The sequence below is a fragment of the Rhizobium sp. AAP116 genome (assembly GCF_001295785.1).
Lineage (GTDB): Bacteria > Pseudomonadota > Alphaproteobacteria > Rhizobiales > Rhizobiaceae > Allorhizobium.
On the sequence record NZ_LJIB01000023.1, the window covers coordinates 1 to 55,243 of the forward strand.

Genomic DNA, 55,243 nt, shown 5'->3' on the forward strand with positions numbered 1-55,243 from the left:
TTCCCCGCCACAAACGAAGAGCACCGGTGTTGCGTGGAACGGCGGGGGCTGTTTCCTGGCGTGGTGTTAAGAGTTTCACATGAGCCTCTGGGGCGAAAATTCGGTGCTGATAGCAATGACTTCGGTCGCTTTTGGGGAGCGTCCAGACTGTCTCGAAGGGAAAATGGATCGGGCGCGATCGATCGCCCCGGTCTTGCCGGAAATAGGGTCTAGTCTCTCTTCCATGCAGACGAGAACAAGAAGGAGCGATGACGGAAGCTCCGACCGGGCAATCGGTCATGAACCGTCTATTCATCGGTTGGATGTATTCTTCGGATCGGGCGCAGGTGAACTCGTCGCACACGTGGGGCGAGGCTTCTGATGTCCATCATGACTTGGAAATTGTGCGGACCCATGCGTCTCGGAGACTGGAAGACTTCGGCAATGCTTCTGACGGCGGCTCTTCTGCTGTCCTCGAGCCCGTCCGCTCGTGCATTCGATATGAATGCTGGCGTGAACAAGGAATCCGGTCCCTTCGATCTCTTCAAGTTCGGCTTCAATGCCTACAAGAAGGGCCAGAAGGAAGAGGCGGTTGAGGCCTATCGCTACGCAGCGGAAAAGGGCCATACCGGCTCGCGCTGGGCGCTGGCCAACATGTATGCGGCTGGCGACGGCGTCGTCGAAAACGACTTCGAGGCCTTCAAGATCTATGCGGAGATCGCCAATCAGGGTGTTGAGCCGGGGTCGGCGGATACCGGTTTCTTCGTCAATGCGCTTCTTTCGCTTGCCCGCTATTACCGGCAGGGGATCCCGGACAGCCCCGTAAAGGCGGACCTCGCGCAGGCACGGCAGATCTATTTCCAGGTAGCATCGACCTTTGGTGTACCGGAAGCGCAGTTTCAACTGGCGCGCATGATCCTCGCGGGCGAGGGCGGCAGGGTGAATGTCCAGCAGGCCAAGAAGTGGCTGAACATGGCCCGCAAGAGCGGCCATGCCGGCGCCATGTCGATCTTCGGCAATGTACTGTTCGAAGAAGGCCAGACGGTGCGCGGGCTCGCTTTCCTGACCGCAGCCCTGGATCGTTGCAGCGCCAAGGATTGTCCCTGGATGCAGGAATTGCAGGAGCGGGCGTTTTCCCTCGCCACCGAAGACGACCGCAGGGTGGCGGTGGCGCTTGCGCCGCAGGTCTACGAACAGGGCGACTGAACCCCTTGTGGCCGATGGTGGATATGAAAATGGGCGCCTCGCCGCCCATTTCTGTGTCTGCGATTTGCCGTGGTCTCAGAAGGCGAAATGCCCGACGACCGGCACGTGGTCGGATGGCTTTTCCCAGGCCCGCACGTGTTTTTCGATCGCCGTCGAACGCAGCCGGTCGGACGCCTCGGGCGAAAGCATCAGGTGGTCGATGCGGATGCCATTGTTCTTCTGCCAGGCGCCCGCCTGATAGTCCCAGAAGGAAAACAGCGGCGTCTCGTCATTGGTCGCACGAACGGCGTCAACGAAGCCGAGGTTTTCCAGGCGGCGGAAGGCCGCCCGTGTCTGCGGCAAAAAGAGTGCATCCGTGACCCACTGGCTCGGGTCCTTGGCATCATGCGGCTCGGGGATGACATTGTAGTCACCGGCAAGGATCAGCGGCTCTTCGAGCGCCATGCGATCGCGCGCAAAGGCCTCAAGGCGTGCCATCCAGGCGAGCTTATAGGGATATTTGACCGGGTCGTCAGACGGATTGCCGTTGGGCAGATAGAGCGAGACGACACGAAGGACGCCGCCCTCGACGGAGAAGACGCCTTCGATGAAGCGCGCCTGCTCGTCGGTCTCGTCACCCGGCAGGCCGCGGTTCACTTCGTCGGGCTTCATCTTCGAGAGGAGCGCCACGCCGTTGAAGCCCTTCTGACCATGGGTCTCGACGTGATAGCCAAGCGCCTCGATCTCTCCACGCGGAAACCCTTCGTCGACCGACTTGATCTCCTGCAGGCAGGCAATATCCGGTTGGCTATCCTTCAGCCACTGGCACAGGTTCTCGATGCGCGCCTTGACGCCGTTGATGTTCCAGGTGGCTATTTTCATCATGCTCATACGGAGAAGCTGGTGCCGCAGCCGCAGCTCGCCACCGCGTTGGGGTTCTTGATCTGGAAGGACTGGCCGAGCAGGTTGTCGACGAAGTCGATCTCGGAGCCAGCCATGTAGATGATCGACATCGGGTCGATCAGCACCGTGGCGCCGTCACGGCTGATCACGATGTCGTCGCCAGCAGGCTGGCCGTCCAGGTCAAACTTATAGGAAAAGCCGGAACAGCCGCCGCCTTCGACGGACACGCGCAGCGCCTGCTTGTCGGCATCGGCTGCGACGATTGCGGCGATTCGCTTCGCTGCGGCTTCGGAAAGGGTAACGGTTTCGGTGCTCATTCTGCCTCCTGCCGGGTTCAAGGCCCGGTGAAAACGGTTCTATTCGGCGCAAATCACCACAATGTCACGCAATTGCGCGACTTTTGATCCGGCGAGACGGCCCGAAGACCCTTCGGAACCTGCATCGCCTTGCGGCTTTGTCCGCTATAGGTATGAAGGCACACGAGTTGCGTCAATGGGGAGCAGGCGGCACGCGCATGACGATCGATCAAGCAGCATTGGGTTTCGGGACCGGAGAGCGGGCAGTCTATGCGACCAATCCCTGGGCGAGCCGTGGCCGTCTCTTCGAAGAAGGGGGAAGCCTCACCCGCTCCGAATTCCAGCGCGACCGTGACCGCATCGTCCATACGACCGCCTTTCGCCGCCTCAAGCACAAGACCCAGGTCTTCATCGGCCCGGATGGCGACCACTACCGCACCCGGCTTACCCATACGATCGAGGTGGCCCAGATCGCCCGTGCTCTCGCCCGCGCCCTGAAGCTCGACGAGGACCTGGCAGAAGGTGTGGCGCTGGTTCACGACTTCGGTCATACGCCATTCGGGCATACGGGCGAGGATGCGCTGCACGAGGTGCTGAAACCCTATGGCGGCTTCGACCACAATGCCCAGTCGCTGCGCATCGTCACGAAGCTCGAACGGCGCTATGCCGATTTCGACGGCCTGAACCTCACCTGGGAAGCGCTCGAAGGCCTCGTCAAGCATAATGGGCCCCTGCTGACGAAGGACGGGCAGGGCACCCGCGGCCCGGTTCCGCAGCCGATCCTTGATTACTGCGAGATCCATGATCTGGAACTGGCGAGCTTTGCTGGGCTCGAAGCCCAGGTCGCGGCGATTGCAGACGACATCGCCTATAACACCCATGACATCGACGATGGCCTGCGCTCGGGATACCTGACCTTCGATATGCTGGAGGATGTGCCCTTTCTCGCCGGCCTGATGAAGGAGGTGCGCGACCGTTATCCGCATCTCGATCCTGACAGGTTCACCCACGAGATCATGCGCCGGCAGATCACCCGCATGGTTGAGGACGTGATCAGCGTGGCGCAGGAGCGGCTGAAGACGGTCCAACCGCAGAGCGTCGAGGAGGTGAGGGCGGCCTCAATGACGATCGCGACCTTCTCCGATCAGATGGCCGAGACCGACAAGGCAATCAAGAAGCTGTTGTTCAGCCGTATCTACCGCCACCCCGACATCATGCGCATCCGGGCCGCGGCGGCTGAGATCGTCACCGATCTTTTCAACGCCTATATGAACGACCCGAAGCTGATGAAGAGCCACTTCTGGGTGAACCATATCTCGGGCCTCAACGATGGCCAGAAGGCCCGCCATGTCGGGGACTATCTGGCCGGCATGACCGACACCTATGCGGTGCGAACGCATCGCGAGCTGTTTGACCGGACTCCTGAATTGCGATAGGCACCCGACGAAATTCTTTAGAGAACGCCGGGACTGAGCTCCGGCGCGCAGGGACACGCCATGAACCTTTTCGCCGATTTCGAAATCCGGATCAAAGCAGCGCTCGACGAGATCGAGGCGGTGCGCGAGAAGCGCGACAGCCTCGACTTCAGCCGCATCGTTGTCGAGCCGCCGCGCGATCCGAGCCATGGCGATGCCGCGACCAATGCCGCGATGGTGCTCGCCAAGGGCATGGGCATGAACCCGCGCGCGCTCGCCGACCTGATCGGCGAAAAGCTGAAGCAGGATCCCGACATCGCAGACGTCGGCGTCGCCGGTCCAGGCTTCATCAACATCCGCCTGTCGGTGCCCTATTGGCAGCGTCTGCTGGCGACCATGATCCGTCAGGGGACCGATTTCGGTCGCGCGACCGTCGGTGCCGGCCACAAGGTCAATGTCGAATATGTTTCGGCCAATCCGACCGGGCCGATGCATGTCGGCCACTGCCGTGGCGCCGTCGTCGGTGACACACTCGCCAACCTGCTTGGCTTTGCCGGCTATGAGGTAACCAAGGAATACTACATCAACGACGCCGGCGCACAGATCGACGTGCTCGCCCGCTCGGCCTTCCTGCGCTATCGCGAGGCGCTCGGTGAGGATATCGGCGAAATCCCGGCGGGGCTTTATCCGGGCGATTATCTCGTGCCGGTCGGCAAGGCGCTTGCCGACGAATACGGCACCAAGCTTTACGGCATGCCGGAAGAGGACATGCTGGCCATCGTCAAGGAAAAGGCCATCGATGCGATGATGGTGATGATCCGCGACGATCTCGCCACGCTGAATGTGCATCACGACATCTTCTTCTCTGAGCGCACATTGCATGCCAATGGTGCCGCCAAGATCCGTACCGCCATCAACGACCTGACCTTCAAGGGCCATGTCTATCGCGGCACGCTCCCGCCGCCGAAGGGGCAACTGCCGGAAGACTGGGAAGACCGCGAGCAGACGTTGTTCCGCTCGACCGAGGTCGGTGACGACATCGACCGTCCGTTGATGAAGTCTGACGGCTCCTACACTTACTTCGCCGCCGACGTCGCCTACTTCAAGGACAAGTTCGACCGCGGCTTCTCCGAGATGATCTACGTGCTCGGTGCCGACCACGGCGGCTATGTGAAGCGGTTGGAAGCCGTCAACCGCGCGGTCTCGGAAGGCAAGTCGAAGCTGACCGTGCTGCTCTGCCAGCTGGTCAAGCTCTATCGTGACGGCGAGCCGGTGAAGATGTCGAAGCGCTCGGGCGACTTTGTAACGCTGCGTGAAGTGGTCGAGGAAGTCGGCCGCGATTCGGTGCGCTTCATGATGCTCTACCGGAAGAACTCCGAACCGCTCGATTTCGACTTCGCCAAGGTAACCGAGCAGTCGAAGGACAATCCGGTCTTCTACGTGCAGTATGCCCATGCGCGGTGCATGTCGATAATGCGCCAGGCGAAGGAAGCCTTGCCCGATCTCGATATCGAGCAGCTCGACCTTGCCGGTGCCGTAATGGGACAGATCGAAGATCCGACGGAACTCGCCCTGATTGCCAAGCTTGCCGAATATCCCCGGATCATCGAGGCGGCCGCACTGTCGCAGGAGCCGCATCGACTTGCATTTTACCTGCATGATCTGGCAAGCTCGCTCCATACTCACTGGAACAAGGGCAAGGATTCGTCCGAATTACGCTTTGTTAACGATAAACATAGAGAATTAACCATCGCCAGGCTTGGGCTGGTGCATGCTGTCGCCTCCGTGTTGAAGTCGGGACTGGCCATTACTGGCACCGAAGCTCCGGTAGAAATGCGATAGTATCGTCACCAATTCCCCACATTGCGCTGGCAGGCGTTGAGTCGCGTGAGTGAGTGGAACAGGTAATGGTACAGAAGCAGGCTGCAAACAGCATTCGATCGCAGGGCGACGGTTTCGCGGACGATGATCCGTTGGCGGAACTCGCCCGCATCGTTGGGTTCGATCAGCCGCTGAAGCGTGAGCCGGTTGTCTCGCTTCCGCAGGCGCCCGACATGCGCTCGGCCGAATTCAATCTCGAAGACGAATTGATGCGCGAGTTCGAGGGCTATGAGGCCTCGCCCGCGCCGCCGTCCTATGCGCTGCCGCTGTCTGTGCCCGAGCCGGTCGTCGCGCGTCCGGCCATTGTCGAGAGCGTTCCTGTGGTTCAGTACCGCGAAGAGCCGCGTTTTGAGCCGGAGCCGATCGTTTCCTATTCTGCGCCACAGGCGGCCTATGCGCCCGAACCGGTCGAATATCCTGAGCCAGTCTCGGCTTATGAAGACGTCTTTGTATCGGATATCGACGTGTCGGTGTCCGTTGCCCAGGAGCTTGCGCCTGTCGATGAGGCTTTCGCTGCTGCGCAAATCGAGCCGGAAGTGACGTTCGATCTTGCCGACGAGCTTGAATTCGCTGTCGCCGATGCTGATCTGCGCCCGGTCGCGCCGCCGCAGCCGGCTCAGGTCGAGCCGCCGCGTCTGCGGCTGCCGCTCGCCAATTTTTCGGCCCAGCCGGCCCGTCGCCCGGAGCCGCAGCTCGCGGTCGAGCCACCACGCGAAATTCCGGCACTCGATCTGCAGGGTTACGATGCCCCGAGCGTTCAGTCGATTTCGGTCGAGAAGGAGCCGATGGCGCTTGATTTCGGCAAGGCAAGCTTTGACTGGGCTGCGGGTCCGGTAGAGCCCATTCCGACAAGCACTCCCGCTCCGCAGCGGATCGAGCCCGTTGTTGCTCCTGCCGTTTCGGCTGATTTCGAAGGCTTCGCCGTGCAGTCGGAGCCGCGTACCAACTCGACGGTTGCGGCACCTGCGCCCATTCCGGCAGCGCCTGTAGCGGACCGCGACGACGTCGATTTCAGCTTCGATTTTCTCGATGAACTGGCGATCGACGAGGATGTTGTCGTTGCGCCCCAGGCCGCAGAGCCGGTCGTTCAACGCGCGGCCCCTGTGATTGCCGACGAGGAATTCGATCCTTTCCATGACCAGGAATTCGATCTGCAGCTTGACGATATCGAGCTCGATCTTTCCGAGCTCGACGTCGCACCTCAGAAATCTGTGCCGCAGCCTGCACCGGCCGTCAGCGCTGCTGCTTTCGCGGCTGCCGCTGCCCCTGCTGTCGTACCGGCCCGCGTCGAGCCTGCTGTCACGGCACCTTCCTACGGCGCCAGCACTTCGGCGCCTGCCTATGTTGCCGCGCCAACCGTCTCGGCTTCCGCCTTCGCAGCGGCCGTCGCTCGCCCGGCTTTTGAAAGCCAGGTGGTTGCGCCCGCCATGCCAAGCGCGCCCGTGCGCCCTGCAACGCCGGTCGACGACAGCTTTGCCTTCGATCCGTCCGAGATCTCCGAGCAGGACGATCTGCTGGAAACCCTGAGCGGCATGGACGTGCCGGACGTTCCGGTGGCTGATGCACGCCCTGCACAGGCGCCCCAGCCAGATTACGACATCGACATCGATGCGGAATTGGCAACCTTGTTCGAGCAGCCCGTGGTACCGGCAGCACGCCAGCCGAACCCGGCCGCAGTGAGCCGTGTTGCTGCAGAGGTTGCACCGGCCGCAGCAACGGGCGCCCGGGCGCCTGCCGCACCGCTGGATGACTTCGACGCCTTCGAGAAGGCATTGGAGGAAGATTTCCGCAGCTCGATGACCTCCTCGGGGGCTCTGGAGCCTGAAAGTCGTGGCCACATCACCATTTCAGGTGAGGGGCAGGGCTTCCGTTTCCGTCACATCAAGCCGTATTTGATGGCAGGCACGGCCGTGATCGTGCTGCTCGCTGGTGCAGGCGGCCTCTATGCCTGGCTCGGCAGCGGAGCAGTCGGCACGCTGAGCAGCGGCGAGCCGCAGGTGATCGCTGCTGACAAGTCTCCGGTCAAGATTGTCCCCGAGGACCCGGGCGGCAAGTCCGTCCCGAACCAGGATAAGGCCGTTTACGATCGGGTGGCCGGCAATGGGGTCGAGGATCCCACGCAGCCAAGCCTGATTTCGTCGCAAGAGCAGCCGATCGATGTCGTCCAGCGTACCCTGATCCCGGAAACGCTGCCGATGGATGGTGGAAGCGAAGCCTTGGCGACACCGGTCGGAGAAACCGAGGATCCGCGTCTGCTTCCCGATGGCCAGCTGCCGCAGGCCGCCGCCGAAGACCCGGCGACGATCACGCCGCGCAAGGTGCGCACGATGATCGTTCGCCCCGACGGCACGCTGGTCGCTCAGGAAGTCCCAGCCGAGCCGACACCGGCTCCGGTCGAGACGGCGTCTGCGCCTTCGTCGCAATCGGTAGCCGACGCTCCGGTGCTTGCACCGCCGAGCGTCCCGAACACTAATGCCGCCGATACTGTGAGGACCGTCGATACCCGCGTCGTGACCCCGGGTGGTACGACCGACGCTGCGGCGTCGGCGACTGCCCCTGCCGCCACGACGACCGCTGCAGCTGAGCTGGCTGCCGCAACGCCTGTCACGGCAGAGACGGTAGCGGCTCCCGCAGATACAACCGCATCGCGTGCGCCGGTCCCGACGACCCGCCCGGCCGACCAGCCGGTCAACGTCGTCGGCACCGTAACGGATCAGGGCAATCTTCGTCCGTCTGCTCCTGCTGCCACGGCACCGGCGCAGCCAGCAGCCCCGGCTGAGGTTGCTGCCGCATCGCCGGCCGCGGCAACGCCTGCTCCTGCCACTGCAGCACCGGCGGGCAGCTTCGGCGTTCAGATCGCGTCCCTGCCGTCCGAGGCCGACGCCCAGAAGAGCTATCGCAACCTGTCCACCAAGTTTGCCGGCGTATTGGGTGGCAAGCCCTGGGAAATCCGCCAGGCGGACATTCCCGGCAAGGGCACCTTCTACCGCGTGCGGGTCGTCGCGGGCTCCAAGGATGACGCCGTGGCGCTCTGTGAGCAGTATCGCGCCGCCGGCGGAAGCTGCCTCGTTTCACGCTGAGGTCAGACCCAATTTTCAAATCTTCGAGAGGCGGAACCGCGTGTTCCGCCTCTTTTTTTGTGTATGAGGGCTTGGCGCTCACTCCCGGGCCCTTCGCTTTCTTCTCCCTCTCGATATGGTCTTGCCATGACAACACAGTCCCGCCCCGCCAAAGCCATGATCCTCGGTTGCCTCGGCCAGCGCTTGAGCCCTGACGAGAAGGCTTTCTATCGTGATGAACAGCCCTGGGGTTTCATCCTCTTCGGGCGCAACATCGGCGAGGCGGAGCAGGTCAAGGATTTGGTCGCCGAAATGCGCGAGACGGTCGGTGGCGTTCACGAAGTTCCGGTGCTGATCGACCAGGAAGGCGGGCGCGTGCAGCGTATCCGCGAGCCGATCGCACCGCGTTATCCCTCCGGCGCCGATCTCGGTGCGCTCTATGACCGGAACGCTGAGAAGGGGCTGCGCGCCGCATGGCTGATGTCGCGCCTGCACGCCTTCGATCTCTATCGCCTCGGCATCAATGTCGACTGCCTTCCGGTCCTCGATGTGCCGATCGCCGGTGCCTCCAACGTCATCGGCGACAGGGCCTATTCCAACGATCCGCATGTCGTTGCCAAGATGGGGCAGGCGGCAGCCGATGGCCTGAAGGCCGGCGGCGTGCTGCCGGTCATGAAGCACATCCCTGGCCACGGTCGGGGTATGGCCGACAGCCACCACGAATTGCCTGTTGTGACCGTGCCGCGGGCTGAACTCGAAGCCCATGATTTCGTGCCCTTCAAGGCGCTGGCCCACGAGTTGATGGGCATGAGCTGCCATGTCGTGTATACCGACATCGACCCCGATCATCCCGCCTCGACCTCCCAGATTGTCACCGAGGAAATCGTGCGCAAGGCGATCGGCTTCGAGGGGCTGCTGATGTCCGACGATATCTCGATGAATGCACTGAAGGGCACGATCGGCGAGCGGGCGGTGCGTGTCGCTGCGGCCCTTGACGTTGTCCTGCATTGCCATGGCCATATGGACGAGATGAAAGCCGTTGCAGCAGCCGTGTCGCAGCTCTCCGGCAAGGCACGGGAGCGGGCGGATGCAGTCGAGGCGGCATTTGTTGTTCCGGAAGCTGCCGACGAGCAGGCCCTTCGCGACGAATTCGCCAACCTGATGGCGGTGGCCTGATGGTGCGTGGCCCCGTCCAGCCGACGGTTTTGAATCGGACTTCCCAAGGGGAGACACCGGCACCGACGCCGATGGACAGCCTCTGGCAGGATACGGCCGAGGAGAGGGCCGCAAGCGACCCCGCGCTGCTGATCGATGTCGCCGGCTTCGAAGGGCCGCTGGATCTGCTGCTCTTCCTCGCCCGAAACCAGAAGGTCGATCTCGCCCGCATCTCGGTGCTGGCATTGGCGGAGCAATATCTGCTTTTCATTGAAAGCGCGCGGCGCATTCGCATCGAGCTTGCCGCCGATTATCTCGTGATGGCCGCCTGGCTCGCCTATCTGAAGTCGCGTCTTCTGATCCCGCAGCAGCCGAAGGACGATGGTCCCTCGGGCGAGGAAATGGCCCAGACGCTTGCCTTCCGCCTGAAGCGGCTAGAGGCGATGCGCGAGGCCGCAAGCCGCCTCATCAATCGCAATCGTCTCGGTCGTGATGTCCACCCGCGCGGGGCGCCGGAGCATGTGCCCTCGCGCGCGGTGAGTGCCTATGAGGCGTCGCTCTACGATCTGTTGACCGCCTACGCCTCACTGCGTCAACGCCAGGCGATCACGCAGGTGACCATCGAGAAGCGGCGCGTCTGGTCACTCTCGGACGCGCGCGGCATTCTCACCCGCATGATCGGCGAGATCTCCGATTGGACGGCGCTCGACCATTTCCTGCTGCGCTACTTGCCGAGCCCGGAGGAACGGGTGACCGCGATCGCCAGTGCCTTCGCAGCCTCGCTTGAGCTGGTGCGCGAGGGCCGCCTCGAACTCCGCCAGGACGGTGCCTTTCAGCCGATCTACATGCGCAGCGGCCCGAGGGCCGGGGCGCTCAACGCGGTGGAGTAAGCCGTGGCCGATGTGGACGATCTCGGGCCGGAGGACGGAATGGAACCGGGAGAGGGCGGTCATTCCGCATCCCTGCGCGCCGAGCTCGATCGCCGCGAGGCGCTGAGGATCGCCGAAGCCCTCGTCTTCGCCTCGGCCCAGCCCGTCTCGACAAGCTTTATCGAGGAGCGTCTGCCGCGCGGTATCTCAGCGCCCGAAATCCTCCACCAGCTGAAGCAGGACTATGCTGCGCGCGGGGTGAACCTCGTGCAGGTCGACGACCACTGGGCCTTTCGCACAGCCGCAGACCTGTCCTTTGCCATCCGCAACGACGAGGCGGAGGTCAAGAAGCTCTCGCGTGCCGCCCTCGAAGTGCTTGCGATCATTGCCTATCACCAGCCGGTAACGCGCGCCGAGATCGAGGACATCAGAGGCGTCCAGACCTCCAAGGGCACGCTCGACGTGCTGATGGAGGCCGGCTGGGTGCGGTTTCGCGGTCGCCGTCGTTCGCCGGGCCGTCCTGTCACGCTCGGCACGACCCGCGATTTCCTCGATCATTTCGGATTGGAAGAGTTGCGTGATTTGCCCGGTCTCGAAGAATTGAAGGGGGCAGGGCTGCTGTCTGGCCGCATCCCCGCCAACTTCAACATACCGCTTCCCATGGCCCATGACGATCTGACCGACGAGGAAGATCCGATTACCCAGCTCGACCTTGAGGAACTCGGCCTCTTGACTCCGGGCGGTGAAGCAGAGGAATAGGGTCAGCTTTTTCAACGGTGACCGGTGATGCCGGGTCGTGCGGCTCCAAAAATCCGCAACGATCCGGGATGAGCCGCGCGGACGGCAGAATGAACCCAGCGAAGATCCAGCATGGAGACGGCCAGCGCACGGCGGGCGTAACCTTTGCCGCGCGCCTGACCTTCGAGGACATTCAGCATCGCTATCACGGCAAGGAGACGATCCGTGGCGTGTCGCTGACCGCCGAACCGGGCGAAGTGCTTTGCCTGCTGGGTCCCTCCGGATCGGGTAAGACGACACTGCTCAGGATCGCTGCCGGTATCGAGGCGCAGGCCGCAGGCCGGGTTCTGATCAACGACCGCGAAGTGGCCGGTCCCCAAACCTTTCTGCCGCCGGAGAAGCGTGGCATCGGGCTGATGTTTCAGGATTTTGCCCTATTCCCGCACATGAGCGTTCTCGACAATGCCCGCTTCGGCCTCACTGCACTGCCACGCAAAGAGGCTGTGGCCGAAGCCATGGTTGCGCTGGAGCGCGTCGGCCTCGCGCATTATGCCGAGAAGTTTCCGCACGCCCTGTCGGGCGGCGAGCAGCAGCGCGTGGCACTGGCGAGAGCGCTCGCACCCCGGCCGAGCGTGCTCTTGATGGACGAGCCCTTTTCCGGCCTCGATTCGCGCCTGAAAGACACCGTGCGGGCCGACACGCTCGCAATTCTTCGTGAGACCCGCGCGACTGCCGTCGTCGTCACCCATGACGCTGAGGAAGCCATGCGCATGGCCGACAGGATTGCATTGCTGAAGAATGGTCGGCTCGTGCAGGTTGGGACCTCGGACGATCTCTATCGCCGGCCCAACGACATTTTCGCGGCTGCCTTCTTCTCGGAGATCAACGAATTCTCCGGGAGAGTGCGTGGCGGTCGCGTCGAGACGCCCTTGGGGGCCGCCGATTCCGGAGACATTGCCGAAGGCGCCGAGGTTGAGGTCGCCGTGCGGCTCTCCGGACTGTCGGTTCACGACAGCGGTGGTCCCATTCCGGCCCGCATCATTGCGCGGCGCTTCCTTGGCGTCGTCGAGCTGCTCGATCTTGCCGTTCCCGGCACAGAGCGGCCGGTTCGAGCGCGGATTCGGGCCGACATGTTGTCAGCGGGTGCGCGCGACGTGACGATTGCGGTTGAGCCCAAGGACATTTTGGTGTTTGAAAAGACACCGCAAAGCCCCTACATCGGGGAAACGAAAATCTAAGGAGTGGCAGGCATGGGTTCGTTTAGCATTTGGCACTGGATCATCGTTCTGGCGATCGTCCTGCTTCTCTTCGGTCGCGGCAAGATCCCGGAACTGATGGGTGACGTTGCCAAGGGCATCAAGAGCTTCAAGAAGGGCATCAGCGAAGAGGACGAGAGCGAGAAGCAGACCGCCTCCAACGCACAGCCCACCGTGACGAAGACGGTCGACCACAAGGCCGACGAGGTAAAGTGATCGGCCGAAGCCGATCGGACGGGCGGCTCCTTGAGCTGCCCGTTCTTCGTTGAAATCTTGGAAGACCGGCGCCCGTCTTGAGGCGCCATGGCGTGGCATCAGGAGCCCGTTTGCATGCTGGATATAGGCTGGACCGAGCTTTTGGTGATTGCGGTCATCCTGATCGTCGTGGTGGGTCCGAAGGACCTTCCGCCGATGATCCGGGCCTTTGGCAAGATGACCAAGCGCCTGCGTCAGACTGCAGGCGAATTCCGCGCCCAGTTCGACGAGGCCCTGCGCGAGGCAGAGCTCGATGACCTGAAGAATACGGTCAACGACATCCGGTCACTCAATCCGGCAAACACGATCCGCGAGACGCTCAATCCGCTGCGGCAGATGGGGCAGGAGATCAAGTCCGACCTGGAGCGGTCCACGCGTCTTGATCCAAAATCCGCGCCTTTGGACAACGGCTACGAGGACAATTCGATCCTGCCCGAGATGCCGCTCGGCCTTGGCGAACCGCCCGAGGAGCTGAAGCCCGTGGTCCAGCAGCCTGTTGCGCCGGCAGCAGTCGCCCAGCCCGCGTCGCCAGCACCCGCCGCAACAGCAGCACCTGCGCCGGCAGCAGCCGCTGCGGCGCCTGCGGTTGCGGCCACGGCTCCGGCGACCTCCGCACCGGCAGCTACGCCCGTGGTTGCAAAGAAGACGGCAGCCCGCAAGCCGGCCGCCAAGGCGCCAGCTGCTATAAAGGCGCCTGCCAAGTCGACCAAGACGGTGCCCGTCGCTGTCGAAGCGAACCCGGCCGCCAAAACCGCGAAGCCGAAGCCGGCGACTGTTGGGGCTGCTTCTGCCAAGGCAAAGGCCGCGCCCGCTCCCGAACCTACGGCCAAGCCGGCGCCCAAGGCACGCAAGAGCAAGAGTGAGGACCGCGCATGAGCGGCGATATGGACGACAAGCCCCAGCCGTTGATTGAGCATCTGATCGAGTTGCGTTCGCGCCTGATGTGGGCGCTCGGCGCCTTCTTCGTCGCTTTCCTCGTCTGCTTCTACTTCGCCAAGCAGCTCTTCAACCTGCTGGTCGTCCCCTATAAGTGGGCAGTGGACTGGGCCGGGCTCGACGTAACGAAGACCGAACTCATCTATACGGCGCCGCAGGAATTCTTCTTCACCCAGGTGAAGGTTGCCGCCTTCTGCGCCATGGTCATTGCCTTTCCGGTCATAGCCTCGCAGGTCTACAAGTTCGTGGCACCGGGCCTCTACAAGAACGAGCGCGCAGCCTTCCTGCCCTTCCTGGTGGCGTCGCCGATCCTCTTTTTGCTCGGCGCCTCGCTCGTCTATTTTGTCTTCACGCCTATGGTGATGTGGTTCTTCCTCGCCATGCAGCAGGCGCCGGAAGAAGGAGGCGTGGCAATCTCGCTTCTGCCGCGCGTCTCGGAATATCTGGGGCTGATCATGACCCTGATCTTCTCCTTCGGCCTCGTCTTCCAGTTGCCGGTCGTCACCAGTCTTCTGGTGCGGGTCGGCATCCTCGAGAGCCAGTGGCTTGCCGACAAGCGCAAGTATTTCATCGTCGTTGCCTTCGTCATCGCAGCCATCGTGACGCCGCCGGATCCGCTGTCCCAGATCGGTCTTGCACTGCCGACAATCCTTCTCTACGAGGTTGCGATCTATGCGGCGCGACTCATCGAAAAGAAGCGCGCTGCCACGGAACTCGCCGAGGCTGGCTCTAAAGAGCAGGCCTGAGGCAGACCGGGCGGTCCCGCCGCATTTAACCCATGCCGACATGGGGCCGGACGTGGCCGCCGGCCAGCTCCGATCCCGGTCGAGAACCAAGACCTGGAACGACGATGCTCGATATCAAGTGGATCCGTGAAAACCCCGAGGCCCTCGACGCCGCACTCGCCAAGCGCGGTGCTGAGCCGCTGTCTGCCTCGCTGATCGCGCTCGACCAGAAGCGCCGGTCTGTCGCCCAGGCGATGCAGGACATGCAGTCGCGCCGCAACTCGGCCTCCAAGGAAATCGGCGCCGCCATGGCGCAGAAGGACATGGAGCTCGCCGAGAAGCTGAAGGCGGAAGTCGCTTCGCTCAAGGACACGCTGCCGGCAGCCGAAGAGGAAGAACGCCAGCTTACCGCTGAGCTCAACGACGCCCTGTCGCGCATCCCGAACATTCCCCATGATGACGTGCCCGTTGGCAAGGACGAGCACGACAACGTCGTCGCTCGCGTTGTCGGTGAAAAGCCGACATGGAACCACAAGCCGCTCGAGCACTACGAGATTGGCGAGAACCTCGGCTACATGGATTTCGAGCGCGCCGCGAAACTCTCGGGCGCCCGCTTCACGGTCCTGACGAGCCAACTCGCTCGGCTTGAGCGCGCCCTCGGCCAGTTTATGCTCGATCTGCACACGAGCGAACACGGCTATACCGAAGTGTCATCGCCGCTGATGGTGCGCGACGACGCCATGTATGGCACCGGCCAGCTGCCGAAATTCGCGGAAGACCTGTTCAAGACGACCGACGGTCGCTGGCTGATCCCGACGGCGGAGGTCACCCTGACCAACCTCGTCTCGGGCGAAATCCTCGACCAGGAAAAGCTGCCGCTGCGCTTCACGGCACTGACACCGTCCTTCCGTTCGGAGGCTGGCTCTGCCGGTCGCGACACACGCGGCATGCTGCGTCAGCACCAGTTCTGGAAATGCGAACTCGTTTCGATCACCGATGCCGAAAGCTCGATGGCCGAACATGAGCGCATGACGGCCTGCGCAGAAGAGGTCCTGAAGCGTCTTGGCCTGCACTTCCGCACCATGACGCTTTGCACCGGCGACATGGGCTTCGGCGCCCGCAAGACCTATGACCTTGAGGTCTGGCTGCCGGGCCAGAACACCTATCGCGAAATCTCCTCCTGCTCGGTCTGTGGCGATTTCCAGGGCCGACGCATGAATGCGCGTTACCGCAACAAGGACGGCAAGGGCACGACCTTCGTGCACACGCTGAACGGTTCTGGCACGGCCGTCGGCCGCTGCCTGATCGCCGTCATGGAAAACTACCTGAACGAGGACGGTTCGATCACTGTGCCTGACGTTCTGCTGCCCTACATGGGCGGCATCAAGAAAATCGAGAAGGCGGCCTGATCACGCCGCAACCGGAGTGGCCATGCGCATCCTGCTGACGAATGACGACGGTATTAACGCTCCGGGCCTTGCATCCCTGGAGCGCATCGCCCGCAGCCTGTCCGACGATGTCTGGATCGTCGCGCCAGAGACCGACCAGAGCGGGCTTGCCCATTCGCTGACGCTGTCGGAACCCTTGCGTCTGCGCGAGCTCGACGACAAGAAGTTTGCCCTGCGTGGCACGCCGACCGATTGCGTCATCATGGCGATCCGCAAGGTGCTCGACCGCAAGCCTGATCTCGTCCTGTCCGGCGTCAATGCCGGCGCAAACATGGCTGACGACGTGACCTATTCGGGAACGGTTGCCGGTGCGATCGAAGGGACAGTGCACGGTGTCAGGTCTTTCGCGCTGAGCCAGGCCTATAGCTACGAGGCGGGTGCGCCGATCCCGTGGCATGTTGCAGAAGCCCTGGCGCCGGATCTTCTGAAGAAGCTTTCGACGATCGATTTGCCACCCGGCACATTTCTCAATCTCAACTTCCCGAATTGTGAACCGGAAGAGGTGCAGGGCATTGATGTCACGTCGCAGGGCAAGCTGGACTTCGGCCTCTCGGTGGAAGAGCGTCAGGATGGGCGCAGCCTTCCTTATTTCTGGCTGCGATTCGGCGACCGCAAGGGCAACTTCCGCGCCGGAACCGACATTCATGCGCTGCGCGAGAAGAAGATTTCCGTGACGCCGCTGAAGCTCGACATGACCGACTATGCAGTGCAGGACATGGTTGCGGCAGCACTCGCCGATGGGGATGCAGTGTGAGATCTGCCCTGGTCGAGCGCGAGGGCTTTGCGGCTCTGGTCCTGCGGCTCAGGGCCGAAGGCATCACCGATCTCGACCTGCTGACGGCCGTTGAGCAGACGCATCGCTCGAGCTTCGTTCCGCCCGAATACGCCCAGAGCGCCTATTCCAGCCGCTCCATCCCGATCGAATGCGGGCAGTTCATGGAGGGCGCGGATCTCGCCGTTCGACTGCTTTCCATGCTGCAGGTGAAGCCAGGACATCGGGTGCTTGAGATCGGCACCGGCAGTGGCTTCGCGACCGCCGTTCTCGGGCGGCTCGCCGAGCGGGTGATCTCGATCGAACGATACAAGACCCTGATTGCGAGCGCCCAGGGTCGATTGGAGCGGCTTGCGCTTCGTAACGTTATCCTGCGCCAGGTCGACGGCTCGAACGGGCTGCCGGGCGAGGGGACCTTCGACCGCATCGTGTCCACGGCGGCCTATCCCGTCATGCCCCGATTCTTTGCCGAACAACTCGTGTCCGGCGGCATGCTGCTCGCACCGATCATGCTGGACGAGGAGCGCTGCGTCATGGTCCGTCTGACCAAGACCGGGAGCCGCTTCGAACGGGAGGATCTGTTCGAAGTGCCCTTCCTGCCCCTGCAGCCGAAGATTGCCCAGCACCTCTGAATTCATATTTTTCGAACTTTCCAGATCCCTTTGAGCGCAGGCGCAAGAGCGCCCGCCTTTGCATAATTTATATGCGCTTCGCCGAATTCGTTCATAACGAATCCACGGGGTTAACTGACCGGTAATACTAACGCGCTTTAATGAACCCACATCAAGTTGTGTCATATGTGGGTCGAGTCATGCGTAAAAGTGTATCGCCGAAAGCTGGATTGTCTGTCGCTCGTTTGTGCGGCGCGCTCCTCCTGGCCGGTACGGCGGCCGGGTGTAGTTCAGACGCCTCGCGCTTCAGCTCGGTCTTCTCCACCGACAGTCTGACCACAGCCTCCATCCCACGTCAGTCCGCGCTGCGCAATCAGCCGCCGGTCCCCGCCGAGAACATCGGTGGCGGCGGCATGTACGGCCAGTCTCAGGCCATGGCACAGCCGATGCCGGCAAGCCCGGCTTACGAGGCGCCGGCATCTGCCCGGGCGGCAAGCACGCCGGCCTCCGTGCAGCGCGCCGAACTCGCCGCGCCGTCTGCGTCTGGCAATAATTCCGAGCGTGCTGCAGCGCTTGCGCAGCCCTTCCCATCTGCGCCTCGGCCGCAAGCCGGTCAGGTGGCTGCAGTCAACCCAGGTCAGGCTCTGGCCGAGCCGACATCGACCGGTTCGACGCCCCGTCAGGGCGGTTGGTCGACGGCCGGTGCTGCCCGCGTGACCTTGCGGCCCGGCGAGACCATCGCGACGCTCTCCGATCGCTATGGCGTTCCGCAGAAGGAACTCCTCAAGGCCAATGGTCTGACCCATGTCAGCGATGCGGCCCCCGGCCAGCTCGTGATCATCCCGACCTTCGGCGGTCCCAATGCTGCCCGCGCTGCGGCCGATGCTTCCGGCCTGCCGACCGATGGCCGCAAGCCTGTGCTGCCGGGCGACCAGCAGCAGAACGTCGCCGTCCTGCCGAATGCCCCGAATTCCCGCGAAAAGCAGCAGGTCTCGGCATCGGCCGCCACCGGCAAGTCGGATGCGGGCGCCGGTGCAGGTGCCGGCTCCTACATCGTGAAGCCCGGCGATTCCCTGGCGCGCATCGCCAAGGCCAACGGCGTTTCGGTCGATGATCTTAAGAGCGCCAACGGTCTGACGACCGGGAACATCCGCATCGGACAGCCGCTCGTCGTCCCGGCAAAGAGGGCCGTGGCACCCGCAGTTGCCCAGGCTCCGGCTGCAGCGGCCGCCGATCCGGTCAAGACGGCCTCCGTGCCGGCTGCCGGTCAGCCCGCTCAATACCAAGCCCCGGCCGCCAACAAGTCGGTGACGGAAGTCGCCGCTGCCAAGCCGGAAACGGCCGCACCCGAATTGACCGGCATCGGCAAGTATCGCTGGCCGGCCCGCGGTGCCGTGATCGCCAATTTTGGCGCCAATATCGATGGCAAGCGCAGCGACGGTATCGCGATCTCCGTGCCGCAGGGCACGCCGATCAAGGCCGCCGAGAACGGCGTGGTCATCTATGCCGGCAACGGTCTGAAGGAACTCGGCAACACAGTTCTCGTCCGTCACGACGATGGCAAGGTCACCGTCTACGGCCATGCCGACAGCCTGTCGGTTCAGCGTGGCCAGAAGGTCCAGCGCGGCCAGACCATCGCCACATCCGGCATGACCGGCAACGTCAAGCGTCCGATGCTGCACTTCGAAGTCCGCAAGGATGCAGCTCCGGTCAACCCGATCACTTACCTGGAATAGTGTATTGCGTACAGGTCAGTGAAAAGGCCCGGAGCTCGCGCTCCGGGCCTTTCTGATTCTGCGGGTGGAAAGATTCAGCGGCGGTCGGTGGAGATCCGAAGGCGTCCGGCGAGATCCTGAATGTATTGCCAGGCAACGCGCCCTGAGCGGCCGCCGCGCGTGGTTGCCCATTCCAGCGCTTCGTGATGCAACTGCTCGCGGGGCAGCGGCAGCGCGAAATGCGTGGCATAGCCGTCGATCATCGTCAGATAATCGTCCTGGCTGCATTTGTGGAAGCCGAGCCAGAGGCCGAACCGGTCCGAGAGCGAGACCTTCTCCTCTACGGCTTCTGACGGGTTGATCGCCGTCGACTGCTCGTTTTCCATCATGTGGCGCGGCAAAAGATGGCGCCGGTTAGAGGTGGCGTAGAAAAGCACATTTTCTGGCCGGCCCTCGACGCCGCCGTCCAGCGCTGCCTTCAGAGATTTGTAAGCGGTGTCGTCGTGATCGAATGACAGGTCGTCGCAGAAGACGACAATCCGGTGCGGTGCATCCTTGATAATCTCGAGCAGTCCCGGCAGCGTCGAGATATCCTCCCGATGCACTTCGACGAGCTTCAGCGCGATGCCGTTGGTCTTGATGATGTCGGCATGGACGGCCTTGACCAGTGACGACTTGCCCATGCCGCGCGCACCCCAGAGCAGCACGTTGTTCGCAGGATAACCTTCGGCGAAGCGCAATGTATTTTCGTGCAGGATGTCGCGCACATGGTCGACACCGCGGATCAGGCCCAGTTCCACCCGGTTCGGTCGCTTGACGGGTTGCAGGTGAAGCCGTGCCGGAGACCAGACGAAACAGTCTGCGGCCTCCCAGTCGTTGACGGCGGGTGCCGGCCCTGCCAGCCGTTCCACGGCCTCGGTGAGACGCTTCACTTCCGCCAGAAGTGCGCTCACGGTCTGATCATCCATCGTCCTGCTCCTCGTCGTCCGGTCCGGCTGTGCAAGCCTGAGCTTGGGCGGTATCACGCAGAATTGCGGGCATAAAGGGTAAGGGGCCTGAAAATGGTACGCCCTGGCGCTGTTTCTGTTGCATTCATGGGCTCTCTCACTATATTCCGGCGACCTGACGAGGGGGCCGGGCGGCTCCCCAATACGCTTCAATAGGGAGTCTTTCATGTTTATCACCGAGGCCTTTGCCCAGGACGCAGTTGCTGCCCCGAGCGCTATGGGATCCGGACTGGAAATGCTGCTGCTCTTCGCACCGCTGATGGTGGTCTGGTATTTCTTCCTGATCCGTCCGCAGCGCCAGCAGATGAAGAAGCGTGAAGAGACGCTGTCTGCCATCCGTCGTGGCGATCAGGTCATCATGGGTGGCGGCATCGTCGCCAAGGTCACCAAGGTGATCGACGACAAGGAACTCGAACTCGAAATCGCCGACGGCGTGAAGGTTCGTGCAATGCGCCAGTATGTGGCGGAAGTCCGCGTCAAGGGCGAACCGGTCAAGACCGAAACCGCCGCCTGATCCCGCTGGGCCGGCCTTGCGCCGGCCTTTGCCATTTTCCGATGCCCTGATTCGAGAGTTCCATGCTTTACATTTCCCGCTGGAAGACATTGTTCATCTGGTTGACCGTTGCGCTCGGCGTCCTTGTCGCCCTGCCCAATGCCTTCACGGACGAGGAACTGGAAGCATTCCCCTCCTGGTTCCCCACGAGCAAGGTGACGCTCGGCCTCGACCTGCAGGGCGGCTCGCACATCATGCTGAGGCTCGAGCGCCAGGATATCGTCAAGGAACGCCTTGAGACGATCGTCGGCGACGTCCGGACCCAGCTTCGCGAAGCCGGCATCCGCTATACGGGCCTTTCCGGCGTCGGCCAGCAGATCCAGGTTCGCATTACCGACGCGGACAAGGTGCCGGAAGCAATCGAAGCGCTGCGCTCGCTGACCGATCCCGTCAGCATCGGCGGTCTGACCGGCGGCTCCGTGACCGAGGTCGCTCTCGAGCAGGCCGAAGGCGGCGTGCTGCGCCTGACGCTGACCGACGCGGGCATCGACTACCGCGTATCCTCTGCCCTGACGCAGTCGATGGAAGTCGTTCGCCGCCGTGTCGACGAATTGGGGACGACCGAACCGCTCATCCAGCGCCAGGGGGATGACCGCATCATCGTCCAGGTCCCGGGCCTGACTGATCCGCAGCGCCTGAAAGCGCTTCTGAACCAGACGGCCAAACTGTCCTTCCACATGGTCGACACGACGATGCCGGTCACGGAAGCGATGAACACGCGTCCGCCGGCACAGTCGGAGATCCTTTATTCGGCCGATGACCCGGCCGTTCCCTATCTCATCGAGCGTCGTGCGCTGATCTCGGGTGAAAACCTCGTTGATGCCCAGGCAGCCTTTGACCAGCGCACCAATGAGCCGGTCGTCAGCTTCCGCTTCGACAGCCGCGGTGCCCAGCGTTTTGCCCAGGCAACGCAGGAAAATGTCGGCAATCCCTTCGCCATCGTCCTCGACCAGCAGGTCATTTCCGCGCCCGTCATCCGCGAGCCGATCCTCGGCGGTTCCGGACAGATCTCCGGCAATTTCTCGGTCGAAGGCGCAAACGATCTCGCGGTTCTGCTGCGTGCCGGTGCTCTGCCGGCGACGCTGACGGTCGTCGAGGAACGCACCGTAGGTCCGGGCCTCGGCCAGGATTCGATCAATGCCGGCGTGACCGCCAGCATCATCGGCGGCATCGCGGTCGTTCTCTTCATGCTCGCCTTCTATGGCACCTTCGGCGTGATGGCGAACATCGCGCTCGCGGCCAATATTGCCCTGATCCTCGCGGCCCTGTCGATGATCGGCTCTACGCTGACCTTGCCTGGCATCGCCGGTATCGTGCTCACCATGGGTATGGCCGTCGACTCGAACGTTCTGATCTACGAGCGCATTCGCGAGGAAGCCCGCAATGGCCGACCCTTGGTGCAGGCGATCGAGGTCGGCTTCAAGAAGGCTTTTGCGACCATCATCGACGCGAACCTCACGACGTTGATCGCGGCCGTCGTTCTCTTCTTCCTCGGGTCCGGCCCAGTGCGTGGCTTCGCCGTCACCCTGTCGATCGGTATCGTGACGACCGTCTTTACTGCCTTCACCCTGACCTTCTGGTTGATGGCCTTCTGGTACCGCTGGAAGCGCCCGAAGCACATTCCGAAAAGCGTACGCACTGGTTTCTTCGACAACCGCAACATTCGCTTCATGGCGGCCCGCAAGTTCAATTTCGGACTGGCCATGCTCATCTCGGTTGCCTCCCTGGTCGGGTTTGCGACCGTTGGCATGAACCTCGGGATCGACTTCAAGGGTGGCTCCATCATCGAGGTGCAGGCACGTGACGGAACCGCCGATCTCTCCGATATCCGCGACCGTCTGAGCCAGCTGAACCTCGGCGAAGTGCAGGCGCAGGGCTTCGGCGACGATGCCAGCGCGTTGATCCGCCTGCAGGCGCAGGATGGCGGCGAGAATGCCGAACAGTCGGCTCTGAGCAAGGTTCGTGGCGAACTGGAAGCGGAATACGACTTCCGCCGTGTCGAGGTGGTCGGACCATCGGTCTCGAGCGACCTGACCTATTCGGCGACGATCGGCGTTGCGGCAGCTCTGTTCGGCATCCTGATCTACATCTGGTTCCGTTTCGAGTGGCAGTTCGCGCTAGGCGCAATCATCGCGACCCTGCACGACGTTGTCTTCACGCTCGGCCTGTTCGTCCTGACTGGCATTGAATTCAACCTGACGAGTATTGCGGCGATCCTGACGATCATCGGTTACTCGCTGAACGATACGGTCGTCGTTTATGACCGAATGCGAGAAAACCTCAGGCGATACAAGAAGATGCCGCTTGAGGTGCTGATCGACGAATCGATCAACCAGACGCTCTCGCGTACGGTTCTGACCGCCGGCAGTACGGTCCTCGCTCTTGGGGCACTCTATCTGTTCGGCGGGGAAGTCATTGCCTCCTTCACCTTCGCCATGCTGGCAGGCGTTCTGATCGGAACCTTCTCGTCGATCTACATCGCTGGCCCGGTTCTGATCGCCTTCAAGCTGCGTCCGGAAAACTTCCAGCGGGACGAGACCGAGGGCGAGCAGGTTCCGGCCAAGGCCGGGGCCTGATCCGATGGTTTTTGGCTTCGGAGACAAGGGCGTCACCATCCGTGACGCCCATTTCCCCGGGCGGCCCGGTATCGACAGTTACGGCAATGGTGGCTTCCGCTTTGCCGACATGTCGCATCGTGGATCGCTTCTCCTGCTTCCCTCCGGTGTCTATGGCTGGGAGCAGACCGAGGAGGAGCCGATCACGCAAGCCTCGCTCGCGCGCGTGTTTGCCGAAACCGGCATCGAATTCCTGCTCTTGGGCACCGGCCGGCAGTTGCGCCTTGTCGACCCCGATTTGCGGGTCGCATTGAAGGCGAGGGGCATTGCGACCGATCCCATGGGAACCGGTGCTGCAATCCGCACGTATAACATCATGCTGGCCGAGCAGCGTCCGGTCGCGGCCGCGTTGATCGCAGTCTGAACCCGTCCCTCGAAAGGTGCATTGTGAGCGAGACCCCGTCGGCCAATGAGGCTCTTTGCCTGCGGGCCTTGCAAGAGTCGGATCGCGACCGCTATCTCGCGAGCCTTCTGACGCCGGCCGATCGGCGTGCTGCTATCGTCGCGCTCTATGCCTACAACGCCGAGCTTGCCCGCGTGCGCGACGTCGTCCGTGAACCCTTGCCGGGCGAGGTGCGACTGCAATACTGGCGCGACCTGCTGGAGGGCTCGGCGCATGGCGAGACCGCTGCAAACCCCGTTGCAGCCGAGCTTCTCCGCGCCGTACAGACCTGGCGGCTGCCTGTGGCGCCACTCGTCGCCATGGCCGACGCGCGCATCTTCGACCTTTACGACGATCCGATGGAAACGACCGCGATGTTCGAAGGCTATGCCGGTGAGACGGCAGCGGCGCTCATCCAGCTTTCATCTCTGGTCCTTGATGTAGAGGCTGCCGAAGCTGTATCCGAGATCGCAGGGCATGCGGGTGTGGCGCTTGCAGTTGCTGGCGCGATCCTGCTGATGCCGATCCATCGGGCCCGAGGGCAGGTTTACCTGCCGACACAGATCCTTGCCTCCGTCGGACTGGACCGGGACGCATTTCTGGCCGGGGGCAACGACGAGCGGGTGACTGCCGCCATCCAGGCCTTTGCGGGTTTCGGTCTCGATCACCTGCGCAAGGCGCGTGCGGCCGGGGCGATACCGAAGAGCCTGCTTGCCGCCTTCCTGCCGGCGACGCTGGCAGAACCGGTGCTCAAGCGAGCGATGAAGATCGGCAATGCCGCGCTCTCGACCGATATTCGCCCGCCGCAATGGCGACGGCAGATGGCGATGATGCGCCTGCTGCTGACGGGGCGGGTCTGACGCAGCGGTCACGTCCCGGATACACCACGTTCACGCAAGGCTCGCCTGTTAGCAGCCATTGCGATAGTGTGTGTGCGCGGAAGGAGGCGAGATCAAATCATGGTGACCTGGGGTATCGTCTTTGCGCTCGTCATGGGGCTGGCCTATTTCTCTACGCGTAGTATGCGCCAGGAGGATGAGGGATTTCAGGACGCTGGCCTCGCTATCCTCGAATTCGGTCGCGCCTTTCCGCAGGAGGCAATCCGCAGCCTGCACGCCACAGTCGACGGCAAGGCCGTATTCGTCCGTCTGCATGACAACAAGGCAGGCTTCATGCGCAGCATGCGCAACCATTTCGCCTGCCATCTGATCGAGCCCGGCACTGTACGCGTCCGCGCCTTGCCGAACGGCAAGGGGATCGCCGTCGAGTTTCTCGACGCCCCTTCCCACAACGGCGAGTTCACCTTTGCCAACCCGGCAATCGCGGCAGAGGTTTCCCTCTGGCTGCTCGGAAACTACCTCGGCCATGCCGACCGAGAACCGGACCCCGCCTCAGCCACGACCGGCTGACGCCGCCGTCAGGCAGCGCCGAGCCAGGTCTTGCAGTGTTCGAGGGCGCGCGCGGCGATCAGTTGACGCTTCATGATCGTCTTGTCCTTGCCGCGGAAGCGCTTGACGCCCTCTGGCTTGACGATCGATCCGGGCTCAAGCTCGGGGAACAATCCGAAATTGATGTTCATCGGCTGGAACGAGCGCTTGCCAGGCTCCTCGTCGGAAACGATATGGCCGCCCGTGATGTGGTTGAGCAGCGAGCCAAGCGCGGTCGTCGCCGGTGGCACGCTGATCGTCTCGCCCTTGCGCTGGGCCGCTGCAAAGCGCCCGGCCAGCAGGCCGATCGAGGCGCTCTCTACATAGCCTTCGCAACCGGTGATCTGGCCGGCGAAGCGCAGGCCCGGACGGGCCTTCAGCTGCAGGCTCTGGTCGAGAAGCGTCGGTGAGTGGATATAGGTATTGCGGTGTAACCCGCCGAGCCGGGCAAATTCCGCATTTTCCAGGCCCGGGATCATCCGAAAGATCTCGGCCTGGGCGCCGTAGCGCAGCTTCGTCTGGAAGCCGACCATGTTGTAGAGCGTGCCCAGCGCATTATCCTGGCGCAGCTGCACGACGGCATAGGGCTTGACTGTCGGGTTGTGGGCATTGGTGAGGCCCATCGGCTTCATCGGCCCGTGGCGCAGCGTTTCGCGGCCGCGTTCCGCCATGACTTCGATCGGCAGGCAGCCGTCGAAATAGGGCGTCCCTTCCCATTCCTTGAAGCCGACGGCGTCACCGGCAATCAGTGCGTCGATGAAGGCATTGTACTGTGTCTCGTCGAGGGGGCAGTTGATATAATCCTTGCCCGTGCCGCCCGGCCCGACCTTGTCGTAGCGCGACTGGTACCAGCAGATGTCCATGTCGATGCTGTCGGTATGCACGATGGGCGCGATGGCGTCGAAGAAGGCGAGCGCGTCCTTGCCTGTCCGTTCGCGGATGGCTTCGGCGAGCGCCGGCGAGGTGAGGGGACCTGTCGCAATGATGGCGAGATCCCAGTCCTCCGGCGGCAGGCCTGTGACTTCCTCACGCACGACTGTGATCAGCGGATGCCGTTGGATCTCGGCCGTGACGGCCTCGGAGAAGCCGTCGCGGTCAACCGCGAGCGCGCCACCGGCCGGAACCTGGTGTTTGTCGGCGCAGGCCATGATCAACGAGCCGGCGAGCCGCATCTCGGCATGGATGACGCCGACGGCATTCGAGGTCGCATCATCGGAGCGGAAGGAGTTGGAGCAGACCAGTTCGGCCAAGCCGTCTGTCTTGTGTGCATCGGTGCCACGCACGCCGCGCATTTCGTGCAGGATGACCGGGACGCCGGCCTGGGCCACCTGCCAGGCGGCCTCCGAGCCTGCAAGACCGCCGCCGATGATGTGAATGGGGGAGAAGGAGCTGTTTGTCATGGGCGGCTCCATATCACGGCTCGCGGCGCGAGGTCTATCATGTCTGAAGCCATGCAGCTCGCTGAGCGTTCACATTCGCGACGCAGGAATCAAAAACGGCACCATGCGGTGCCGTTTGACAGGCTGCTTCTCGCAGGTCCGATTAACGGAAGGAGCGCGAAGCGATGTTGCGGATTTCGTAGCGGGTGATGCCGATGTCGTTCAGGGTCTGCGAAGACAGGTTGCCCAGTTCGTTCATCGTGCGGCGGTAGCTGATCCAGTTCTTTGCAATGCGGATCGGGTTCATGGTCGTTTCCTCGTCGAATGTTCGCTGATCCTGCGGTCTTTCCCGCATCGGCGATTGACCTTCTTATACGCTCGTAAAACAAGATTGTGCAGTGCAAATAATATGCGACTGCTATGCATTTGTGCATGAGGTTGCCGTGATATGTGGCAGGCCAGGTCGGCTGGCGAAAAATGCGCCATGCGTTAACGCCCGTTTACCGATGCAGAAAAGCCCGCGATTGCGGGCTTTTCGAAGGCGTTCTGGGGGCTTGGTCGTTGATCAGACCGGCTTGATCAGGATGTGCTTCTTCTTGCCGAGCGAAAGCTTGATGACGCCATCCGCCGTGACCTCTGCAGTGCCCACAGACATGCGCTCGTCGGAGACACCGGCATCGTTGATCTTGACCGCACCGCCCTGCACGTGACGGCGGGCTTCGCCGTTCGAGGCGGCAAGGCCCGCCTTGACGATCAGTCCGAGCAGGCCGATCCCGGCTTCGAGTTCCGCCGAGGCGACTTCGACAGTCGGCAGCGTGTCGGCAAGCGCCCCTTCCTCGAAGGTCTTGCGGGCCGTTTCGGCAGCCTGCTCAGCGGCTTCCCGGCCATGCAGCAGTGTCGTCACTTCGGTGGCGAGGATCTTCTTGGCTTCGTTGATCTCCGAACCGCCAAGCGCTGCGAGACGCGCGATTTCGTCCATCGGCAGGATGGTGAAGAGCTTGAGGAAGCGCACGACGTCGGCATCCTCGGTGTTGCGCCAGTACTGCCAGAAGTCATAGACCGGCAAGAGGTCGGCATTGAGCCATACAGCGCCCGAGGCCGACTTGCCCATCTTGGCGCCGGAGGAGGTGGTGAGCAGCGGTGCGGTCAGCGCATAGAGCTGCGGCGTGCCCATGCGGTGGCCGAGGTCGATGCCGTTGATGATGTTGCCCCACTGGTCGGAACCGCCCATCTGCAGCCTGCAGCCGTAGCGCTGGTTCAGCTCGACGAAGTCGTAAGCCTGGAGGATCATGTAGTTGAATTCCAGGAAGGACAGCGACTGCTCGCGGTCAAGCCGCGTCTTGACGCTGTCGAAGGAGAGCATGCGGTTGACCGAGAAATGCCGGCCGACATCGCGCAGGAATTCGAGATAGTTGAGCGGACGCAGCCATTCGGCATTGTTGATCATCAGGGCGCCGCCCTTCGGCCCCTGGTTGTAGTCGAGGTAATGCGAGAAGCAGCGTTTGATCGAGGCGATATTTTCTTCAATCGTCTCGATCGTCATCAGCTTGCGCGCCTCCTCCTTGAAGGAGGGGTCGCCGACCATGCCGGTACCGCCGCCCATCAGCGAGATCGGCTGGTGGCCGGTCTGCTGGAACCAGCGCAGCATCATGATCTGCATGAGGTGGCCGACATGCAAGCTGGATGCCGTCGGGTCATAGCCGATATAGGCCGTCACGCTCTCCTTGGCGAGCAGGTCGTCAAGCCCCGTTTCATCGGACATCTGATGAATGAAGCCGCGCTCGGAGAGGATGCGGAGGAAATCGGACTTGAACTTCGTCATGACGCTGTTGCTTTCGGTTTCTCTGGTCTTTCGGTGGCAATCTTGGAAATCCGCGCGGGCTTTAGCATTGTTTTTTGAATTGTGCACCCGTCTCGGTCATGAATGTCCGGCGAGTTGACGGACCGAATCGGGTGTGAAATGGCGGAAATCAGGACGGCAATCGGGTTGATGAGCGGCACCTCGATGGATGGCATCGATGTGGCGCTGGTCCGTACCGATGGCGAGGCGGTCGTCGAGCGCGGCGGTTTCCTCTCCGTGCCCTACGAGCCCGCCTTCCGCGAGCGGTTGAAGCAGGCATTGGAAGACGCGAAAGCCATCAAGCAACGCGACGAACGGCCGGGAGAACTCTCCCGTATGGAGAGGGACCTGACTTTACGTCATGCACAGGCCGTGGCGCTTTTCCTGCAGCAAGAGAAGCTCAAGCGTGAGGACATCGACCTCATCGGCCTCCACGGTCAAACGGTGTTGCACAGGCCGGATGAGGCCCTGACCGTGCAGCTTGGCGACGGGCCGCTGCTGGCGGACGAAACCGGCATCGACGTGGTCTATGACATGCGCGCCAATGACATGGTGCATGGCGGGCAGGGCGCTCCGCTGGTGCCGGTCTATCACCAGGCGCTGGCGCACCAGATCCCGGGGCATCAATGGCCGGTCTGTTTCGTCAACATTGGCGGCATCTCGAACCTCACTTTCCTCGACCGAGACGGCACGATCATCGGCTTCGACAGCGGACCCGGCAACACGCTGATCGATCAATGGGTCGAGGCCCATGCGGGCATACCTTACGACGACGGCGGTCGCATCGCCTCTGAAGGTTCGGTCATCATGCCGCTCGCCGAGCGCTATCTGGACAATCCCTTCTTCACCGCAAGCACGCGCCGCTCGCTGGACCGCAACGATTTTCGTCCGCCTGAAGGCCACGAGGCCGAACTGTCGGACGGCGCCCGTACGCTTGCCTTCGTCTCGGCAGCCGCGATCCTCAAATCGGCAGGCCATCTGCCAACCCCGACGAAGACCTATGTCATCTGCGGCGGTGGACGCCTGAACCAAACGATCATGGCGGATCTGGTGCGACTTGCCGGCGAAAAGGGAGCAAGGGTGGTAACCGCCGAGGAGGCGGACTTTGATGGTGATGCCATGGAGGCGGAGGCCTGGGCCTATCTTGCGGTCCGCTCGGCGCGGGGGCTGCCGCTGACCTTTCCGGGAACGACCGGCGTGAAAGCGCCGGTCATTGGTGGTGTGCTGGCGCCATCCGTGATCCTGCGGACGCCGCGTCTTGTCCTGACACGGTGGTTGGATGGTGACGAAGAGCGTCTTGTCGAATTGCACGGCACGCCGGAGACCAGCGCCTATGTCGGACACGGCAAGCCCTGGGATCGGGACTACGCACGAGAGCGACTGGCGGGGTGGCGGACAGGCTTTCACCGCCATGGCTTCTCCACCTTGAAGCTGATGACGGCCAGTGGTTCGCAATTCGTCGGGCGCGCCGGCATCAGCTGGTATGAGGACGCGCAGGTCCATCAACTTGCCTATTCGATCGAACGGTCGAAATGGGGGATGGGATATGCCGGCGAGATCGCCAGTGCTCTGGTGGGGTGGTTCTTCGAGGCAGAGATCGGACAACGGCTGGAGGCCATGGCGCATGTCGACAACGCGGCCTCCTTACACATCCTCAAAAAGACAGGCTTCCGGGACATCGACATGCGCACCGTGCGAGGGGAACCCTGCCGCTTCTTTGAAATGACCCGAGCCGTTTATGCGGATCTCGCAAACGCCAGCCCGTCCCGCAAACCCACTTCATAGGCGTGCCGGATCCCGGCCGCGTCGCCGACAGAGAACTTGCTGACCGGGATGTCCTCGCTCGGGCCGACCACCACGCGATTGGGGGCGGAAGGCGGCTGTCGGCCAAAACGGGTGGTCAGAAGCAGTGTCTTCCAGCCCTTGGTCTCGACCTCGCTCAGTTTCATCAGCGGTGGATTGTCGACGAGGCCGCCGTCGAGATAGGCGCGACCCCTGACGCGCCCGACCGGCATGAAGGGCGGCACAGACGAGGTTGCCATCAGCGCATCGACCAGTTCGCCGGGATAGTCGCAATTGTGCGTCGAGATCCAGGTGGGGCGCAATCTCATCCGCAGACCAGCCTTGGAATGGGTGCCGTCGGTCAGAAGCTTCTCGATCTGGTAGGCGCCGATCGAGCCCAGTGCACCGAGCGCACCGGGCATCCAGTCCGGCAGGCCGGAGAGCTGGATCAGCATCGGCGGTGCTGCCTTTAGCGCGGCGAGTTCTTGTTCGCCAAACGCGTCTGCGAGCAGTTGCCGGAAGAGGGCGCCGACCACGAGCGGCGATTCCCGTCGCCGGAGCGCCCGCCAGTCAACACCGCGATGGCCCTTTTCGGCAAAGGCGAAGGCGGAAGCCCTGACACGGTCGCCGACGCCGGCAAGGTGCATCGCGCCGTGATAGGCGCTGGCCGAAACGGCGACATAGAAGCGCGGCTTGAGCGGATGATGTTCGCTATAGGCCTTGAGGAAGCCGCTCTGCCAGTAGCAGCGGTTACCGCCGCCTGCGAGGCCGACGGCGTCAAAGGTGAGGGGTGAGGTCATTCAAAATCACAGTCTGAAATCGAAAGAGTGTTTAATCACGCCGAAGAAGTTCGAGAGCTTCCGCTTCTCTTCCCTTGCCGCGCGCCGCCATTTCCTCGAACAGCCGGTAGGCCTCATGTTGCTTGACCATTTCCGCGGCCATCTCTGACACTAGGCGTTCAGGAGAGACACCCTTCTCAGCTGCAATCAGATCCACCTTTTCGTGAACCTCTGAACTCAGCTCAACGGTTAAAGCGTTCATCTTCAAGCCTCCGGACAGTAGCCGCTGGTGTCTCGATCTTGGTGTGCGGGAACCTGAGTTCCGCCTTTTCAAGATCTCGGACGTTCGACGTCACGAGTATATGCGCGTTGGCCGAGATTGCCAATTCGAGCCGGTGATTGTCGGCTTCATCGACGAGATTGGGCCGCCACTTGAAATGCGCGGTCCGCCATTGGCAGCGAGAAACAAAGATATCCATCAGCGCTAGCCGTTCGTTGGCGGACATTCGTCCGTTCGCAAAAGGCTCTGTTCTGGAGAGTACGTCGCGGTATTCGAGCAGAAGTGGACCGGACAGAAAAGGGACGAGACGCCCGTCCAGGCACGCCTCGATCACTTTCGAGGCTGGGCCGCGGCCGATACAAGCGCTGACGAGAACGTTTGTATCGGCCACGATCCGGATCAACTTACCGGATCCGCTTGGCGGCCGGTTCGGGGACCAGTTCGCCATCGAGGCGACGGTCGAGATAGTCTTCGCATTCGCCCATCAGCGTTTCCACCTGGCCGTTGAAGAAGTGGTTGGCGCCCGGCACCGTCTTGTGGGTGATCAGGATGCCCTTCTGGGTCTTCAACTTGTCGACGAGGCCAAGTACGTCCTTTTCAGGGGCCACCTTGTCGCTGTCGCCGTTGATGATCAGGCCCGAGGACGGGCAGGGGGCGAGGAAGGAGAAGTCGTAGATGTTCGGCTGCGGCGCGATCGACATGAAGCCTTCGATCTCGGGACGACGCATCAGGAGCTGCATGCCGATCCATGACCCGAAGGAATAACCGGCAACCCAGCAGCTCTTCGAATCCGGATGCAGGCTCTGAACCCAGTCGAGGGCCGATGCGGCATCCGAAAGCTCGCCGGCACCATGGTCGAATTCACCCTGGCTGCGGCCGATGCCGCGGAAGTTGAAGCGGAGCGTGGTGAAACCGCGCTTCTGGAACATGTAGAACAGCTGGTAGACGATCTGGTTGTTCATCGTCCCGCCGAATTGCGGATGCGGATGAAGGATGATCGCGATCGGTGCGCTCTTTTCCTTGGAGGGTTGATAACGGCCTTCGAGACGACCCGCGGGGCCGTTGAAAATCACTTCGGGCATTAGGTTCCGGTCCCTGACATTTTTGCGGTTCGTCAACACCAAATTAGAAAGCTGACTTGACGGCGTCAGTCAGCTTTTCTAGAACGAAGTTTAGAACCGTTCGAAACTGGATGGCGTCGCATCCGGGGTGAAGGTGTCATAAGGCAAGCCCGGCGGATATTTCAAGGAAAATGCGCCGACATGAGTATGGGAGTCTGAAGCAAGGATGGCCGCTGCGCGCATCTATCTCGACTGGAACGCCACCGCACCCCTGATGGGCGCGGCGCGCGAGGCCATGCTCGATGCGCTTTCAATGCCCGGCAATCCGTCTTCCGTTCATGCCGAGGGGCGCGCAGCCCGGGCCGTCATCGAGAAGGCACGCCGCGAGGTGGCACACCTCGTCGGTGCCGAGCCGGCGCATGTGACCTTCACCGCGAGTGCGACCGAAGCCGCCAATCAGGTGTTGTCGCCCATCTATCGCATGGGTAAGTCCCGTGTGGCGCTCGGGCGTCTTTATGTTTCCGCCATTGAGCACCCGGCAGTGAGGGCCGGCGGCCGGTTTTCCGCAGATCAGGTGACGGAAGTTCCGGTCACCCGTTCGGGCGTCCTGGATGTCGATGCGCTGGCCGCTCAACTCGCGTCGCATGATGCGGCAGACGGTCTGCCATTGGTCGCCGTCATGCTCGTAAACAACGAAACCGGGATCATCCAGCCAATCCGGGAGATCTCCGCCACCGTAAAGAAGTTTGGCGGATTGCTGGTGGTTGATGCCGTGCAGGCGGCAGGCCGCTCGCCGCTGTCGATCGCAGATCTCGGCGCCGACTTCCTGATCCTGTCGGCCCACAAGCTGGGCGGCCCGAAGGGTGTTGGCGCGCTTGTGTCGCGCGGCGAAACGCTGATGCCGGAACCTCTGGTGCGCGGCGGTGGCCAGGAAAAGGGCCACCGCGCCGGCACGGAGAACATGGCAGCTGTGACCGGCTTTGGTGCGTCGGCCTCCGTGATGACGAAGGATCTGGTCGAGCGAAATGCCGCGATTGCAGCGCTGCGAGACAAGGCCGAAGCCGGTATGCTTGCTGCTGCACCGGATACGGTCATCTACGGGAGAGGCGAGGCGCGGGTCGGCAATACGAGTTTCTTCCATCTGCCGGGGCTGAAGGCAGAAACCGGTCAGATCGCTTTCGATCTCGAAGGTATTGCGCTATCGGCCGGTGCCGCCTGCTCGTCGGGCAAGGTCGGCGCGAGCCATGTGCTGACCGCCATGGGTGAGGATGCATCGACCGGGGCGCTGCGCCTGTCGATCGGCCCTGATACGACGGAAAGCGACATCGATCGCTTTCTGGGCGCCTTTGTGAAGATTGCTGCCCGCCGCAAACCGGCGGGGCAGGCCGCCTAAGGCGGCGAAAAACCGGGCCAAACGTCGTTTTTCCCTTGCCAAGAGGGATGAAATGGTGGCTCGGGAACCTTAAGTATGGCGGGTCACCGCCCAACGTTAACAAGCTGCCGGAATTTGGCCCGGCAAGATTGGAGAACGACCATGGCTGCTGTGCAGGAAACGATCGATCAGGTCCGCCAGATCGATGTGGATCAGTACAAGTATGGTTTTGAAACCACCATCGAAGTCGACAAGGCCCCGAAGGGCCTGTCGGAAGACATCGTCCGCTTCATTTCGGCAAAGAAGAACGAGCCGGAATGGATGCTCGAATGGCGCCTCGACGCCTACAGGCGCTGGCTGACGATGGTCGAGCCCACCTGGGCGCGCGTCGATTATCCGAAGATCGACTTCAACGACATCTATTACTACGCCGCGCCTAAGAGCACAGCCGGCCCGACCACGATCGACGACGTCGATCCGGAGCTTTTGAAGGTCTATGAGAAGCTCGGGATTCCCCTGCGCGAGCAGGAAATGCTGGCCGGCGTCCAGACCTCGAAGATCGCCGTCGATGCCGTTTTCGATTCGGTCTCGGTCGTCACGACCTTCAAGGCTGAACTGATGAAGGCCGGCGTGATCTTCATGTCGATCTCGGAAGCCATCCGCGAATATCCGGATCTGGTGAAGAAATATCTCGGCTCGGTCGTTCCGGTCACCGACAACTATTATGCGACGCTGAACTGCGCCGTCTTCACCGACGGCTCGTTCGTCTACATTCCGAAGGGCGTTCGCTGCCCGATGGAGCTCAGCACCTATTTCCGCATCAACGAGAAGAACACCGGCCAGTTCGAGCGCACGCTGATCGTCGCCGAAGAAGGCGCCTACGTCTCTTATCTGGAAGGCTGCACGGCACCCCAGCGCGACGAAAACCAGCTGCACGCAGCCGTGGTCGAACTCGTCGCCATGGATGATGCCGAGATCAAGTATTCGACCGTCCAGAACTGGTATCCCGGTGACAAGGACGGCAAGGGCGGCATCTACAACTTCGTTACCAAGCGTGGCGATTGCCGTGGCGACCGTTCGAAGATCTCCTGGACCCAGGTCGAAACCGGTTCGGCGATCACCTGGAAATACCCGTCCTGCATTCTGCGCGGCGACGACAGCCAGGGCGAGTTCTACTCGATCGCCGTTTCCAACGGTCACCAGCAGGTCGACAGCGGCACGAAGATGATCCATCTCGGCAAGAACACCAAGAGCCGGATCATCTCCAAGGGCATCTCCGCCGGCGTGTCGCAGAACACCTATCGCGGCCAGGTCTCGATGCATCGCAAGGCGGAAAACGCCCGCAACTTCACCAATTGCGATTCGTTGCTGATTGGCGACACCTGCGGCGCGCATACCGTGCCTTACATCGAGGTGAAGAACTCGACGGCGAAGGTCGAACACGAGGCGACGACCTCGAAGATTTCCGAGGACCAGAAGTTCTACGCCATGCAGCGCGGCATCCCGGAAGAAGAGGCAATCGCTTTGATCGTCAACGGCTTCGTCCGCGACGTCATCCAGCAGCTGCCGATGGAATTTGCGGTTGAGGCGCAGAAGCTGATCAACATCTCGCTCGAGGGTTCGGTTGGCTGATGAAACGGTGCGATCAGCCACGTGCGGTCGTCATCCTCGGGCTTGTCCCGAGGATCTACTGCCGGCGAGGCTGATGCGCGATGTCCGGCTTCGTTTACATGATGTCGGACAAGCCACGTGGCGTGATTTACACCGGTGTGACCAGCGACCTTCAGGGGCGCGTTTGGGAACACCGGAATGAAGTTCAGAAGGGTTTTACGTCCAGATACAATGCGAAGCTTTTGGTGTGGTTCGAGCAGCATCCGAACATCGTCCTCGCGATCCGACGAGAGAAGTCTCTGAAGCGCTATTTGCGGGACTGGAAGATCAAGCTGATCGAAGGGTTAAACCCAACATGGCTCGATCTCTATGACCGGATTTACGAGATCGAAAACATCTACTCACCGCACCCGAGCTCACCGCAATGGTCGGACTATAACTGAAACGGCAGTAGATCCTCGGGACGAGCCCGAGGATGACGGAATTGAACAGGCGCCGCGCGGCGCAACAGGAAACGACAGGCGGCCCTTGAACCGCCCGATGGACAGGAACACAGACATGCTTGAAATCCGCAATCTCCATGCCCGCATCGCCGAAGACGGCACCGAAATCATCAAGGGCCTGAACCTGACCGTGAAGGCCGGCGAAGTCGCTGCCATCATGGGCCCGAACGGCTCCGGCAAGTCGACGCTGTCCTACATCCTGTCAGGCCGCGAAGACTATGAAGTCACCGAAGGCGACATCCTCTATAACGGCGAGAGCATTCTCGAACTCGACCCGGCCGAGCGCGCTGCCAAGGGCATCTTCCTCGCCTTCCAGTATCCGGTCGAAATCCCGGGTGTTGCCACCATGCAGTTTCTCAAGGTCGCGATGAATTCGCAGCGCAAGGCGCGTGGCGAAGACGAGCTGACGACGCCGGAATTCATCCGCCGCGTGAAGGAAGCCGCCGGCGAGTTGAAGATCAATCCAGACATGCTGAAGCGTCCGCTCAATGTCGGCTTCTCCGGCGGTGAGAAGAAGCGCGCCGAAATCCTGCAGATGGCGCTGCTCGAGCCGAAGCTCTGCATCCTCGACGAGACGGACTCCGGCCTCGACATCGATGCGCTGAAGATCGTCGCTGATGGTGTGAACGCGCTGAAGCGTCCGGATCGCGCAACCGTCGTGATCACCCACTACCAGCGCCTGCTCGACTACATCGTGCCGGATAGCGTGCACGTCCTCTACAAGGGCCAGATCATCAAGTCGGGTGACAAGAGCCTGGCGCTGGAACTCGAAGCCAACGGCTATGCCGACATCACCGGTCAGGCTGCCTAAGGGCTCTCAAGTTTAAAGGAGTTGCAACGATGACATTGCAAGCGGCCAACCGGCTCACCGTAGCCGAGACCCAGCTCATCGACGCCTATACCAACCAGATCGGCAGCCTTCCGGGCGATGGCGCCGTGCTTCTGAAGCGCGACGGCCTGTTCGACGCCCTGAAGCGCCAGGGTCTGCCGACGCGCCGCGTCGAGACCTTCCACTACACGGACCTCAAGGCGCTGCTGCGCGCGCTTCCGGCCGAAGAGCCGCAGGCGGTGGCCAAGGCGATCAGTTCGCTGGTTTCGGGCGCAACCGTGCTCAACGTCCTCCAGGGCGTGTCTGAGGTGCCGGCTTCGCTGCCGGAAGGCCTTACTGTGTCGCTCTATCGCGATGCGCTGACGAATGGTGACGCCGCCGAAGGCCTGACCGCCTTCAACGGTGACGACACGATCGGCCGCCTGAACGGCGCCTTCGTACGGGACGGCTTCACGCTCGACGTGGCCGAGGACGTCGAAATCGAAGCACCGATCGAACTGCAGTCTGTGCATGCTGCAGGCCAACTTCATCTGCGGTTCCCGGCCACCTTCGGCAAGGGTTCCAAGGCCACCGTCATCGAGCGCCATGTCGGCCAGAGCGGTTCCGCCGCACTCGCCTCTGTTGTGGCTGACCTGAAGCTCGGCGAGGGTGCCGAGATCACCTGGATCATCCTCCAGGGTGAAGGCGATGCCGATACCCATCTCGGCCAGATCCGTGCAGAGCTCGGCACCGATGCCAAGTTCCGCCTCTTCATCGTCAACGCTGGCGGCAAGCTGGTGCGCCAGGAAATTCATGTGAAGACGGCTGGCGAAGGCTCCGACTTCACGCTGCGCGCCGTCAACCTGCTTGGCGGTGACACCCATACCGACGTCACCATGACGCTCGGCCACGACGTGCCGAACACCACCTCGACGGAAGTGATCCGCAACGTCGTCTTCGATCGCGCCAAGGGTGTCTTCCAGGGCATGATCCGGGTCGCCCCGGACGCCCAGAAGACCGATGCCCGCATGGCTTGCAACACGCTGCTGATGTCCGACGATTGCGAATTCTCGGTCAAGCCCGAGCTCGAAATCTTTGCCGACGACGTGCAGTGCGCCCATGGCGCAACGGTTGCCGACATTCACAAGAGCCATCTCTACTACCTGATGTCGCGTGGCATTCCGGAAAAGAAGGCGCGCGCGCTGCTGATCAACGGCTTCGTCGCCGAAATCGTCGAGGAGCTCGAAAACGAGCCGCTCGTCGAGGCCCTGGAAGAGATCATCACCGACTGGCTGGAGCATCATGGCTGACACGATCGCGGTAAAGACAGGATATGACGTCGAAGCCGTCAGGCGGGATTTCCCGATCCTGTCGCGCGAGGTCTATGGCAAGAAGCTGGTTTATCTTGACAATGCAGCTTCTTCCCAGAAGCCGCGCCAGGTGATTGACGCGATCAGCTACGCCTATTCGAACGAATATGCCAATGTGCATCGTGGCCTTCATTTCCTGTCCAATGCCGCGACGGACGCCTATGAAGCGGCGCGCGAAAAGGTGCGCCGTTTTCTGAATGCCCCCTCGATTGACGAGGTGATCTTCACCAAGTCGTCGACCGAAGCGATCAACACGGTCGCCTATGGCTGGGGCATGAAGCATATCGGCGAGGGCGACGAGATCGTGCTCTCGATCATGGAGCATCACTCCAACATTGTGCCCTGGCATTTCCTGCGCGAGCGCAAGGGTGCCAAGCTCGTCTGGGCGCCTGTTACCGATGACGGCGCCTTCGACATGGAAGCATTCGTGGCTTGCCTGACCGAGCGCACAAAGCTGATCGCCATAACCCATATGTCGAACGCGCTTGGCACGGTCGTGCCGATCAAGGAAGTCTGCCGGATCGCCCATGAGCGCGGAATAGCCGTCATGGTCGATGGCTCTCAAGGGGCTGTCCACATGCCCGTCGATGTTCAGGATCTCGGCTGCGACTGGTATGCCGTCACCGGCCACAAGCTCTACGGCCCCTCAGGCATCGGCGTGCTCTGGGGCAAGATGGATCGCCTGCGCGACATGGACCCCTTCATGGGCGGCGGTGAGATGATCATCGAAGTCGCGGAAGACCGCGTCACCTATAACGAGCCGCCGCATCGTTTCGAGGCCGGCACGCCGCCGATCGTCCAGGCGATCGGCCTAGGTTATGCGCTCGACTATATGGAAAGCTTGGGGCGTCCGGCAATTGCCGCCCATGAGGAAAGCTTGCGCGCCTATGCGCATGAGCGTCTCTCGGCGATCAATTCGCTCAGGATCATCGGCAATGCACCGGGCAAGGGGGCGATCTTCTCCTTTGAACTCGCCGGCATTCATGCCCATGATGTCTCCACCATGATCGACCGTCGCGGCGTTGCCGTTCGCGCCGGAACCCATTGCGCCCAGCCGCTGCTCGCCCGTTTCGGCGTGACTTCCACTTGCCGGGCGTCCTTCGGTCTCTATAACACAAGGGAAGAAGTCGATGCGCTGGCGGACGCGCTGGATTACGCCCGCAGCTTCTTCGCCTGAGGAATGAACACCATGAGTGATACCGAAACCAAGCCCGATGTCCGTGACGGCATCATCCACACCGCGATCCCGTCGGATGAAGTTGCCCGCCTGTCGGACGATATCATCGCCGCGCTGAAGACAGTCTATGATCCGGAAATTCCCTCCGACATCTTCGAACTCGGCCTAATCTACAAGATCGATATCGAAGACGATCGCACGGTCAAGATCGTCATGACGCTGACGGCCCCCGGTTGCCCGGTCGCCGGCGAAATGCCGGGCTGGGTCGAAAATGCCGTAGGTTCCGTCGAAGGCGTGTCGGGTGTCGAAGTGGAAATGAGCTTCGATCCGCCGTGGACGCCGGACCGCATGTCCGAAGAGGCGCAGGTCGCCGTCGGCTGGTACTGAGAGAATTAGGCAATCGTCGAAACGGCCCGCCTCGCGCGGGCCGTTTTGCATTCAGCCGATTGGTACTCAAACAGTACGATAGGCGCGGTCGAAATAGACGAGCGCCTGGCCCTCCTCGCGGGTGGTGACATCGAGGACTTCGCAGAACAGAACGTCATGGGTCTTTCCGTCATGCACTTCGGAGATCCGGCACTCGAACGAGACGAGGGCGTCTGCGAGGCGCGGCGTGCCTGATGCCGTCGTATCCCAGGTGGCGGCGGCGAAGCGCTCATCGACGGGCGTCTTGCCACCGAACAGGCGGCTTACAGGCTCATGCTCGGCGGCGAGCACGTTGACTGACACGAGGCCGTTGGCGGTAACGGCCGGATAGGCTGAACTGCCCTTGTTGAGGCACACAAGCAGCGTCGGCGGATTGTCGGAAACGCTGGTGACGGCGGTTGCCGCAAAGCCGGCACGACCGCCGGGGCCATCGGTGGTGACGATGGTCACGGCTGCGGCGAGGCGGGCCATGCCGTTGCGATAGGCCGCACTCACTTCCGGCGAGCTACCTTCGGCTGCGACAGGGGCGATGGTCTTGGTGGCCAGCATGGATGGTTCCTTCAAGCGTGTTCGAGGGTCGACAGGAAGTCGATCACCGCGCTGTTGAATGTTTGCGGATAGGTGACGTTGACGGCGTGTCCGCCGGCGACGGTGAGCACAAGATTTGCGTTCGCCAAGCCGTCTGAGAGGCGCAGCGACCGCGAATAGGGAACGAGCAGGTCGTCCCGGGTGGCAACGACAAGCGTCGGCGTCTGGATCTCGCCGAGGCGGTCATCGACATCAAAGGCGCGCAGCGCCGCGATCCGGCGCAGGATATTTTCGCGACCCTGGAAATGGGCGAGCGCATGCGCCTCTTCTGTCGCCAACTTCTCCGGATTGTCCGCCATGTAGATCGCCGGATAAAGAAACAGCGGCTGCGCCTTGACGAAGGCCTCGACGCCGGCGTTTTCCAGGAGCGCGATGCGCACGTCGAAGCAGCGCCCGGAATGTGGATCGGCCTTGCTCCAGGCATTGATGAGAATCAGGCTCTCGATGAGCTCAGGCCTGCGCAGTGCCAGATCCAGCCCGATCAGGCCACCCAGCGCATGACCCATGAAATGGAATTTTTCGAGCTTGAGCGTATCGACGATTTCGAGCACGTCGTCGGCCATGGCCGTGATGCCGCCAACCTCGGGCACTGAGCCACCCGTCTTGCCGCAGCCGCGATGGTCATAGGTGATGACGCGGAACCGCTCGGCCAGGACAGGGATCTGCGGTACCCAGTAGCCGCCCGAGCCGCCGAGGCCTGACGAGAGCAGGATGGTCGGCGCATCGGGGGAGGTAAGGCCGTGGATGTTGTAATGCATACGTCTTTGCTCTGGCTTAGCCCTTCACTCTGACCCTCTCCCCGCAGGCGGGGAGAGGGGATGGCCGCCCTTTGTGCAGGGGAAGCCCAGGTGCAGGCGATTGCGTAAAGGTCTCTTCTCCCCTCTTGCGGGGAGAAAGTCCCGGCAGGGGATGAGGGGCTGTGCTTCCCCTCACTTCTTCCCGATGTGTGCGACGGTCGCGATTTCGACCAGAGCGTCGGGTTTCACCAGGCCGCATTGCACGCAGTAGCGCGCCGGCTTGTCGCCCGGGAAATATTCGGCATAGACCTTGTTGACGGCCTGGTAGTTGGCCCAGTCGGTGACGAAGATGTGGTTCATGGTCACGTCGTCCATCGTGCCGCCGGCGGTCTCGATGACGGACTTGATGGTTTCCAGCACATGGCGTGTCTGGGCGGCCGCGTCGCCGACATGCACGACGTCGTTGTTTTTGTCGAAGGGAAGGGTCCCCGAGACATAGAGCACGCCATCGGCAAGGGCGCCGGGCGAATAGGGGGCGATCGGCTTCTGGGTGCCTTCCGGGACGACGATGGTCTTGGGCATTCTCACATTCTCCTGGTTTGATGGGGCCTGGTTCGTATGGGGATGATCACTCGGCTGCATCGGCAGGCGCTGCCTGTCCGATCGCACCGCAGAAGTCGTTGACGGTCGCGACCCAGCCGAAGAACTTTTCGACATTGTAGACGGTCGCCTGCTGGATGAAGTCGGGGCCGAGGTGATGGGTCGCGTCCTCGAGCATCACGCCGAAATATTCGAGGTGGAAGGCATCGCGAAGCGAGCTTTCGACGCAGACATTGGTGGCAATGCCCACAAAGACCAGGTTGCGGATACCGCGGGCCCGCAGAACCGAGTCCATGTTGGTGTTGAAGAAGCCGGAATAGCGGCTCTTCGGCACCAGAATGTCGCCCGGCTTAGGCTGCAATTCGTCGACGATCGCATAATCCCAGGTGCCCTTGGCAAGCAGTTGCCCCTGCAGTTCGGGCCGCTTGCGCATGGTTTTCAGCGCATTCGACTTGTGCCAGTTGGGCGATCCGGGGCCGCCAGCCTCGACATAATCAGGATCCCAGCCGTTCTGGAAATAGACGACCAGCACACCGGCTTCGCGGGCTGCATCAAGCGTTTTCTTGATGTTGGAGATCGTGCCCTTGGCGCCGGAAATGTCGAAGCCGGCGAGATCGACATAGCCGCCTTCGGTCGAATAGGCATTCTGCATGTCGACCACGACGACTGCCGTTTCCGACGGCTTCAGCGTGATCGGTTCGGGGCGGGCCGGAAGCGTGACGCTTTTGGTCAGTTCCGGGCGTGGCTGATAGCCTGCAACAACGGCCTCGCTCATTCGGCGGCCTCCAACATCTGGTTGACATGCGCGCGGCTCTTCATCAGCGGCTGGACGAACTTGCCAAACTTTTCGATGCCTTCGAGGAAGTCGTCGAAGGTCAACATCACGCCACCGGTGCCCGGCACTTCGCTCATCTCGTCGAGCATGGCGGCGACTTCGGCATAGGAGCCGATCAGCGTGCCCATGTTGATGTTAACAGCAGACACCGGGTTCGCCATGTGGCGGACATTGGTGTCGGAACCGGATTTCGTGTCGACGGCACTTTGCAGGCCAAGCCACTTGATCGCTTCCTCGTCGGCGCCTGCCTTGTAGTGTTCCCACTTGGCAAAGGCTTCCTCGGTGGTTTCCTCGGCCAGAACCATGGTCAGCACGAAGGAGCGTACGTCACGGCCGGTCTTTTCGGTGGCGGCCAGCAGCCGTTCGTTGGTCGGCGCGAAAGCCTTGGGCGTGTTGACGCCGACGCCGAAGCAGAACGAATAGTCCGCGAACTGAGCCGAGAAGGCCATGCCAGAGTTGGAGGATCCGGCGCAGATCAGCTTCACATCGCCTTCGGGAATCGGCTTCATGCGGCAATCATCCATCTGGAAGTGTTTGCCCTTGAGGTCAGACTGACCGGTGGTCAGAAGGTCTTTCAGCACGGTCGTGTATTCGGTCAGATATTCGTAGCGGTCGGAGAAGTAGTCGTCGCCTGGCCACAATCCCATCTGGCTGTATTCCGGACGCTGCCAGCCGGTGACCAGGTTGACGCCGAAGCGGCCATTGGAAATCGAATCGATCGTGGTGGCCATGCGTGCGACGATCGCCGGCGGCATGATCAGGGTCGCGGCCGTCCCGAAAAGCTTGATCTTCGAGGTGACGGCGGCGAGGCCTGCCATCAGCGTGAAGCTTTCCAGGTTATAGTCCCAGAATTCTGTCTTGCCGCCGAAACCACGCAGCTTGATCATCGAAAGCGCAAAGTCGAAGCCGTAAGATTCGGCCTTGAGCGTGATCGCCTTGTTGAGTTCGAAGCTTGGCTTGTATTGGGGGGCATTCTCCGACAATAGCCAGCCATTGTTGCCGATCGGGATAAAGACGCCGATTTCCATATCTGTTCTCCGCTTCTGGAGGCGCGCCGGGCGCCTTTTTTGTTTCGCAGAGAACGAAGCAATCGCTATGCCAGTCCGAAAAAAACAATAATAACAGTTTCTTAGATATAGACTCGAGGAATAATTTACCGGATGGTCAAAATTTCTATCGATTTCGCGAGCCTTTGCCCGAGTTTGCATCCGTTTCCGCTGTGCACTGCAATATTTTTGATCGCGGACGAGGAGAGCGTCATGCAAGAGCGCGTTTCAAGCTTCTGATAAAGATCAAGTTTTTCGGGTGATCCTGTCGTGCTCAAGGATTGATCATCATCAGGCGACGGGCATGTTCGCAATGCGCTGCCTGCGGCACACTTGGCAGCCTAAGCTATTGAACCGACGAGGCGCCTCCCTTACATTGCCAGAAGAAACGCCGGACCTTGAACCCGGTTGTTGATGGAGACTGTGCCGATGGGCTTTCAGGTAATGACCATGAGCGATGCGGCTGCCGCACGCGTCAGGGCGATCGTCGAGAATTCCGGTCCCGATGCCAAGGGCATCCGCGTGGGCATCAGGAAGGGTGGCTGTGCCGGGATGGAATACACCATCGATATGGTGACTGAACCAAATCCGAGGGATGACCGCATCGAGAAAGATGGCGCTTCGGTCTGGATTGATCCGGCCGCAGTTCTCTATCTGCTCGGTACGGAAATGGGCTTCGAGACCACAACGCTGCGGTCCGGTTTCACCTTCCACAACCCGAATCAGACATCTGCCTGTGGCTGCGGCGAGTCCGTGGAGTTGAAGGCTGCTGATCTATCGGAACTCGCGAAACAGCGACAGGCAGCTCCTGCCTGATTTGAACGGCGATGCGCCGATCGGGAGAGTTCGGCGGCTCTCATTCGGTGAGAATATTCTTTTTCGCCAAGATTCGAAAAAATATCTTGCGATGTATCGATGTAGGCAAATAAACTGCGGTTATGGATATCAGTGACCGCAAAATTATCGATCTCTTGGCCGAGGATGCTCGCCGTTCGCTCGCCAGCATCGGGGATGTGGTAGGGCTTTCGCCCTCCGCCGTCAATGAACGCATCCGTCGCTTGGTCGCGTCGGGAGCCATCAGACGCTTCACCCTGGAGGTGGATCCTGCGGCGCTTGGCCTGCCGATCACCGCCTTCATGCTGGTGACCCTGCCGCAGGACACCGAACAGGCTGCCTTTCGCGATTATGCAGAATCCCACCCGGCCGTGCTCGAATGTCATCATGTAACCGGTAGCTGGTCCTACATGCTGAAGATCCGGACGGCCGACCTCACGGGCATCGAGACATTCCTCGCCGACTTGAAGGGCGAGCGCCTGATTGCGCGCAGCGAGACGATGATCGCGCTGTCGACGGCGAGTGAACGCAGCTACGTGATCGGCACGGAGTGACATGGACGCGCTCCTTTTCGGGAAAGGGCTCGTGCTGGGCGTCGCGATCGCGGCACCACTCGGACCCATAGGGGCGCTCTGCATCAATCGTACGCTGGAGCGTGGCTTCTGGGCCGGCGTTGCCGGAGGGCTGGGCACCGCGATTGCCGATGGCGTCTATGCCGCCATGGCTGCAGCCGGCTTTAACGCGCTCGGATCCTATCTCGACTGGATCGTGTTTCCCTTGCAGGTCGCAGGCGGCTTGTTCCTGCTCTATCTTGGCGTGGCGGCGCTCAAGCCGCGCCCAGAGGTCTCCGCAGCTTCTGTCCAGGCCCACAGCCTGCTGTCGACAATTGCCGCGACCTTCCTGCTCACCATCGCCAATCCCGCGACGATCCTTACCTTCGCAGCGATTTTTGCCGGACTGGGGCTCGCGGCGGGCGAGGGCGGTTGGGAAGGCGTGCTACTGGTGGCAGGTGTCTTCTTCGGCTCGCTTGCCTGGTGGTTCTTCCTGAGCGGTGCCGTGACCGTGGTGCGCACGCGGCTCCCCGAGGGATTTGCGACCCTGGTCAGCCGGGTCTCTGCGTTCATTCTGATCGCCTTCGGCATCATCGCGCTGCTGCATGCCGCATTGAACGCCATCTGAACCCCTTCAACGCGTGTCGGCACATGCTGTCACCCTGCAGGTGAGCACTGTGGGATGCTCCATCGATTCTCTTGGAAATCCAATGTTTATCGGATCGACTGGTCGCCGGCTGTGCTAGAAGTCACAAATGTGATGACTGGCTATCTTGAGGGTGCGGATGTCAGACAGGCAGGCGACAGCCAATGCGATGTTCGATTTTATCACCGAATCGTCGCGAGCCCGCGACAATGAGGAAGTCCTAGCCTGCCTTGGCAAGGTGGCGGGTGCCTTCGGCATGGACTGCTATGCGGTGTCCGGCATCCCGCTCCCCGGCGAGCGGATCGATCCCTATTTCATGCTGAATGCCTGGCCGGAGGGCTGGTTCGAGCGCTATGTCCAGGAAAACTATGTGCATGTCGATCCGGTGATCTACCGGACGAAGATGTCGAACGAGGCATTCGTCTGGTCGGAAGCGCTGGCCGACAAGCCGCTCAGTCGCTCCGCCAAGCGCGTCATGAACGAGGCCACCGAGTTCGGAATGCTGGATGGTTACAGTGTGCCGCTCCATTCTGTCGGCGGCTTTCAGGCGATCGTCACCTTCGGTGCGCGCAAGGTCGAGCTGTCCAGCGAGCAGCGCGGTGCGCTGCACATCGTTTCAATCTACGCGCACAACCGGTTGCGTGCCTTCCTCGTCGACAGCAGCGAGCGCAGCGCGGCAGTTGCGGCCAAGGTCACGCCGCGCGAACGCGAGGTTATTCTCTGGTGCTCGGCCGGCAAAACCAATTGGGAGATTGGCCAAATTCTTGGAATATCGGAGAAAACAGTTCAGCACGAAATCGCGGCGGCGTGCCGTAAGTTGAATTCCGTGAACCGTGCGCAACTGATTGCCGAATCGATTCGGCTTGGAATAATCAGATAAATAGGCAGAACGGCCTATATCGAATTCGGTCCGCTTATCGCATCCTTGCCCCTAGATTTTCTGGGGATCTACATGCTTGCGACAATTCTGGGCAGGTACACGCATGACCATGCCGACGTCATGGAGCAGGTCTGGGCGTTTCGCCATCGCCAGTTCGTAGACCGATTGGGATGGGAAGCCTGCCGTCGTGGCGACGAACGGGAGATCGACCAGTTCGACGGTGACGAGGCCATCCATCTGCCGCTCATCGTCGGCGGTAATGTGGTGGGATATAGCCGCCTCCTGCCGACACTGAAGCCGCATCTTCTGTCGGATGTCTATCCTCATCTGATGGACGGTGCCGACTGGCCGCGTGGGCCGCGTGTCTATGAATGGACCCGGTGCATTGCCGAAGTGTCCGACAGGTCGATCGCCGGCGTCCCGATTTCCAACATCCTGATGACCGGGGTCATGGAGTATTGCCTCGTTGCGGGCATCGGCACGCTGGTTGTCGAGACACATCCCAAGCTCGTCAACCTGCTTCTGACGACCGGTTGGGATGTGATGCCGCTGTCGGCTCCAAGCATGCTCGACGGATCGCTGATCGTTCCGATCACGGCCAAACCCTCCATGGCAGGGCTGCTGCGGCATCACGAACTCTACGGGATTACCGGCAGCGTCCTCGATCTCGAGCGCGCACCGGGCAATCCCTTCGCCGCGGCGGCCCTTCAACGTCTGGCCTTCGCCGAAGAACTTCACGGACATATAGAATATGCAAGAATTGCAGGAGAATGACATGCCGGATGGCCAACTTCCATCCTCTGAAATCTACGTTCGCTCGATCGTGGAAGAGCAGGTTCGTAGTCTTCGGGAGATCATCAAGGGTGTTTCGCAGAAAGCCCCGCTCAGCGATGACGCGCTCTTCCTCGATCATCTTCTGGAGATGGTGTCGCTTGCTGCCGCCGACGGTCTCGATCGCCGCCGCGCCGGTGGAGGCCGCAAGCGCAGTGCCTCAGAAACCGACAGCGGACTGGCGGACATCCGGCTCGATGTCGCAAAGATGGAGTTCGTCTCGCAACGCCTCGATCGCGCCCAATAAGTAGTCGCGAAGCTTCGCCGGGTCCGTTGACCCGGTGTCGAGCTGTTCGAGCGCCTCGGTGATTTGAAACAGACAGTCCTCGACATAATCATTCGTATGGACGGATGTGAGCGCTTGGTCGAGACGCTGTTTGATCAGGCCGCGGATGCCGGCGGCGTCCCCGACCTGTGCGGAAAGGATCTGTGTCTTCAGGTAGTTGAGTGAGTCGTTATACATGCCATCCTCGATGCAACCTTATGCAACTCCCGACTGTGTCTGGATGTCCGGATCTTTGCAATCGGAGAATTCGCTCCCTCGGCTGCTTTTGCCTGGCGGAGCAGCCATTGGCCTAAAAAAGTCAGTGCTATCCGAGCTTTGCGGAGACAGGGTATGACGGAACGCGCGTTCGCGTCACCGTCTTTTGACGGTGGAAACGCGTGCCATACATGTCAGGGAATCAGTCGCGCTTGATGCTGAGCAGGACGTCCCAGATGTCAGCACCCGTCTCCCAGGCCGCGGCATTCGCCTTGAAGCCGATCTCGGTTTCGACGAGCGAGAGCATTTCCGACGCAAGGTCGACATTGGACGTGTCATCGGGGACCGGTCCATCGGACGGGGCAACCGTGGCGGACACGCCGCCCTGGGCGCGACTGGTAAAGCTGGTTTCGAGACGATCGTAACCAGGTGTCATGGCATTCGCGACGTTGTTGGCGGTCGCAGCAAGGCGCGTTTGCTGCGCCTGCATGCCCGAAAGCGAGATGCCCATGATCGCTGATATGCTCATCGTCTTTCCAACCGTCTCGATGGTCTTCAGCGCAGGATAAGCGGCAGGTGTTAGAACTTTCCGAACGGGCAGGGTTTCCGGCTTATGACAGCGCCGGGAAGAGTTGTGCGAAAACGGGACAGGCACAGTTGATTGGCGTCTTGCACCAAAAGAACCCGGCCTGAGCCGGGTTCCGGTAGCTGACCAGCGATCGGGTCACTCGATGATCTGGATGATCTGACGGGTCTGGGGATCGACGATCACGCGTCGCTCGTTGACGATCGTATAGGAATAATCCTCATAGCCATCAACGGGATAGAGCTCGACCGGATCCTCGATCACGCGGCCGATCAGGACGTCGCCTTCATAAGGCACCGAGCGCACTTCGCGCTGCAAGACATAAGTTTCGACCGGAGCCGGCACGATGATGGTCGACTGCGAGGTGACCGGCGGGGCCTGCTGGATGATGACGGTGTCCTGCGCATGGGCCGACGCCGAGAGCGTCATGAATGCCGCTGCACCAGCGAGGATGAGAGTGTTGCGCATGTCTGTTCTCCTGTGTTGGACAGCGGGGGAAACGGATAGTGGCCAGATCCGTTCCATCACAGGGCGTTTCGGCATGTCACCACAAATGAAGAACGCCGCCTCAAGGGCGGCGTTCTCATGGCGAATTTCAGGCTGTTACTCTGCCGCTTCCGCGTAGGCTTCCATCGGCGGGCAGGTGCACACCAGGTTACGGTCCCCATAGACATTGTCGACGCGGTTGACTGAGGACCAGTACTTGTCCACCCGAAAGGCGCCCGGCGGATAGCAGGCCTGTTCGCGGCTATAGGGACGATCCCACTGGCCGACGAGGTCTTCCACCGTATGCGGTGCGTTCTTCAGCGGATTGTTGGCCTTGTCCATCCGGCCTTCCTCGATGTCGCGGGCTTCCTCGCGGATCGCCAGCATCGCCTCGCAGAACCGGTCGATCTCGGCCTTGGTCTCCGATTCCGTCGGCTCGATCATCAGCGTGCCGGCCACCGGCCAGCTCATGGTCGGCGCATGGAAGCCGCAGTCGATCAGACGCTTCGCCACATCATCGACGGTCACGCCGGCAGATGCCTGCAGCGGACGGGTGTCGATGATACATTCATGCGCCACGCGACCCGAGGCTGACGTGTAGAGCACGTCATAGGCGCCCTTCAGCCGTGCTGCGATGTAGTTCGCGTTGAGGATCGCGACCTTCGTCGCTTGCGTCAGACCTTCGCCACCCATCATCAGGCAGTAGGACCAGCTGATCGGCAGGATCGAGGGCGAACCGTAGGGACCGGCCGAGACCGCGCCCGGACGACCGTCGGTCGAGACATGGCCGGGCAGGAAGGGCGCAAGATGCGCCTTGACCCCGATCGGACCCATGCCCGGACCACCGCCGCCATGCGGAATGCAGAAGGTCTTGTGCAGGTTGAGGTGGGAGACGTCGGATCCGATATCGCCGGGACGGGATACGCCGACCATGGCATTCATGTTGGCACCGTCGAGATAGACCTGGCCACCGTGCTGATGGGTGATCTCGCAGATCTCGCGCACCGTCTCCTCGAACACGCCATGCGTCGAGGGATAGGTGATCATGCAGCAGGAGAGATTGGCCGCATGCTCTTCTGCCTTGGCACGGAAGTCGTCGAGATCGACGTCGCCGTTGTCCTTCGACCTGACCGGCACGACTGTCATGCCGACCATCTGGGCCGAGGCCGGGTTGGTGCCATGCGCCGAGGTCGGGATCAGGCAGACGGTGCGATGCGTATCGCCCCGCGACAGGTGATAGGCGCGGATCGTCAGAAGCCCCGCATATTCGCCTTGAGCCCCCGAATTCGGCTGCATCGAGATCGCGTCATAACCGGTGACCGCGCAGAGCTTTTCCGAGAGATCGTCGATCATCTCCTTGTAACCCAGCGCCTGATCCTCAGGCACAAAGGGATGGATGTCGGAGAATTCCGGCCAGGTGATCGGCAGCATTTCCGCCGTTGCATTCAGCTTCATCGTGCAGGAGCCGAGCGGGATCATGGCGCGATCGAGTGCGAGGTCGCGGTCTGAGAGCCTGCGGATGTAGCGGGTCATCTCGCTTTCCGCGCGATTCATATGGAAGATCGGATGCGTCAGATACTCGCTGGTGCGCAGGAGATCCTTGGGGAGACGGTAGTCAGTCGAGAAATCCTCGACTTTGAAACTGCCGCCAAACGCGCGCCAGACGGCCTCGAGCGTTGCCGGGCGCGTGCGCTCGTCGAGCGCGATACCGACCTTGGTCTCGCCGACCTGGCGCAGATTGACACCTTCGGCGACAGCCGCGCGCATGACGAGGCCCTGCATATGGCCGACTTCGACGGTGATCGTGTCGAAGAAGGTCTCCGGCTCGATCGTGTAGCCGAGCTTTTCCAGGCCCTTGGCCAGCAGGACGGTCTTCTGGTGCACCTGCTGAGCAATCGCCTTCAGCCCCTGAGGCCCGTGGAAGACGGCATACATCGAGGCCATGACGGCGAGCAGCACCTGCGCGGTGCAGATGTTCGACGTGGCCTTTTCGCGGCGGATATGCTGTTCGCGGGTCTGCAGCGACAAGCGATAGGCGCGGTTGCCGCGGGCATCGACGGAAACGCCGACAAGACGACCAGGCATCGAGCGCTTGATCGCATCCTTCACTGCCATATAGGCCGCATGCGGACCGCCGTAACCCATGGGAACGCCGAAGCGCTGGGTCGAACCGATGGCGATATCAGCCCCCATTTCGCCCGGAGACTTCAACAGAAGCAGTGCGAGGATGTCGGCCGCGACGGCAGCCAGAGCGCCGGTCTGGTGCAGACGGGCGATCAGGCCGGAGAAATCGCGCACGTCGCCATGTGTGCCGGGATACTGGAAGATCGCGCCGAAGACTTCCGTTGGATCGAGATCGGTGAAGGGATCGCCGACAGTGACCGTCCAGCCCAGTGGCTCGGCGCGGGTCTGTATGACGGCGATCGTCTGCGGGTGGCAGTCCTTGTCGACGAAGAAGCCGGTCGCCTTGGTCTTGGCGCTGCGCTGGCAGAGCGCCATTGCTTCGGCGGCAGCGGTGGCCTCGTCCAGCAGCGACGCATTCGCGACGTCGAGACCGGTGAGATCCGTCACCATGGTCTGGTAGTTGAGGAGCGCCTCAAGGCGACCCTGGCTGATTTCCGGCTGGTAGGGCGTATAGGCCGTGTACCAGGCCGGGTTTTCCAGAATGTTGCGCTGGATGACCGGCGGCGTGATCGTGCCATAATAGCCCTGGCCGAGAAGCGAGGTCAGGACCTTGTTCTTGTTTGCGGTCTCGCGCAGCTTGTCGAGCGCTTCGCGCTCGGTCATCGCCGCACCCCAGGTGAGCGGCACCTTCTGGCGGATCGAGCCGGGGACGGTCGCGTCGATCATCTCGTCGAGCGAGTGATAGCCGATCACCTTCAGCATCTCGGTCATCTCGGAGGGCGAGGGGCCGATATGGCGCCGATTGGCGAAGTCGTACGGATCGTAATCCGTGAACTGGAATTCCGTTGTCATTACGCAATCAGCTCCTTGTAGGCGGCCTCGTCGAGCAGGGCGTCGGCGTCAGCAGGGTTGGCGAGCTTCAGCTTGAAGAACCAGGCAGAACCTTCCGGATCGGAGTTCACAAGCGACGGATCGTCGACGATCGCCTGGTTGATTTCGACCACTTCGCCGTCGAGCGGGCAGTAGACGTCGGAGGCTGCCTTGACGCTCTCGACGGTCGCGGCTGTGCCGTCCTTCTTGAAGCTCGAGCCTTCGTCCGGCAGTTCGACGAAGACGAGGTCGCCCAGCTGGCCGGCGGCGTGCGTGGTGATGCCGACGGTGGCAATACCGTCTTCGATCTTCAGCCATTCGTGTTCAGCGGTAAATTTCAACATGGTTCTCTCCGGAGATTTTTTGTCAGCGTTTATAGGTGGGGGTAACGAAAGGAAGCGCGGTGACGGTGAGCGGCATCAGCTTGCCACGCACCTCAGCGAAAACCTGGGTTCCCGCCTCGGCCATTTCCGTCGGCACGTAGCCCATGGCGATCGGGCCTTCCGCGCTGGGGCCGAAGCCGCCGGAGGAAACGTGGCCGATCTCGGTTTTGCCCTCGGCGTCGGCAAAGAGCTTTGCCGGCGGACGCACCGGCGCCTTGCCCTCGGGCTTCAATCCGACGCGGCGGCGAGAGACGCCATTCTCCAGTTCGCCAAGGATGCGATGAGTACCCGGAAAGCCGCCTTCGCGGGCGCCGCCCAAGCGGCGGACCTTCTGGATGCCCCATTCGATCGAGGCTTCGACAGGCGACGTCGTCGTGTCGATGTCGTTGCCGTAGAGGCAGAGGCCGGCTTCGAGGCGCAGGGAATCACGTGCGCCGAGGCCAATTGGCTGACAGTCCGGCTGGTCGAGCAAAGCCTTGGCGAGATCGGTGGCGCGATCAGCCGGCACAGAGATCTCGAAGCCGTCTTCGCCCGAATAGCCTGTGCGAGAGACGAGAGCAGGGATGTCGCCCAGAGACAGTTCACGCACATCCATGAACTTCATGGCTGCGACATCGGAATTGAGCGCCGCGAGCACGGCTTCCGCCTTCGGCCCCTGCAGGGCGAGAAGCGCCCGGTCGTCATGCACGAGAACTTCGACGCCATCAGGCAGCTTCGCCCTGAGATGGGCGATGTCGGCATCCTTGCAGCCGGCATTGACCACGACCAGCAGTCGCTGGCCGAGGCGGCTGATCATCAGGTCATCGAGGATGCCGCCATTCTCGTCCGTGAAGAAGCCGTAACGCTGGCGCCCGTCCTTCAATCCGAGGATGTCGACGGGAACGAGGGTTTCGAGCGCCTTGGCAGCGTCCTCATAAGAGCCAGAGGCCGCAACCAGTTCGACCTGGCCCATGTGGGAAACGTCGAAGAGGCCAGCGGCAGCGCGCGTATGCAGGTGTTCCTTCAGCACGCCGGCCGGATACTGCACCGGCATGTCGTAACCGGCGAAGGGCACCATCTTGGCGCCAAGCGACACATGGAAATCATAAAGGGGGGTGCGTTTCAGTTGGGTCTGATCGTCCAAGACGTCGCCTCCGGGTTTGAGCGCTCGCGCGCTTGCTCAAGTCTGGGCACGGTTGTGCCGCTTCATGAGCCCCCTCTGTCCTTGTGCCTGAGATTGTTATCCCTTCGGCGCGGCCCGCTTTGGAAACGGGCCTCTCTCCAGAGTGCAGTCGACGCCTTGTGGTCCTTTTGCCTGAGAGTTTCCGGGGCGGTTGCTCCTTCGGCTCCGGATCAAACCGGTATCTCCCAACAAGGTCTTCAAGGCATTATCTGGCAGTGTGGCGGCTTGGCAAGAGGCTGCGTCGCTCCCGAACAAATAATTGTCGCTGAGGCCTCGTGATTGGCGGGCACGCAGACACCTTGGCGTTTGCTCCGCAGGCGCGGCATCTCGCCACTTGGCTTGTGCCCGGCATCGCGATAAAGGATTCGGCGAAACGGGGGCAACGATGAAACCGAAGGTCAGGCCAACGACGATCCTATTGCGCATCTTCTGCGCGATGGTCTTCCTGTCTGTCGGTTTTGGCCACCGGGCACCCGCCGCTCTTGCCAGCGAAGTTCAGTCGGTAGCCTATATGCTTCCCGACGGCTCGTTTGCCGATCTCTGCATCGCCGATAGTGGCCAGAAGCATGCGCGACCTTCTGCGGATTGCGAGGCCTGCCGTCTCGCTGGCGCGATTCTACTGCCGGAGCCTTCCGACCAGTCCTGGCTGCTTAGCCGGTTCACAAGTCTGGGTCAGATTGTACCTGTTGCAACAACCGTGCGCTCCGGCCATCTCCTCCATCGTCCGCGCCTCCGTGGGCCGCCGCTCTTCGTCTGATCGCCCTTACTCAATCGACGAAGACTGACGACTGCCGACGGCCAAGAAGGACCACGGCAAGGAGAGACACCCATGAAGACCAATCTCATTCTCGCAACCGCGATTGCCACACTCGCATCGACCACGGCTGTGTTCGCCCATGCGACCTTTGCCAACCAGCCCGCTAAGGTCGGCTCCTATGTCGCCGCCGCGCTGCAGGTGCCGCATGGCTGCGACGGCAAGGCGACCAACGAAGTCCAGATCAAGCTGCCGGAAGGCTTTATCTCCGCCAAGCCGATGCCGAAGGCCGGCTGGGACGTTGAGGTCATCACCGGCGACTACCAGAACAGCTACGACAACCACGGCAAGGCAGTGACATCAGGCCCGGTCGAAATCCGCTTCAAGAACGGTAACCTGCCGGACAATTTCTACGACACCTTTGTCGTCTACGGTAAGGTCGCCGCCGGCGATCCAGCGACAGGCCTTGCCTTTCCGACGATTCAGCTTTGCGGCGCTGACGCCAAGGTCGCCTGGGATCAGATCGCGGCCCCCGGCCAGGATCCGCACGACCTCGACGGTCCTGCACCGGTTCTCAAGCTCGCGGCCGCTGAAGGCGACGCACATGGTCATGGCGCACACGGTGCACACGGCGCGCATGCCGGTCACGGTGCTCCCGCCGAGCAGGCTGCAGCGGATAGCCACGGCGCGCATGGCGCCCATGGTGAGCATGCCGGTCACGGCGATCACATGGCGGCAACCGATCCCGGTGGTTTTCAGGCCGTGACTGCCGGTGACCTCGAACTGACCGCCGGTTTCACCAGGGCGATGCTGCCAGGCCAGCCGGTCGGCGGCGGTTTCATCACCATCGTCAACAAGGGCGGTGAAGAAGACAAGCTCGTTTCCGCCACCTCAGCCCAGGCGGGCGAAGTCCAGCTGCACGAGATGGCGATGGAAGGCGAGGTGATGAAGATGCGTCAGCTGACGGACGGCATCGCCATCCCGGCCGGTGAGACGGTTGAGCTGAAGCCTGGCGGCCTGCACCTGATGTTCTTCAAGGTGACAGAGCCCTTCCAGGAAGGCGCGACCGTCAACGTCACGCTGACCTTCGAGAAGGCCGGTGCTGTGGATGTGGCGCTGCCAGTCGGTCCGGCCCGGGGCAAATGACCCTGATCGCTATGCCCTGAAAATAAGAAACCGCGACCGTCACCGGTCGCGGTTTTTCTTTGCCCGGATGGGGGCTTGGGAGATCAGGCGACCGAGCTCTTGTAGGCCTCGATCGTTTCCTTAAGCGTGGCCT

Annotated in this window: 57 protein-coding genes, 1 pseudogene and 1 riboswitch (1 of these 59 cut by a window edge); of the genes and pseudogenes, 37 read left to right on the forward strand and 21 right to left on the reverse strand. The window is 61.8% G+C overall.

Translation table 11 applies throughout. The annotated features are described in order from the left end of the window. Positions 1-423 precede the first annotated feature (423 nt). Complete coding sequence (gene exoR / locus IP85_RS13160; RefSeq protein ID WP_236759355.1) at positions 424-1,185, forward strand: exopolysaccharide production regulator ExoR; 762 nt, start codon at positions 424-426, stop codon at positions 1,183-1,185. Between the two features lie 75 nt (positions 1,186-1,260). On the opposite strand, the gene xth is transcribed toward exoR, so the two are convergent. Together xth and erpA are read right to left on the reverse strand one after the other, a co-directional pair. Beyond that, entirely contained in the window at positions 1,261-2,046 is a 786-nt protein-coding gene (gene xth / locus IP85_RS13165) for an exodeoxyribonuclease III (protein WP_054150223.1), read from the reverse strand. A 5-nt stretch (positions 2,047-2,051) separates the two neighbouring features. Further along, positions 2,052-2,384 (reverse strand): iron-sulfur cluster insertion protein ErpA, encoded by a 333-nt coding sequence (erpA, locus tag IP85_RS13170; protein ID WP_054150140.1) that lies wholly within the window; start codon positions 2,382-2,384, stop codon positions 2,052-2,054. A 197-nt stretch (positions 2,385-2,581) separates the two neighbouring features. Between erpA and IP85_RS13175 the strand changes: the two genes are divergently transcribed. The 14 genes from IP85_RS13175 to IP85_RS13240 all read left to right on the forward strand — a co-directional run bounded on the left by IP85_RS13175 (position 2,582) and on the right by IP85_RS13240 (position 19,219). Continuing rightward, entirely contained in the window at positions 2,582-3,799 is a 1,218-nt protein-coding gene (locus tag IP85_RS13175; RefSeq protein ID WP_054150141.1) for a deoxyguanosinetriphosphate triphosphohydrolase, read from the forward strand. Between the two features lie 60 nt (positions 3,800-3,859). Continuing rightward, the gene (gene argS, locus IP85_RS13180; protein WP_054150142.1) at positions 3,860-5,620 is read left to right on the forward strand and encodes an arginine--tRNA ligase; all 1,761 of its coding nucleotides are present in this window, start codon (positions 3,860-3,862) and stop codon (positions 5,618-5,620) included. A 65-nt stretch (positions 5,621-5,685) separates the two neighbouring features. Next, a complete protein-coding gene (locus IP85_RS13185) occupies positions 5,686-8,739 on the forward strand; it encodes an SPOR domain-containing protein (protein ID WP_054150143.1) in 3,054 nt (1,017 codons plus the stop codon). Between the two features lie 126 nt (positions 8,740-8,865). Beyond that, on the forward strand, positions 8,866-9,894 hold the full coding sequence (nagZ, locus tag IP85_RS13190; protein ID WP_054150144.1) for a beta-N-acetylhexosaminidase: 1,029 nt from the start codon (positions 8,866-8,868) through the stop codon (positions 9,892-9,894). Positions 9,895-9,965: 71 nt separating this feature from the next. After that, positions 9,966-10,763: a ScpA family protein gene (locus IP85_RS13195; protein ID WP_054150145.1), complete on the forward strand. Its 798-nt coding sequence runs from the start codon at positions 9,966-9,968 to the stop codon at positions 10,761-10,763. A gap of 39 nt (positions 10,764-10,802) precedes the next feature. Beyond that, positions 10,803-11,501 carry an SMC-Scp complex subunit ScpB gene (gene scpB, locus IP85_RS13200; protein ID WP_054150224.1) on the forward strand — a complete coding sequence of 233 codons (699 nt, stop codon included), beginning with the start codon at positions 10,803-10,805 and terminating at the stop codon, positions 11,499-11,501. Positions 11,502-11,590: 89 nt separating this feature from the next. Next, positions 11,591-12,718: an ABC transporter ATP-binding protein gene (locus IP85_RS13205; RefSeq protein WP_054150146.1), complete on the forward strand. Its 1,128-nt coding sequence runs from the start codon at positions 11,591-11,593 to the stop codon at positions 12,716-12,718. 12 nt (positions 12,719-12,730) lie between these two features. Then, entirely contained in the window at positions 12,731-12,952 is a 222-nt protein-coding gene (locus IP85_RS13210) for a twin-arginine translocase TatA/TatE family subunit (RefSeq protein ID WP_054150147.1), read from the forward strand. A gap of 114 nt (positions 12,953-13,066) precedes the next feature. Continuing rightward, positions 13,067-13,867 carry a Sec-independent protein translocase protein TatB gene (gene tatB, locus IP85_RS21955; RefSeq protein WP_082347684.1) on the forward strand — a complete coding sequence of 267 codons (801 nt, stop codon included), beginning with the start codon at positions 13,067-13,069 and terminating at the stop codon, positions 13,865-13,867. After that, positions 13,864-14,673: a twin-arginine translocase subunit TatC gene (gene tatC, locus IP85_RS13220; protein WP_054150148.1), complete on the forward strand. Its 810-nt coding sequence runs from the start codon at positions 13,864-13,866 to the stop codon at positions 14,671-14,673. Before tatB ends, tatC begins: the two co-directional genes overlap by 4 nt. Positions 14,674-14,777: 104 nt before the next feature. Further along, positions 14,778-16,061: a serine--tRNA ligase gene (serS, locus tag IP85_RS13225; RefSeq protein ID WP_054150149.1), complete on the forward strand. Its 1,284-nt coding sequence runs from the start codon at positions 14,778-14,780 to the stop codon at positions 16,059-16,061. A gap of 22 nt (positions 16,062-16,083) precedes the next feature. Further along, positions 16,084-16,854, forward strand: coding sequence for a 5'/3'-nucleotidase SurE (gene surE, locus IP85_RS13230; protein WP_054150150.1), 771 nt, complete (start codon positions 16,084-16,086; stop codon positions 16,852-16,854). Next, a complete protein-coding gene (locus tag IP85_RS13235) occupies positions 16,851-17,504 on the forward strand; it encodes a protein-L-isoaspartate(D-aspartate) O-methyltransferase (protein WP_054150151.1) in 654 nt (217 codons plus the stop codon). Before surE ends, IP85_RS13235 begins: the two co-directional genes overlap by 4 nt. A gap of 179 nt (positions 17,505-17,683) precedes the next feature. Next, positions 17,684-19,219, forward strand: coding sequence for a peptidoglycan DD-metalloendopeptidase family protein (locus IP85_RS13240; protein ID WP_054150152.1), 1,536 nt, complete (start codon positions 17,684-17,686; stop codon positions 19,217-19,219). Between the two features lie 74 nt (positions 19,220-19,293). Here IP85_RS13240 and IP85_RS13245 read toward each other — a convergent pair whose 3' ends face one another. After that, positions 19,294-20,166 (reverse strand): ATP-binding protein, encoded by an 873-nt coding sequence (locus tag IP85_RS13245; RefSeq protein ID WP_054150153.1) that lies wholly within the window; start codon positions 20,164-20,166, stop codon positions 19,294-19,296. Between the two features lie 205 nt (positions 20,167-20,371). Between IP85_RS13245 and yajC the strand changes: the two genes are divergently transcribed. The 5 genes from yajC to IP85_RS13270 all read left to right on the forward strand — a co-directional run bounded on the left by yajC (position 20,372) and on the right by IP85_RS13270 (position 25,164). Then, positions 20,372-20,719, forward strand: coding sequence for a preprotein translocase subunit YajC (gene yajC / locus IP85_RS13250; RefSeq protein ID WP_054150154.1), 348 nt, complete (start codon positions 20,372-20,374; stop codon positions 20,717-20,719). A 62-nt stretch (positions 20,720-20,781) separates the two neighbouring features. Further along, positions 20,782-23,334: a protein translocase subunit SecDF gene (secDF, locus tag IP85_RS13255; RefSeq protein WP_054150155.1), complete on the forward strand. Its 2,553-nt coding sequence runs from the start codon at positions 20,782-20,784 to the stop codon at positions 23,332-23,334. A gap of 4 nt (positions 23,335-23,338) precedes the next feature. Further along, on the forward strand, positions 23,339-23,737 hold the full coding sequence (locus IP85_RS13260; protein WP_054150156.1) for an Mth938-like domain-containing protein: 399 nt from the start codon (positions 23,339-23,341) through the stop codon (positions 23,735-23,737). A 23-nt stretch (positions 23,738-23,760) separates the two neighbouring features. After that, entirely contained in the window at positions 23,761-24,615 is an 855-nt protein-coding gene (locus IP85_RS13265) for a phytoene/squalene synthase family protein (protein ID WP_197278012.1), read from the forward strand. A gap of 99 nt (positions 24,616-24,714) precedes the next feature. Next, the gene (locus IP85_RS13270; RefSeq protein WP_054150158.1) at positions 24,715-25,164 is read left to right on the forward strand and encodes a hypothetical protein; all 450 of its coding nucleotides are present in this window, start codon (positions 24,715-24,717) and stop codon (positions 25,162-25,164) included. An 8-nt stretch (positions 25,165-25,172) separates the two neighbouring features. Here IP85_RS13270 and trmFO read toward each other — a convergent pair whose 3' ends face one another. From trmFO to tyrS, 3 genes are all read right to left on the reverse strand, one after another. Continuing rightward, complete coding sequence (trmFO, locus tag IP85_RS13275; RefSeq protein WP_054150159.1) at positions 25,173-26,582, reverse strand: methylenetetrahydrofolate--tRNA-(uracil(54)-C(5))-methyltransferase (FADH(2)-oxidizing) TrmFO; 1,410 nt, start codon at positions 26,580-26,582, stop codon at positions 25,173-25,175. Between the two features lie 142 nt (positions 26,583-26,724). Then, entirely contained in the window at positions 26,725-26,868 is a 144-nt protein-coding gene (locus IP85_RS21960) for a DUF1127 domain-containing protein (protein ID WP_006728564.1), read from the reverse strand. 258 nt (positions 26,869-27,126) lie between these two features. After that, on the reverse strand, positions 27,127-28,383 hold the full coding sequence (gene tyrS, locus IP85_RS13280; RefSeq protein ID WP_054150160.1) for a tyrosine--tRNA ligase: 1,257 nt from the start codon (positions 28,381-28,383) through the stop codon (positions 27,127-27,129). A 138-nt stretch (positions 28,384-28,521) separates the two neighbouring features. Here tyrS and IP85_RS13285 point away from each other — a divergent pair. Continuing rightward, a pseudogene (locus IP85_RS13285) lies at positions 28,522-29,631 on the forward strand (anhydro-N-acetylmuramic acid kinase); the annotation flags it as partial. 6 nt (positions 29,632-29,637) lie between these two features. Beyond that, positions 29,638-30,186, forward strand: a complete 549-nt coding sequence (locus IP85_RS22550) for a GNAT family N-acetyltransferase (RefSeq protein WP_245280867.1) — start codon at positions 29,638-29,640, stop codon at positions 30,184-30,186. On the opposite strand, the gene IP85_RS13290 is transcribed toward IP85_RS22550, so the two are convergent. The 4 genes from IP85_RS13290 to IP85_RS13305 are packed head-to-tail and all read right to left on the reverse strand — an operon-like array spanning position 30,138 to position 32,324. Next, positions 30,138-30,983 carry a patatin-like phospholipase family protein gene (locus IP85_RS13290; protein ID WP_054150161.1) on the reverse strand — a complete coding sequence of 282 codons (846 nt, stop codon included), beginning with the start codon at positions 30,981-30,983 and terminating at the stop codon, positions 30,138-30,140. The genes IP85_RS22550 and IP85_RS13290 overlap by 49 nt on opposite strands. 31 nt (positions 30,984-31,014) lie before the next feature. Next, positions 31,015-31,224 (reverse strand): hypothetical protein, encoded by a 210-nt coding sequence (locus IP85_RS13295; RefSeq protein ID WP_054150162.1) that lies wholly within the window; start codon positions 31,222-31,224, stop codon positions 31,015-31,017. Next, positions 31,205-31,645, reverse strand: coding sequence for a putative toxin-antitoxin system toxin component, PIN family (locus IP85_RS13300; protein WP_082347688.1), 441 nt, complete (start codon positions 31,643-31,645; stop codon positions 31,205-31,207). Before IP85_RS13300 ends, IP85_RS13295 begins: the two co-directional genes overlap by 20 nt. Position 31,646: 1 nt before the next feature. After that, positions 31,647-32,324 (reverse strand): alpha/beta hydrolase, encoded by a 678-nt coding sequence (locus IP85_RS13305; protein ID WP_054150164.1) that lies wholly within the window; start codon positions 32,322-32,324, stop codon positions 31,647-31,649. Between the two features lie 205 nt (positions 32,325-32,529). Here IP85_RS13305 and IP85_RS13310 point away from each other — a divergent pair, with 205 nt between their 5' ends. From IP85_RS13310 to IP85_RS13340, 7 genes are all read left to right on the forward strand, one after another. Next, positions 32,530-33,696 (forward strand): cysteine desulfurase family protein, encoded by a 1,167-nt coding sequence (locus IP85_RS13310; RefSeq protein ID WP_054150165.1) that lies wholly within the window; start codon positions 32,530-32,532, stop codon positions 33,694-33,696. 141 nt (positions 33,697-33,837) lie between these two features. Beyond that, complete coding sequence (sufB, locus tag IP85_RS13315) at positions 33,838-35,307, forward strand: Fe-S cluster assembly protein SufB (protein WP_054150166.1); 1,470 nt, start codon at positions 33,838-33,840, stop codon at positions 35,305-35,307. Between the two features lie 80 nt (positions 35,308-35,387). Then, positions 35,388-35,729 (forward strand): GIY-YIG nuclease family protein, encoded by a 342-nt coding sequence (locus tag IP85_RS13320; protein WP_054150167.1) that lies wholly within the window; start codon positions 35,388-35,390, stop codon positions 35,727-35,729. 115 nt (positions 35,730-35,844) lie between these two features. Then, positions 35,845-36,600 carry a Fe-S cluster assembly ATPase SufC gene (sufC, locus tag IP85_RS13325; protein ID WP_054150226.1) on the forward strand — a complete coding sequence of 252 codons (756 nt, stop codon included), beginning with the start codon at positions 35,845-35,847 and terminating at the stop codon, positions 36,598-36,600. 29 nt (positions 36,601-36,629) lie between these two features. Beyond that, positions 36,630-37,907, forward strand: a complete 1,278-nt coding sequence (sufD, locus tag IP85_RS13330) for a Fe-S cluster assembly protein SufD (RefSeq protein ID WP_054150168.1) — start codon at positions 36,630-36,632, stop codon at positions 37,905-37,907. Continuing rightward, a complete protein-coding gene (locus IP85_RS13335) occupies positions 37,900-39,144 on the forward strand; it encodes a cysteine desulfurase (protein WP_054150169.1) in 1,245 nt (414 codons plus the stop codon). Before sufD ends, IP85_RS13335 begins: the two co-directional genes overlap by 8 nt. A gap of 3 nt (positions 39,145-39,147) precedes the next feature. Continuing rightward, positions 39,148-39,531: an SUF system Fe-S cluster assembly protein gene (locus tag IP85_RS13340; protein ID WP_054150170.1), complete on the forward strand. Its 384-nt coding sequence runs from the start codon at positions 39,148-39,150 to the stop codon at positions 39,529-39,531. Between the two features lie 66 nt (positions 39,532-39,597). Here the strand turns inward: IP85_RS13340 and IP85_RS13345 are convergent, their stop codons facing one another. From IP85_RS13345 to rutA, 5 genes are all read right to left on the reverse strand, one after another. After that, a complete protein-coding gene (locus IP85_RS13345; protein ID WP_054150171.1) occupies positions 39,598-40,119 on the reverse strand; it encodes a flavin reductase in 522 nt (173 codons plus the stop codon). Between the two features lie 11 nt (positions 40,120-40,130). After that, on the reverse strand, positions 40,131-40,916 hold the full coding sequence (rutD, locus tag IP85_RS13350) for a pyrimidine utilization protein D (protein ID WP_054150172.1): 786 nt from the start codon (positions 40,914-40,916) through the stop codon (positions 40,131-40,133). 171 nt (positions 40,917-41,087) lie between these two features. Next, positions 41,088-41,477 (reverse strand): pyrimidine utilization protein C, encoded by a 390-nt coding sequence (rutC, locus tag IP85_RS13355; protein WP_054150173.1) that lies wholly within the window; start codon positions 41,475-41,477, stop codon positions 41,088-41,090. 46 nt (positions 41,478-41,523) lie between these two features. Next, a complete protein-coding gene (gene rutB / locus IP85_RS13360; RefSeq protein WP_054150174.1) occupies positions 41,524-42,270 on the reverse strand; it encodes a pyrimidine utilization protein B in 747 nt (248 codons plus the stop codon). Then, positions 42,267-43,358 carry a pyrimidine utilization protein A gene (gene rutA, locus IP85_RS13365; protein WP_054150175.1) on the reverse strand — a complete coding sequence of 364 codons (1,092 nt, stop codon included), beginning with the start codon at positions 43,356-43,358 and terminating at the stop codon, positions 42,267-42,269. The genes rutB and rutA overlap by 4 nt, the downstream gene beginning before the upstream one ends. A 447-nt stretch (positions 43,359-43,805) precedes the next feature. On the opposite strand from rutA, the gene sufA reads away from it, so the two are divergent. From sufA to IP85_RS13395, 6 genes are all read left to right on the forward strand, one after another. Continuing rightward, positions 43,806-44,192 carry a Fe-S cluster assembly scaffold SufA gene (gene sufA, locus IP85_RS13370; RefSeq protein ID WP_054150176.1) on the forward strand — a complete coding sequence of 129 codons (387 nt, stop codon included), beginning with the start codon at positions 43,806-43,808 and terminating at the stop codon, positions 44,190-44,192. Between the two features lie 122 nt (positions 44,193-44,314). Further along, positions 44,315-44,764, forward strand: coding sequence for an Lrp/AsnC family transcriptional regulator (locus IP85_RS13375; protein ID WP_054150177.1), 450 nt, complete (start codon positions 44,315-44,317; stop codon positions 44,762-44,764). A 1-nt stretch (position 44,765) separates the two neighbouring features. Further along, positions 44,766-45,389, forward strand: coding sequence for a LysE family transporter (locus tag IP85_RS13380; RefSeq protein WP_054150178.1), 624 nt, complete (start codon positions 44,766-44,768; stop codon positions 45,387-45,389). Positions 45,390-45,546: 157 nt separating this feature from the next. Then, positions 45,547-46,287 carry a LuxR family transcriptional regulator gene (locus IP85_RS13385; protein ID WP_054150179.1) on the forward strand — a complete coding sequence of 247 codons (741 nt, stop codon included), beginning with the start codon at positions 45,547-45,549 and terminating at the stop codon, positions 46,285-46,287. 72 nt (positions 46,288-46,359) lie between these two features. Next, positions 46,360-47,061 carry an acyl-homoserine-lactone synthase gene (locus IP85_RS13390; RefSeq protein WP_054150180.1) on the forward strand — a complete coding sequence of 234 codons (702 nt, stop codon included), beginning with the start codon at positions 46,360-46,362 and terminating at the stop codon, positions 47,059-47,061. A gap of 1 nt (position 47,062) precedes the next feature. Next, on the forward strand, positions 47,063-47,365 hold the full coding sequence (locus IP85_RS13395) for a hypothetical protein (protein WP_054150181.1): 303 nt from the start codon (positions 47,063-47,065) through the stop codon (positions 47,363-47,365). A gap of 436 nt (positions 47,366-47,801) precedes the next feature. Here the strand turns inward: IP85_RS13395 and IP85_RS13400 are convergent, their stop codons facing one another. The 5 genes from IP85_RS13400 to gcvT all read right to left on the reverse strand — a co-directional run bounded on the left by IP85_RS13400 (position 47,802) and on the right by gcvT (position 53,171). Next, positions 47,802-48,128: a flagellar basal body protein gene (locus IP85_RS13400; protein WP_054150182.1), complete on the reverse strand. Its 327-nt coding sequence runs from the start codon at positions 48,126-48,128 to the stop codon at positions 47,802-47,804. Between the two features lie 195 nt (positions 48,129-48,323). Then, the gene (locus tag IP85_RS13405) at positions 48,324-48,653 is read right to left on the reverse strand and encodes a DUF1236 domain-containing protein (protein WP_054150183.1); all 330 of its coding nucleotides are present in this window, start codon (positions 48,651-48,653) and stop codon (positions 48,324-48,326) included. A gap of 135 nt (positions 48,654-48,788) precedes the next feature. Next, positions 48,789-51,647 carry an aminomethyl-transferring glycine dehydrogenase gene (gcvP, locus tag IP85_RS13410; protein WP_054150184.1) on the reverse strand — a complete coding sequence of 953 codons (2,859 nt, stop codon included), beginning with the start codon at positions 51,645-51,647 and terminating at the stop codon, positions 48,789-48,791. Next, the gene (gcvH, locus tag IP85_RS13415; RefSeq protein ID WP_054150185.1) at positions 51,647-52,009 is read right to left on the reverse strand and encodes a glycine cleavage system protein GcvH; all 363 of its coding nucleotides are present in this window, start codon (positions 52,007-52,009) and stop codon (positions 51,647-51,649) included. Before gcvH ends, gcvP begins: the two co-directional genes overlap by 1 nt. A gap of 22 nt (positions 52,010-52,031) precedes the next feature. Beyond that, positions 52,032-53,171 carry a glycine cleavage system aminomethyltransferase GcvT gene (gcvT, locus tag IP85_RS13420; RefSeq protein ID WP_054150186.1) on the reverse strand — a complete coding sequence of 380 codons (1,140 nt, stop codon included), beginning with the start codon at positions 53,169-53,171 and terminating at the stop codon, positions 52,032-52,034. 149 nt (positions 53,172-53,320) lie between these two features. Then, positions 53,321-53,409, reverse strand: a riboswitch (glycine riboswitch). A 186-nt stretch (positions 53,410-53,595) separates the two neighbouring features. On the opposite strand from gcvT, the gene IP85_RS13425 reads away from it, so the two are divergent. Continuing rightward, complete coding sequence (locus IP85_RS13425; protein ID WP_156322886.1) at positions 53,596-53,967, forward strand: hypothetical protein; 372 nt, start codon at positions 53,596-53,598, stop codon at positions 53,965-53,967. Between the two features lie 72 nt (positions 53,968-54,039). Then, complete coding sequence (locus IP85_RS13430; RefSeq protein WP_054150188.1) at positions 54,040-55,110, forward strand: DUF1775 domain-containing protein; 1,071 nt, start codon at positions 54,040-54,042, stop codon at positions 55,108-55,110. A gap of 83 nt (positions 55,111-55,193) precedes the next feature. Here IP85_RS13430 and IP85_RS13435 read toward each other — a convergent pair whose 3' ends face one another. Further along, positions 55,194-55,243, reverse strand: partial view of a hypothetical protein gene (locus IP85_RS13435; RefSeq protein ID WP_054150189.1) — the end only. The gene runs 226 nt beyond the window's last position; 50 of the gene's 276 nt are visible here — the last part of the coding sequence; its start codon lies off the right edge, out of view — the gene reads right to left on this strand; the stop codon is at positions 55,194-55,196.

Excerpts from the sequence above, each read along its gene's own strand:
- IP85_RS13375 (WP_054150177.1), top strand. The coding sequence starts at position 44,315 with ATGGATATCAGTGACCGCAAAATTATCGATCTCTTGGCCGAGGATGCT.
- exoR (WP_236759355.1), top strand. The coding sequence starts at position 424 with ATGCTTCTGACGGCGGCTCTTCTGCTGTCCTCGAGCCCGTCCGCTCGT.
- trmFO (WP_054150159.1), bottom strand. The coding sequence starts at position 26,582 with ATGACAAACAGCTCCTTCTCCCCCATTCACATCATCGGCGGCGGTCTT.
- nagZ (WP_054150144.1), top strand. The coding sequence starts at position 8,866 with ATGACAACACAGTCCCGCCCCGCCAAAGCCATGATCCTCGGTTGCCTC.
- IP85_RS13205 (WP_054150146.1), top strand. The coding sequence starts at position 11,591 with ATGAACCCAGCGAAGATCCAGCATGGAGACGGCCAGCGCACGGCGGGC.
- IP85_RS13335 (WP_054150169.1), top strand. The coding sequence starts at position 37,900 with ATGGCTGACACGATCGCGGTAAAGACAGGATATGACGTCGAAGCCGTC.
- sufA (WP_054150176.1), top strand. The coding sequence starts at position 43,806 with ATGGGCTTTCAGGTAATGACCATGAGCGATGCGGCTGCCGCACGCGTC.
- tatC (WP_054150148.1), top strand. The coding sequence starts at position 13,864 with ATGAGCGGCGATATGGACGACAAGCCCCAGCCGTTGATTGAGCATCTG.
- serS (WP_054150149.1), top strand. The coding sequence starts at position 14,778 with ATGCTCGATATCAAGTGGATCCGTGAAAACCCCGAGGCCCTCGACGCC.
- IP85_RS13380 (WP_054150178.1), top strand. The coding sequence starts at position 44,766 with ATGGACGCGCTCCTTTTCGGGAAAGGGCTCGTGCTGGGCGTCGCGATC.
- argS (WP_054150142.1), top strand. The coding sequence starts at position 3,860 with ATGAACCTTTTCGCCGATTTCGAAATCCGGATCAAAGCAGCGCTCGAC.
- gcvP (WP_054150184.1), bottom strand. The coding sequence starts at position 51,647 with ATGACAACGGAATTCCAGTTCACGGATTACGATCCGTACGACTTCGCC.
- IP85_RS13175 (WP_054150141.1), top strand. The coding sequence starts at position 2,582 with ATGACGATCGATCAAGCAGCATTGGGTTTCGGGACCGGAGAGCGGGCA.
- gcvH (WP_054150185.1), bottom strand. The coding sequence starts at position 52,009 with ATGTTGAAATTTACCGCTGAACACGAATGGCTGAAGATCGAAGACGGT.
- sufD (WP_054150168.1), top strand. The coding sequence starts at position 36,630 with ATGACATTGCAAGCGGCCAACCGGCTCACCGTAGCCGAGACCCAGCTC.
- IP85_RS13305 (WP_054150164.1), bottom strand. The coding sequence starts at position 32,324 with ATGCCCGAAGTGATTTTCAACGGCCCCGCGGGTCGTCTCGAAGGCCGT.
- IP85_RS13295 (WP_054150162.1), bottom strand. The coding sequence starts at position 31,224 with ATGAACGCTTTAACCGTTGAGCTGAGTTCAGAGGTTCACGAAAAGGTG.
- IP85_RS13400 (WP_054150182.1), bottom strand. The coding sequence starts at position 48,128 with ATGAGCATATCAGCGATCATGGGCATCTCGCTTTCGGGCATGCAGGCG.
- IP85_RS13240 (WP_054150152.1), top strand. The coding sequence starts at position 17,684 with ATGCGTAAAAGTGTATCGCCGAAAGCTGGATTGTCTGTCGCTCGTTTG.
- rutC (WP_054150173.1), bottom strand. The coding sequence starts at position 41,477 with ATGCCCAAGACCATCGTCGTCCCGGAAGGCACCCAGAAGCCGATCGCC.
- yajC (WP_054150154.1), top strand. The coding sequence starts at position 20,372 with ATGTTTATCACCGAGGCCTTTGCCCAGGACGCAGTTGCTGCCCCGAGC.
- tyrS (WP_054150160.1), bottom strand. The coding sequence starts at position 28,383 with ATGACGAAGTTCAAGTCCGATTTCCTCCGCATCCTCTCCGAGCGCGGC.
- IP85_RS21960 (WP_006728564.1), bottom strand. The coding sequence starts at position 26,868 with ATGAACCCGATCCGCATTGCAAAGAACTGGATCAGCTACCGCCGCACG.
- surE (WP_054150150.1), top strand. The coding sequence starts at position 16,084 with ATGCGCATCCTGCTGACGAATGACGACGGTATTAACGCTCCGGGCCTT.
- IP85_RS13385 (WP_054150179.1), top strand. The coding sequence starts at position 45,547 with ATGTCAGACAGGCAGGCGACAGCCAATGCGATGTTCGATTTTATCACC.
- IP85_RS13270 (WP_054150158.1), top strand. The coding sequence starts at position 24,715 with ATGGTGACCTGGGGTATCGTCTTTGCGCTCGTCATGGGGCTGGCCTAT.
- sufC (WP_054150226.1), top strand. The coding sequence starts at position 35,845 with ATGCTTGAAATCCGCAATCTCCATGCCCGCATCGCCGAAGACGGCACC.
- xth (WP_054150223.1), bottom strand. The coding sequence starts at position 2,046 with ATGAAAATAGCCACCTGGAACATCAACGGCGTCAAGGCGCGCATCGAG.
- IP85_RS13210 (WP_054150147.1), top strand. The coding sequence starts at position 12,731 with ATGGGTTCGTTTAGCATTTGGCACTGGATCATCGTTCTGGCGATCGTC.
- sufB (WP_054150166.1), top strand. The coding sequence starts at position 33,838 with ATGGCTGCTGTGCAGGAAACGATCGATCAGGTCCGCCAGATCGATGTG.
- tatB (WP_082347684.1), top strand. The coding sequence starts at position 13,067 with ATGCTGGATATAGGCTGGACCGAGCTTTTGGTGATTGCGGTCATCCTG.
- scpB (WP_054150224.1), top strand. The coding sequence starts at position 10,803 with ATGGAACCGGGAGAGGGCGGTCATTCCGCATCCCTGCGCGCCGAGCTC.
- IP85_RS13425 (WP_156322886.1), top strand. The coding sequence starts at position 53,596 with ATGAAACCGAAGGTCAGGCCAACGACGATCCTATTGCGCATCTTCTGC.
- IP85_RS13340 (WP_054150170.1), top strand. The coding sequence starts at position 39,148 with ATGAACACCATGAGTGATACCGAAACCAAGCCCGATGTCCGTGACGGC.
- rutB (WP_054150174.1), bottom strand. The coding sequence starts at position 42,270 with ATGAGCGAGGCCGTTGTTGCAGGCTATCAGCCACGCCCGGAACTGACC.
- IP85_RS13260 (WP_054150156.1), top strand. The coding sequence starts at position 23,339 with ATGGTTTTTGGCTTCGGAGACAAGGGCGTCACCATCCGTGACGCCCAT.
- IP85_RS13395 (WP_054150181.1), top strand. The coding sequence starts at position 47,063 with ATGCCGGATGGCCAACTTCCATCCTCTGAAATCTACGTTCGCTCGATC.
- erpA (WP_054150140.1), bottom strand. The coding sequence starts at position 2,384 with ATGAGCACCGAAACCGTTACCCTTTCCGAAGCCGCAGCGAAGCGAATC.
- IP85_RS13290 (WP_054150161.1), bottom strand. The coding sequence starts at position 30,983 with ATGACCTCACCCCTCACCTTTGACGCCGTCGGCCTCGCAGGCGGCGGT.
- rutD (WP_054150172.1), bottom strand. The coding sequence starts at position 40,916 with ATGCATTACAACATCCACGGCCTTACCTCCCCCGATGCGCCGACCATC.
- IP85_RS13405 (WP_054150183.1), bottom strand. The coding sequence starts at position 48,653 with ATGCGCAACACTCTCATCCTCGCTGGTGCAGCGGCATTCATGACGCTC.
- IP85_RS13430 (WP_054150188.1), top strand. The coding sequence starts at position 54,040 with ATGAAGACCAATCTCATTCTCGCAACCGCGATTGCCACACTCGCATCG.
- secDF (WP_054150155.1), top strand. The coding sequence starts at position 20,782 with ATGCTTTACATTTCCCGCTGGAAGACATTGTTCATCTGGTTGACCGTT.
- IP85_RS13345 (WP_054150171.1), bottom strand. The coding sequence starts at position 40,119 with ATGCTGGCCACCAAGACCATCGCCCCTGTCGCAGCCGAAGGTAGCTCG.
- IP85_RS13390 (WP_054150180.1), top strand. The coding sequence starts at position 46,360 with ATGCTTGCGACAATTCTGGGCAGGTACACGCATGACCATGCCGACGTC.
- IP85_RS13310 (WP_054150165.1), top strand. The coding sequence starts at position 32,530 with ATGGCCGCTGCGCGCATCTATCTCGACTGGAACGCCACCGCACCCCTG.
- rutA (WP_054150175.1), bottom strand. The coding sequence starts at position 43,358 with ATGGAAATCGGCGTCTTTATCCCGATCGGCAACAATGGCTGGCTATTG.
- IP85_RS13245 (WP_054150153.1), bottom strand. The coding sequence starts at position 20,166 with ATGGATGATCAGACCGTGAGCGCACTTCTGGCGGAAGTGAAGCGTCTC.
- IP85_RS13185 (WP_054150143.1), top strand. The coding sequence starts at position 5,686 with ATGGTACAGAAGCAGGCTGCAAACAGCATTCGATCGCAGGGCGACGGT.
- IP85_RS13320 (WP_054150167.1), top strand. The coding sequence starts at position 35,388 with ATGTCCGGCTTCGTTTACATGATGTCGGACAAGCCACGTGGCGTGATT.
- IP85_RS13195 (WP_054150145.1), top strand. The coding sequence starts at position 9,966 with ATGGACAGCCTCTGGCAGGATACGGCCGAGGAGAGGGCCGCAAGCGAC.